54 protein-coding genes and 1 tRNA gene are annotated in these 50,591 nt (G+C 48.8%); 45 read left to right on the top strand and 10 right to left on the bottom strand.

The window, feature by feature from the left end; translation table 11 throughout:
• The 34 genes from H8792_RS08555 to H8792_RS08390 all read left to right on the top strand — a co-directional run.
• Positions 1 to 266 (top strand): flagellin (locus H8792_RS08555; protein ID WP_267463323.1); only part of this gene is annotated, 266 nt, incomplete at its 5' end.
• Between the two features lie 34 nt (positions 267 to 300).
• Positions 301 to 708, top strand: coding sequence for a flagellar protein FlaG (locus H8792_RS08550; protein WP_185978529.1), 408 nt, complete (start codon positions 301 to 303; stop codon positions 706 to 708).
• 251 nt (positions 709 to 959) lie between these two features.
• A complete protein-coding gene (gene fliD / locus H8792_RS08545) occupies positions 960 to 3,293 on the top strand; it encodes a flagellar filament capping protein FliD (protein WP_185978528.1) in 2,334 nt (777 codons plus the stop codon).
• Between the two features lie 37 nt (positions 3,294 to 3,330).
• The gene (gene fliS / locus H8792_RS08540; protein ID WP_185978527.1) at positions 3,331 to 3,777 is read left to right on the top strand and encodes a flagellar export chaperone FliS; all 447 of its coding nucleotides are present in this window, start codon (positions 3,331 to 3,333) and stop codon (positions 3,775 to 3,777) included.
• Positions 3,778 to 3,780: 3 nt separating this feature from the next.
• Positions 3,781 to 4,077, top strand: a complete 297-nt coding sequence (locus H8792_RS08535; protein ID WP_185978526.1) for a hypothetical protein — start codon at positions 3,781 to 3,783, stop codon at positions 4,075 to 4,077.
• Between the two features lie 155 nt (positions 4,078 to 4,232).
• Positions 4,233 to 5,315 carry a sigma-54 interaction domain-containing protein gene (locus H8792_RS12765; RefSeq protein WP_185978525.1) on the top strand — a complete coding sequence of 361 codons (1,083 nt, stop codon included), beginning with the start codon at positions 4,233 to 4,235 and terminating at the stop codon, positions 5,313 to 5,315.
• A 17-nt stretch (positions 5,316 to 5,332) separates the two neighbouring features.
• Complete coding sequence (locus H8792_RS08525; RefSeq protein ID WP_185978524.1) at positions 5,333 to 6,463, top strand: sensor histidine kinase; 1,131 nt, start codon at positions 5,333 to 5,335, stop codon at positions 6,461 to 6,463.
• A gap of 61 nt (positions 6,464 to 6,524) precedes the next feature.
• Positions 6,525 to 7,934, top strand: coding sequence for a sigma-54-dependent transcriptional regulator (locus tag H8792_RS08520; protein ID WP_185978523.1), 1,410 nt, complete (start codon positions 6,525 to 6,527; stop codon positions 7,932 to 7,934).
• Between the two features lie 105 nt (positions 7,935 to 8,039).
• The gene (fliE, locus tag H8792_RS08515) at positions 8,040 to 8,378 is read left to right on the top strand and encodes a flagellar hook-basal body complex protein FliE (RefSeq protein ID WP_185978522.1); all 339 of its coding nucleotides are present in this window, start codon (positions 8,040 to 8,042) and stop codon (positions 8,376 to 8,378) included.
• A gap of 66 nt (positions 8,379 to 8,444) precedes the next feature.
• On the top strand, positions 8,445 to 10,127 hold the full coding sequence (gene fliF, locus H8792_RS08510) for a flagellar basal-body MS-ring/collar protein FliF (protein WP_185978521.1): 1,683 nt from the start codon (positions 8,445 to 8,447) through the stop codon (positions 10,125 to 10,127).
• A gap of 3 nt (positions 10,128 to 10,130) precedes the next feature.
• Complete coding sequence (fliG, locus tag H8792_RS08505) at positions 10,131 to 11,126, top strand: flagellar motor switch protein FliG (protein ID WP_185978520.1); 996 nt, start codon at positions 10,131 to 10,133, stop codon at positions 11,124 to 11,126.
• A gap of 1 nt (position 11,127) precedes the next feature.
• Positions 11,128 to 11,985, top strand: a complete 858-nt coding sequence (locus H8792_RS08500; protein ID WP_185978519.1) for a FliH/SctL family protein — start codon at positions 11,128 to 11,130, stop codon at positions 11,983 to 11,985.
• A gap of 8 nt (positions 11,986 to 11,993) precedes the next feature.
• A complete protein-coding gene (gene fliI / locus H8792_RS08495) occupies positions 11,994 to 13,343 on the top strand; it encodes a flagellar protein export ATPase FliI (RefSeq protein WP_185978518.1) in 1,350 nt (449 codons plus the stop codon).
• Between the two features lie 54 nt (positions 13,344 to 13,397).
• Entirely contained in the window at positions 13,398 to 13,844 is a 447-nt protein-coding gene (gene fliJ, locus H8792_RS08490; RefSeq protein WP_185978517.1) for a flagellar export protein FliJ, read from the top strand.
• Between the two features lie 201 nt (positions 13,845 to 14,045).
• Entirely contained in the window at positions 14,046 to 15,812 is a 1,767-nt protein-coding gene (locus H8792_RS08485) for a flagellar hook-length control protein FliK (protein ID WP_185978516.1), read from the top strand.
• 11 nt (positions 15,813 to 15,823) lie between these two features.
• Positions 15,824 to 16,807 (top strand): methyl-accepting chemotaxis protein, encoded by a 984-nt coding sequence (locus H8792_RS12760; protein ID WP_324187607.1) that lies wholly within the window; start codon positions 15,824 to 15,826, stop codon positions 16,805 to 16,807.
• Between the two features lie 59 nt (positions 16,808 to 16,866).
• On the top strand, positions 16,867 to 17,718 hold the full coding sequence (gene motA / locus H8792_RS08475; RefSeq protein WP_185978515.1) for a flagellar motor stator protein MotA: 852 nt from the start codon (positions 16,867 to 16,869) through the stop codon (positions 17,716 to 17,718).
• A gap of 31 nt (positions 17,719 to 17,749) precedes the next feature.
• Positions 17,750 to 18,622, top strand: a complete 873-nt coding sequence (gene motB, locus H8792_RS08470) for a flagellar motor protein MotB (protein WP_185978514.1) — start codon at positions 17,750 to 17,752, stop codon at positions 18,620 to 18,622.
• A gap of 82 nt (positions 18,623 to 18,704) precedes the next feature.
• Positions 18,705 to 19,268: a flagellar basal body-associated FliL family protein gene (locus H8792_RS08465; RefSeq protein WP_185978513.1), complete on the top strand. Its 564-nt coding sequence runs from the start codon at positions 18,705 to 18,707 to the stop codon at positions 19,266 to 19,268.
• Between the two features lie 9 nt (positions 19,269 to 19,277).
• Positions 19,278 to 20,291: a flagellar motor switch protein FliM gene (fliM, locus tag H8792_RS08460; RefSeq protein WP_185978512.1), complete on the top strand. Its 1,014-nt coding sequence runs from the start codon at positions 19,278 to 19,280 to the stop codon at positions 20,289 to 20,291.
• Entirely contained in the window at positions 20,288 to 20,707 is a 420-nt protein-coding gene (gene fliN, locus H8792_RS08455) for a flagellar motor switch protein FliN (RefSeq protein WP_185978511.1), read from the top strand. The genes fliM and fliN overlap by 4 nt, the downstream gene beginning before the upstream one ends.
• A 1-nt stretch (position 20,708) precedes the next feature.
• A complete protein-coding gene (fliO, locus tag H8792_RS08450) occupies positions 20,709 to 21,161 on the top strand; it encodes a flagellar biosynthetic protein FliO (protein WP_185978510.1) in 453 nt (150 codons plus the stop codon).
• Positions 21,162 to 21,199: 38 nt separating this feature from the next.
• Positions 21,200 to 21,910, top strand: a complete 711-nt coding sequence (fliP, locus tag H8792_RS08445; RefSeq protein ID WP_185978534.1) for a flagellar type III secretion system pore protein FliP — start codon at positions 21,200 to 21,202, stop codon at positions 21,908 to 21,910.
• A 1-nt stretch (position 21,911) separates the two neighbouring features.
• Positions 21,912 to 22,181, top strand: a complete 270-nt coding sequence (gene fliQ / locus H8792_RS08440; RefSeq protein ID WP_185978509.1) for a flagellar biosynthesis protein FliQ — start codon at positions 21,912 to 21,914, stop codon at positions 22,179 to 22,181.
• A gap of 8 nt (positions 22,182 to 22,189) precedes the next feature.
• Positions 22,190 to 22,960 carry a flagellar biosynthetic protein FliR gene (fliR, locus tag H8792_RS08435; protein ID WP_324187606.1) on the top strand — a complete coding sequence of 257 codons (771 nt, stop codon included), beginning with the start codon at positions 22,190 to 22,192 and terminating at the stop codon, positions 22,958 to 22,960.
• A gap of 9 nt (positions 22,961 to 22,969) precedes the next feature.
• Entirely contained in the window at positions 22,970 to 24,094 is a 1,125-nt protein-coding gene (gene flhB, locus H8792_RS08430) for a flagellar biosynthesis protein FlhB (RefSeq protein ID WP_185978508.1), read from the top strand.
• Between the two features lie 88 nt (positions 24,095 to 24,182).
• Positions 24,183 to 26,282 carry a flagellar biosynthesis protein FlhA gene (gene flhA / locus H8792_RS08425; RefSeq protein WP_185978507.1) on the top strand — a complete coding sequence of 700 codons (2,100 nt, stop codon included), beginning with the start codon at positions 24,183 to 24,185 and terminating at the stop codon, positions 26,280 to 26,282.
• A 1-nt stretch (position 26,283) separates the two neighbouring features.
• Positions 26,284 to 27,447, top strand: coding sequence for a flagellar biosynthesis protein FlhF (gene flhF / locus H8792_RS08420; protein WP_185978506.1), 1,164 nt, complete (start codon positions 26,284 to 26,286; stop codon positions 27,445 to 27,447).
• Complete coding sequence (locus H8792_RS08415) at positions 27,437 to 28,318, top strand: MinD/ParA family protein (RefSeq protein ID WP_185978505.1); 882 nt, start codon at positions 27,437 to 27,439, stop codon at positions 28,316 to 28,318. Before flhF ends, H8792_RS08415 begins: the two co-directional genes overlap by 11 nt.
• 46 nt (positions 28,319 to 28,364) lie before the next feature.
• Positions 28,365 to 29,093, top strand: a complete 729-nt coding sequence (locus H8792_RS08410) for an RNA polymerase sigma factor FliA (RefSeq protein ID WP_185978504.1) — start codon at positions 28,365 to 28,367, stop codon at positions 29,091 to 29,093.
• Between the two features lie 46 nt (positions 29,094 to 29,139).
• Entirely contained in the window at positions 29,140 to 29,526 is a 387-nt protein-coding gene (locus H8792_RS08405) for a chemotaxis response regulator CheY (protein ID WP_456119855.1), read from the top strand.
• Positions 29,527 to 29,777: 251 nt separating this feature from the next.
• Positions 29,778 to 30,401 carry a protein phosphatase CheZ gene (locus tag H8792_RS08400; protein ID WP_185978503.1) on the top strand — a complete coding sequence of 208 codons (624 nt, stop codon included), beginning with the start codon at positions 29,778 to 29,780 and terminating at the stop codon, positions 30,399 to 30,401.
• A gap of 118 nt (positions 30,402 to 30,519) precedes the next feature.
• Positions 30,520 to 32,595 (top strand): chemotaxis protein CheA, encoded by a 2,076-nt coding sequence (locus H8792_RS08395; RefSeq protein ID WP_185978502.1) that lies wholly within the window; start codon positions 30,520 to 30,522, stop codon positions 32,593 to 32,595.
• A gap of 52 nt (positions 32,596 to 32,647) precedes the next feature.
• A complete protein-coding gene (locus H8792_RS08390) occupies positions 32,648 to 33,175 on the top strand; it encodes a chemotaxis protein CheW (protein ID WP_185978501.1) in 528 nt (175 codons plus the stop codon).
• 78 nt (positions 33,176 to 33,253) lie between these two features.
• On the opposite strand, the gene H8792_RS08385 is transcribed toward H8792_RS08390, so the two are convergent.
• The 5 genes from H8792_RS08385 to H8792_RS08365 form a co-directional block, all read right to left on the bottom strand.
• Positions 33,254 to 33,541 carry an EscU/YscU/HrcU family type III secretion system export apparatus switch protein gene (locus H8792_RS08385; protein WP_185978500.1) on the bottom strand — a complete coding sequence of 96 codons (288 nt, stop codon included), beginning with the start codon at positions 33,539 to 33,541 and terminating at the stop codon, positions 33,254 to 33,256.
• Positions 33,542 to 33,631: 90 nt separating this feature from the next.
• Positions 33,632 to 33,910 (bottom strand): STAS domain-containing protein, encoded by a 279-nt coding sequence (locus tag H8792_RS08380; RefSeq protein ID WP_185978499.1) that lies wholly within the window; start codon positions 33,908 to 33,910, stop codon positions 33,632 to 33,634.
• A 35-nt stretch (positions 33,911 to 33,945) separates the two neighbouring features.
• Positions 33,946 to 34,305 (bottom strand): response regulator, encoded by a 360-nt coding sequence (locus tag H8792_RS08375; protein WP_185978498.1) that lies wholly within the window; start codon positions 34,303 to 34,305, stop codon positions 33,946 to 33,948.
• Between the two features lie 44 nt (positions 34,306 to 34,349).
• The gene (locus tag H8792_RS08370) at positions 34,350 to 34,856 is read right to left on the bottom strand and encodes a chemotaxis protein CheW (protein ID WP_185978497.1); all 507 of its coding nucleotides are present in this window, start codon (positions 34,854 to 34,856) and stop codon (positions 34,350 to 34,352) included.
• 81 nt (positions 34,857 to 34,937) lie between these two features.
• Complete coding sequence (locus H8792_RS08365; RefSeq protein WP_185978496.1) at positions 34,938 to 35,969, bottom strand: bacteriocin immunity protein; 1,032 nt, start codon at positions 35,967 to 35,969, stop codon at positions 34,938 to 34,940.
• Between the two features lie 97 nt (positions 35,970 to 36,066).
• On the opposite strand from H8792_RS08365, the gene H8792_RS08360 reads away from it, so the two are divergent.
• The 3 genes from H8792_RS08360 to H8792_RS12755 all read left to right on the top strand — a co-directional run bounded on the left by H8792_RS08360 (position 36,067) and on the right by H8792_RS12755 (position 39,470).
• The gene (locus tag H8792_RS08360; RefSeq protein ID WP_185978495.1) at positions 36,067 to 36,897 is read left to right on the top strand and encodes a CheR family methyltransferase; all 831 of its coding nucleotides are present in this window, start codon (positions 36,067 to 36,069) and stop codon (positions 36,895 to 36,897) included.
• Positions 36,898 to 36,930: 33 nt separating this feature from the next.
• Positions 36,931 to 38,061 (top strand): protein-glutamate methylesterase/protein-glutamine glutaminase, encoded by a 1,131-nt coding sequence (locus tag H8792_RS08355; protein WP_185978494.1) that lies wholly within the window; start codon positions 36,931 to 36,933, stop codon positions 38,059 to 38,061.
• Between the two features lie 158 nt (positions 38,062 to 38,219).
• Complete coding sequence (locus H8792_RS12755) at positions 38,220 to 39,470, top strand: methyl-accepting chemotaxis protein (protein ID WP_324187605.1); 1,251 nt, start codon at positions 38,220 to 38,222, stop codon at positions 39,468 to 39,470.
• Positions 39,471 to 39,555: 85 nt separating this feature from the next.
• Here the strand turns inward: H8792_RS12755 and H8792_RS08345 are convergent, their stop codons facing one another.
• Entirely contained in the window at positions 39,556 to 39,822 is a 267-nt protein-coding gene (locus H8792_RS08345; RefSeq protein WP_185978493.1) for a hypothetical protein, read from the bottom strand.
• An 81-nt stretch (positions 39,823 to 39,903) separates the two neighbouring features.
• Here H8792_RS08345 and H8792_RS08340 point away from each other — a divergent pair, with 81 nt between their 5' ends.
• On the top strand, positions 39,904 to 40,245 hold the full coding sequence (locus H8792_RS08340) for a Nif3-like dinuclear metal center hexameric protein (RefSeq protein ID WP_185978492.1): 342 nt from the start codon (positions 39,904 to 39,906) through the stop codon (positions 40,243 to 40,245).
• Positions 40,246 to 40,411: 166 nt separating this feature from the next.
• Here the strand turns inward: H8792_RS08340 and H8792_RS08335 are convergent, their stop codons facing one another.
• Complete coding sequence (locus H8792_RS08335; protein ID WP_185978491.1) at positions 40,412 to 41,137, bottom strand: FKBP-type peptidyl-prolyl cis-trans isomerase; 726 nt, start codon at positions 41,135 to 41,137, stop codon at positions 40,412 to 40,414.
• Positions 41,138 to 41,212: 75 nt separating this feature from the next.
• The gene (gene trxB, locus H8792_RS08330; protein ID WP_185978490.1) at positions 41,213 to 42,160 is read right to left on the bottom strand and encodes a thioredoxin-disulfide reductase; all 948 of its coding nucleotides are present in this window, start codon (positions 42,158 to 42,160) and stop codon (positions 41,213 to 41,215) included.
• A 376-nt stretch (positions 42,161 to 42,536) separates the two neighbouring features.
• Between trxB and H8792_RS08325 the strand changes: the two genes are divergently transcribed.
• Genes H8792_RS08325 through serS form a run of 5 tightly spaced genes read left to right on the top strand, consistent with a single transcriptional unit; the run spans position 42,537 to position 48,867 of the window.
• The gene (locus H8792_RS08325) at positions 42,537 to 45,098 is read left to right on the top strand and encodes a DNA translocase FtsK (RefSeq protein WP_185978489.1); all 2,562 of its coding nucleotides are present in this window, start codon (positions 42,537 to 42,539) and stop codon (positions 45,096 to 45,098) included.
• A gap of 41 nt (positions 45,099 to 45,139) precedes the next feature.
• The gene (gene lolA / locus H8792_RS08320; protein WP_185978488.1) at positions 45,140 to 45,784 is read left to right on the top strand and encodes an outer membrane lipoprotein chaperone LolA; all 645 of its coding nucleotides are present in this window, start codon (positions 45,140 to 45,142) and stop codon (positions 45,782 to 45,784) included.
• Between the two features lie 3 nt (positions 45,785 to 45,787).
• On the top strand, positions 45,788 to 47,137 hold the full coding sequence (locus H8792_RS08315; protein ID WP_185978487.1) for a replication-associated recombination protein A: 1,350 nt from the start codon (positions 45,788 to 45,790) through the stop codon (positions 47,135 to 47,137).
• Entirely contained in the window at positions 47,137 to 47,526 is a 390-nt protein-coding gene (gene crcB / locus H8792_RS08310) for a fluoride efflux transporter CrcB (RefSeq protein WP_185978486.1), read from the top strand. Before H8792_RS08315 ends, crcB begins: the two co-directional genes overlap by 1 nt.
• A 54-nt stretch (positions 47,527 to 47,580) precedes the next feature.
• Positions 47,581 to 48,867, top strand: coding sequence for a serine--tRNA ligase (serS, locus tag H8792_RS08305; protein ID WP_185978485.1), 1,287 nt, complete (start codon positions 47,581 to 47,583; stop codon positions 48,865 to 48,867).
• Between the two features lie 50 nt (positions 48,868 to 48,917).
• On the opposite strand, the gene H8792_RS08300 is transcribed toward serS, so the two are convergent.
• Positions 48,918 to 49,229, bottom strand: a complete 312-nt coding sequence (locus H8792_RS08300; RefSeq protein WP_228767026.1) for an MGMT family protein — start codon at positions 49,227 to 49,229, stop codon at positions 48,918 to 48,920.
• A 117-nt stretch (positions 49,230 to 49,346) separates the two neighbouring features.
• On the opposite strand from H8792_RS08300, the gene H8792_RS08295 reads away from it, so the two are divergent.
• A tRNA-Ser gene (locus H8792_RS08295) sits at positions 49,347 to 49,437 on the top strand.
• Positions 49,438 to 49,912: 475 nt separating this feature from the next.
• Positions 49,913 to 50,107: a hypothetical protein gene (locus tag H8792_RS08290; RefSeq protein WP_194947656.1), complete on the top strand. Its 195-nt coding sequence runs from the start codon at positions 49,913 to 49,915 to the stop codon at positions 50,105 to 50,107.
• 65 nt (positions 50,108 to 50,172) lie between these two features.
• Here H8792_RS08290 and H8792_RS08285 read toward each other — a convergent pair whose 3' ends face one another.
• Positions 50,173 to 50,475: a cupin domain-containing protein gene (locus H8792_RS08285; RefSeq protein WP_185978483.1), complete on the bottom strand. Its 303-nt coding sequence runs from the start codon at positions 50,473 to 50,475 to the stop codon at positions 50,173 to 50,175.
• Between the last annotated feature and the right edge of the window lie 116 nt (positions 50,476 to 50,591).

Here is a 50,591-nt window from a genome sequence, read left to right as displayed (position 1 = left end):
CGATTGCCGCGATTGACCAGGATTTGTCGAACATCAACCTGCAACGTGCGAAATGGGGTGCTTTGCAAAACCGTCTGGAATCAACGGTATCGAACTTGAGCAATGTAAATGAAAACATCAGTGCTGCACGTTCACGTATCGAAGATGCGGACTTTGCGAAAGAAAGTGCCAACCTGGCGAGAACTCAAGTGTTGCAACAAGCCGGTATGAGCATGTTGAGCCAAGCGAACCAGCAGTCACAGAACGTACTTTCTCTGGTTCAGTAATTTGCAAGTTATTCAGCTTTAGGAGGAGAGGAGAATGGATATTAACGGTTTCCCTCCCATGACTAATTCGGCGATGTCTCAGGTTGGTAATGAGGTTAATAACCAAGTTGCCAAACCTTCGGTCCTCGCTGATAAGCCTGAGCCTGAAGTTTCCGAAATCAAAGAGCCGGTCACAATCGGCCGGCTCGGTAAGGAAGCGGAAAAGCTCAATGAGCTTTTAGGCAAAATGGGGCATTCTTTGAGCTTCAAAGTTGATGCAGATACTCAGTCTTCAGTTGTTGAAGTCATTGATAGCGGCACTCAAGAGGTAATTCGACAATTGCCTACCGAGGATTCGCTGAAAATTATGAAAAATATTCAAGATTATTTAAACGCCGTGCAGCAGCGTGGCGGGGATTCTAACGAATCCATAACCGGAGTCTTGCTCGACAAAATTGTGTAAGCTGCGGTTTTGCTTCCCGGTTGATCCAGAAGCATATTTAAACCTTTTTAAAACGGATTCTGTCTGATTTATTGTTTCCCTTGTGTGTTTAGCGGCCTTTATGGCCGCTTTTTTTATTTGCAATTTCCCCCTCCTTTCTATTAAATAAAATCAATATTTTGCCGATATAAAGGTTATCAAACGGAGCGAACGGCACTTTATGTGCTTGTAAAGCGACAGGAAAAGTATATATAGCGTCTCGGGAGAGAAAAATGGCAAACGAAATCGGTACCACACTCCTAAATTCATTAACCGGCAGCACTTTTGACATCGGCAATATGGCCAAGGTGTTGGCAGAGGCTGAGGTGGCCGGACCGAAAGCAATCCTTGAAAATAATCAGGAAAAGGTAACCACCGAATTAGATGCATTGAAATATCTGCAGTCGAACCTGAACGCTTTCAACACCTATGTAAATGCCTTATCATCCCCGGATCTGTTTAGTCAGAAAACCGCGAGTTCGTCAAACAGCGACATTGTTTCGGTAACTGCGAGCAGCAGTGCGAATCTGGCTTCTTTCCAAATCGAATCGAAGCAGTTGGCGCAGGCGCATACCCAAGTTGCGAATAAAGTTTACTCCTCCGCGTCGGATACCGTGTCCAGCGGAACCCTGCAGCTGTCCGTTGGTGGGCAAACCCACGATATTACCGTTGATAGTTCCAACAACACGCTGGAAGGTTTGCAGAAAGTTATCAATAATGGCGATTATGGTGTAACCGCATCGATTATCAACAACGGCAGCGGTTACCAGATGATGTTTACTTCCAAACAGACCGGTTTGGCGAGTGAAGTCAGTGTGTCCGGTTTGAGTGATTTCGATACCGATGGTTTAACAACCACTGCGAATGCACAGGATGCGGTGATGGTTTTGAACGGTTTGACCGTAACCAGCAGCACCAACCAATTCGACGAAGTAATTGAAGGGGTGAGTTTTCAGTTGAATTCCGCTTCTCCAGGCACGCCGCAAAGTATTTCTATCGGGCAGGATAGCGAAAATATCATGGACTCCGTTAAGAGTTTTGTCGATGTTTATAACCAATTGGATACCATTCTGGACGAATTGGGCAGTTATAACACGGACGACTTAACCCAGGCAGAACTGGATTCTGAGGAGTATCAATATTACGGAGATCTTGCCGGCAGCAGTTTGCTGCGTTCGGTGCGTTCGCAGATTTCTGAAGCAATGAGCGGGACTATCGGTGAATTGAGCGGTAACTATAACTCTCTGGCGACCATCGGTTTAAGCTTGAATCGTGACGGCAGCATGTCTTTGGATGAAGAAACTCTGAGTGCGGTGATGAACTCCAATATGAGCGCGGTTTCCAGTTTGTTCTCCAAAGGCGGTACCAGCGACGATCCATTAATTAATGTCTTGTCGGGCAACGAACGTACCGAAACCGGCAGTTATGATTTGGATATCACTCAATTGGCGGAAAGAGCGACCGTCAGCGGTGGCGCTGTAACAACCACTGGTGATCAGAAAGTTGCCGGCAGCGGTTTAACCGATGTTAATGCCGCTCTGGAAATTGCCGCCGGAGCCAGTTTTGATCTGACTTTAGGCGCTGGCCCGACAACGACAATCGATTTAAGTTCGATTGCCGGAACCTATTCGACTAAGGAAGATGTTGCGGCGGCTATTCAGGCCCAGATCGATGTCAACAGCATGAATGCCACTATCGCTTACGACACCGCTCAAGGGCGTTTTGAGATCAGCTCCAATACCGGAGAAGGCGCTTTAACTTTAAGTAATGTAAGCGGTCTGTCCAACCAAGGTTTTTCGACGACCGATTACGCTGGTGAAGACTTGATTGATCTAACTTCCGGTGCGAGCTTCGATGTCAGTATCGATGGTTCAACCTCCACCAGTTTGAGTCTGGCTGCCGGGCGTTATACTCTGAGCGAACTGGCCAGCGGTATGACAAACAGTATCAACAGTAGTACCGACGTGCAGGCCGCAGGTGGTTCTGTGAGCATCTCCACCGACGGCGGTATTTTGAGTATCAGTTCGAATCGTTACGGTTCTTCTTCGGATGTCACGCTGACCAATTTCTCCGGTTTGGCTAACGGCGGTTTAAGTGCCGACTTGACCGATGTCGGTCAGAATGTCGACGGAACCATTACCACCTCTAGCGGAACCCTGAATATCGGAGCCTATGCCGATGCAACTGACGGTCGTAAAGTCAAAATCAGCGACTTTGCGGTTATCAGCGGTAACGATGCGGAGGTTCGCGGTTTGGAATTTGAAGTGCTTGGCGGTGTAACCGGAGCGCGTGGAACCATTACCTATGCGCAGGGCTTTGCCAGTACGGTTGAAGAGACGATTAACAACCTGTTTGCCGACGATACCGGTTTGATCAGTCAGCGTATTTCTTCTCTGACCGACAAGAGCAGCGAATATGATGATCGCGCGACGGAGATCGATGCGAAATATGAGCAACTTTTATTGAAATATCAGCTTCAGTTTTCCGCCTTGCAGTCGATACTATCAAGTAGTGAGCAGACACGAGATTATTTGACGGCTACGTTTAGTAACAACAACAATAATTAATCGGGTCTATCCGCTTTAAGACACAAGGGAGAGAAAGATGAATGCTTATACTCGAAATCGATTTGCCACTCAGTATGCAAAGAATTTTGCAGAGACGTCGGTATCTGAAGCGACGCCGCATAAGTTAGTATCCATGTTGTATGCCGCTTTGGTGAAGAATTTGAACTTGACTAAAGCATTTATGGCTCAGAAAAAATTCGCCGATAAGGCAAAGGTTTCCAACAAAGCCTTGGCGATTCTGTTATCGTTAAAAACCGGGTTGGATATGGAAAAAGGCGAAGAGGTTGCCGACAACCTTTTCCAGCTTTATGATTATTGTTATCGCCGTCTGGTTGAAGCATCTGCCAAAAACGATCCTGCAATGATCGACGAACTTCTGTTGCATGTTAAAGGCCTGCAGGAAGCATGGGACGATATGCCTGATCAGATTAAATATGCCGAAAAGCATCAATTGGAGACTCACGTCTCGCGTAAAAGTGCCTAATCTATGAGTCAAGACGCCTTACAGAGAACGCGTTTAATTTTACTGTCGCATTCGAAGAATATGCTTAACGCCGCCCAGTCGCAAGATTGGGAGGCGTTTTTGCCGTTGGAGTCGGTGTGGCAGGAAAAACTAGAACAAGCGGTTGAACAGTGGGGCCAACAATTAAATGAAATTATTCCCAGCCTGCTGGAAGATAATCGCCAGATTCAACAGGCGATTAAAAGCTATCAGCAGGATTTAGCCGGCGATTTGAAACAGAGCCGTTACGTTCATAAAGCTCTCAAAGAGTATTTGGCGTAGAAGAGTGGCGAAGCAAGCAAATCAATTTCCCTGCCAAATTTTTGACATTCGGAAAAAAGCCCGCTATAAAAGTCGTGTAATCGATTAATAAGCGGTGAGACGAACCTGTGGATTCCGAAGCGATTTTCTCCTCCCTCATTGGGCATAGTCCCGCCATGCAAGAAGTGAAGCAGTTGATTCGTCAAGTTGCTTTGACCGATGCGACCGTATTAGTTCTCGGCGAATCCGGAACCGGTAAAGAAGTTGTCGCACAAACCCTCCATCAACTATCGCAACGCGGTGACTATTCCTTTGTACCGATCAATTGCGGAGCCATACCGGCGGAGCTGCTGGAAAGCGAACTGTTCGGGCACGAGAAAGGCGCTTTTACCGGCGCTATCAGCGCTCGTAAAGGACGTTTTGAACTGGCAGAAAAAGGCACTATTTTTCTTGATGAAATCGGCGATATGCCATTGGCAATGCAAGTCAAATTACTGCGCGTTCTGCAGGAGAGATGTTATGAACGTGTCGGCGGAAATAAGACCTTTGAATGCGATGTTCGCGTAATTGCCGCGACGCACCGCGATCTGGAACGCAGTATCGAAGACGGTAAGTTTCGCGAAGACTTATTCTACCGCTTAAATGTATTTCCGATTGAATTGCCGGCGTTGCGCGAGCGTCCGGAAGACATCGAACCACTTTTGAGCTTCCTGTTTGACCGACTGGCTGAATCCGGGAGAGCCGTCCCGAATCTGAAAGCCGATGCTCTGAAATCCTTGCAGGCTTACCACTGGCCGGGAAATGTTCGCGAATTGAGCAATCTGGCCGAACGTCTGTCGATTCTTTTTCAGGATCGGGAAATTGCGTTTGCCGATTTGCCGGAAAAATACCGTATACAAGCGGCGCTTGAAATCGCAGAGTCGCAAGCCGATTGCGCTGTTGATTCAAGCGAAAACACAAGCCAAGAGACTAGTGATAATAAGCCTGTTCAATCCGAGCAGCCGTTGAATACTGAACCTGAGCAGCAAAAAGCAAGTATTGTCGAAGAAGAGACTGAAGCACCTGGTTCAGCTCCTCAGAATGTTATTTCGGTGGATAACCTGGATACCGATTTGAAATCCTATTTGGTCAATATGGAAATGGCGCTGATTCGTCAGGCTTTGGATCAGACCGCGGGGAATGTGTCGCAGGCGGCAAAATTACTTCAGCTCAATCGTACGACTCTGGTTGAGAAAATTCGCAAGTACAACCTCAACTAGACGTGGACGGAGGCAGGGTGCTCAACTCGAAGGAACAGGCACGTTTACAGGAGTTGGAAGAGGCTTTTCAGCTTTTCAATCAGACTTCCGTACAGTTAAGCCATGCGTATGATGCTTTGCAGAAGCAGGTCGAGGCTCTGCAACTGCGTTTAGAAGCCAGTGACCGCGAAAAGCGTGAAGTAGCCGACCGTTTAGGCCGTCTGTTGAAACTGATGCCGGCGGGGGTCATCGTCTTGGACGAGGCCAATCGCATTATCGAAATGAATCCAAGTGCCGAACTGATTCTCGGTAGCGATGCCATTCACCGTGACTGGGATATAGTGGTGATGAACGCCTTCTTGAGTCGCAACGATGCAGGAGAGCTTTTGACGCATGATGAGAAAGTTTATCAGCTGGCGGATGCACATTTGGATCATGGTAACGGACGGATTCTGCTGATTCAGGATGTGACCGCGGCGCGTGACCTGCAATCACATGTCAGCCGCCATCAGCGTTTGGATTCAATGGGCGAAATGGCGGCTTCGCTGGCGCATCAGATTCGTACGCCTCTGGCATCGGCCCTGCTGTATGTTTCGCAGTTGAATGTGGTCCAGCTGGATGATGAGAGACGCGGCAAATTCGTCGGTAAGGCGTTGAACAGTCTAAATCACATCGAGAGCCTGATCAAGGATATGCTGCAGTACGCCAAAGGCGGCAAGGGCAGTAAAACGCCGCTTCAAGTCGACGAACTGCTACGACAGTTAAGCATCAATCTGGAAACACAAATCAAGCAGGCGGACGCCGAACTGATATTGAAATTACCGAAAGAACCGTTAAGCATCTGTGGTGATAAGGACGGGCTTTTGACCGCTTTGCAGAATCTGGTGGTAAACGCATTGGACGTCGTTGGCCAGGGTGCCAAAATCGAGGTTAGAGCGACGCAACTGGACGGGGCGCGGCTGGATTTGGTGGTGTCCGATAACGGTCCGGGCATTGAAGAAGACCGCCTACAGAAAATTTTCGAACCTTTTTACACCAGTCGAGCCAAAGGAACGGGTTTGGGTCTGGCGGTGGTGAGAGCGATTGCCGAAGCGCATGACGGACGCGCCTGGGTTAAATCGATTCCGGGCTACGGCTCTCAATTCGGGATTCGTCTGCCGATAAACTGATTGAATCATTTGTTAAACCGGTCTTGTTTGTTGTTTGAACACAGGCCCAGAGGGACCGCTTATGAGCATTGCTAAAATTTTGGTCGTAGAAGACGACGCCGAGCTGCAGGAAGCGTTGGTAGATACCCTGAGCCTGCATGAATTTGAAGTCATTGCGGTCAGCAGCGCCGAGCAGGCATTAAAGTCTCTGGATGACGAAATCGGCATGGTGTTTTCCGATATTCGCATGGACGGTATGGATGGCTATACTTTGATGACCAAAATCCGCGCCATGAAGCCGTATCTGCCGATTGTGCTGATGACTGCCTATGGCACCATCGAGCAGGCTGTAGATGCCATGAAAGCCGGAGCGGTTGATTATATTATCAAGCCTTTTCAGGCGAATCTGCTGGTGGAAAAAGCCCAGGCATATTTTAATCGCGATGCTTCCAGTGAAGACGATTTTATCGCTGCCGATCCGGCAACGATTCAGCTTAAGGCCATGGCGCAAAAGGTTGCGCAAAGCGATGCGAGCATCTTGATCAGTGGCCAGAGCGGAACCGGTAAAGAGGTTCTGGCACGCTATATTCATTCGCAATCTCCGCGCAATAAACAACCGTTTGTCGCCATCAACTGTGCGGCTATTCCAGAATCGATGCTTGAGGCCGTACTGTTCGGCTATGAAAAAGGCGCTTTTACCGGTGCAGCCAAGTCAATGCCCGGCAAATTCGAACAGGCGCAGGGCGGAACAATTTTTCTGGATGAAATCGGTGAGATGAAAGCCGACCTGCAGGCCAAACTGCTCCGCGTCCTGCAAGAGAAAGAGGTCGAGCGCATCGGCAGTACCAAGTTGATTCGGTTGGATGTTCGTGTGCTCAGCGCCACCAATATCGATATGAAAAAATCCATTGCCGACGGCGAGTTCAGGGAGGACCTGTTCTATCGTCTGAATGTTTTTCCGATGCGTCTGCCCGCTTTGCGGCAAAGAACCCGCGATATTGCCGCGATTGCCGAGCGGCTGATTCAACGGCATTGCGGACTCGGTCGGGTGATGCCGATGATAACCGCGCCGGCGATGAAGCGCTTGTTAAGTTATCAATGGCCGGGTAATATCCGCGAGCTGGATAATGTGATCCAGCGGGCTTTGCTGCTGATGTCCGGAGATAGTATCCAGGAACAGGATATACTATTGGACAGTGCGATCGAAACCGCTCTCGAGACGCAACCGGCATTGGTGGTTGCCGTTCCGTCATCCAGTGAATTTTCCGAACCTGCGGAAACAGTTCGTGAGTTCGACCAGCCGCTTGACGACGGAATCGATCATGCCGCTCTGCCGACGGATTTGAAAGCTCGCGAGAACGAGTTGATTTTGCAGACCTTGAAACGCTTTGACGGTCACCGTCAAAAAACCGCCGAAGCGTTGAATATCAGCCCGCGAACCTTGCGCTACAAGTTAGCGCGCTTGAAGGAGCAGGGGTTTGAAGTGGCTTGACGGCAATTGGTATAAGAATTGCTATTTGACAATGTAAAGAAGTCGATTAAAATTTTTGAGTTTATTTACGGGCGCTTTCAGCCCCCGAGAACTAAGGTGTAACACATGGATCCAGTTGATACACAAAGTTTATTGCTACAGATGCGTGCGCTGGCTGCTCAGGCGGAAGCCAAGCCGGTAGCGGACAATTCTGCAGAAGCGGTGGCGTCGGCGGATAAAACCGCTTCGTTTTCCGATCTGCTGACCCAATCCATCGATGCGGTGAATGCCGAACAGCAAAAATCGGCCGAGATGAAGAATGCCTTCGAAAGAGGGGATCCGGATGCCGATTTAACCGAAGTCATGGTTCAGGTTCAGAAGGCAAGCTTGTCGTTTCAGGCAATGACGCAGGTACGTAATAAGTTGGTTGAAGCTTATAAAGAAGTCATTCAGATGCCGATCTGATCACTTCAGGTCGGCGCGTAATATTGGTTTTGTATAAAAATAACACAGGGTTAAACAGAGGCGTATATGGCCGAACCTCAAGCAACAATCGGTAATGCTGCAAACCGTCCGTTTAGCGACGATGCCAGCTTTATCAATAATCTGACCTCACTTTCGGTGGCGAAGCAAGTCGGCCTGGTGGTCGCCTTGGCGGCATCGATTGCGCTGGTGGTCGGAATGGTGATCTGGTCGCAGAGTACGCCTTATACCCTGTTGTTCGGCAGTGTCGATCCGCAAGAGATGAATGAAATCGTTCAAACTCTGGATCAGGAGGCGGTGCCTTACGAAATCGACCGCACCAGTGGCGGTATTCTAGTTCCGTCGGATCAGGTTCATGCTCTTCGCTTGAAGCTGGCGGCAGCCGGTTATCCGAAACAGGCGCCTACCGGCTATCAGTTACTCGATATCGATCAGGGCTTCGGTATCTCACAATTTAAAGAAACCACTCAATATCACCGGGCGCTGGAAGGCGAGCTGGCAAAATCAGTTGCTTCAATTAATGCGGTCAAGTCAGCACGCGTTATGCTCGGTTTGCCGAAGCGTTCGGTCTTTGTCCGTAAGCAGCAGAAGCCTTCCGCTTCGGTTGTTGTACAGCTCTATCCCGGACGCAGTCTTGACGAACAACAGGTTAATGCGATTGCCTATCTGGTTGCTTCGAGCATTCCGAATATGGAAGCCAAGTCGGTCACGGTAGTCGATCAAAACGGCAATCTTTTGACAGCCGATACCGCCAGCAGTACCGGTGCTTTGCACATGAGCATGAAGCAGCTGGATTATACGCGTTCGGTTGAAGAGACCCTTTCCAGTCGCATCATTCGTCTTCTGGCGCCGGTAGTCGGTGGCGAGGGGAAAGTTCGCGCCCAGGTGACGGCCGAACTCGACTTCACCCAGCAGGAACAGACGCGCGAGAATTACGAACCGGACCCGGATGCCATTCGCTCGGAACAGGAAGTGCGTGAAATCAATCGCAACGAAGGGCCTGCCGGAATTCCCGGTGCTCTGACCAATCAACCGCCTCGTGCCGGTATTGCACCTGAGCAGGGTTATAACCCGCAGCAGGACCCGAATCTGAAAAGTTCCAGCGAAAAGAGCACTAAAAATTACGAGCTGGATCGCACTATCAGCCATATCAAGAATGCGGTCGGTAACGTCAGACGCCTGTCGGTTGCGGTGGTTCTGGACGATAAAATCAGCGTGAACGAGCAGGGTGAAACCGTTCGCGAATCGCTCAGCGACGAAGATTTACAGCGTTACCGTCAGCTGGTCAGCGACACCGTTGGCCTGGACGAAGCGCGTGGCGATACCCTGAGTGTAGTGAATGCTTCGTTTGTTGCCGCTCCGCAGGAAGAGATGCCCTCTCTGCCAATGTGGCAGGAACCGTGGTTCTGGAATCTGATCAAACAGGTTGTTGCCGGTATTGCCGTATTGATTATTATCTTCGGTGTCATTCGACCTCTATTGCGTGATCTGACCAAACGCGAGACTCTGGAACCTGAATATCCGCTGGACGAAAGCGAAGAGGGTATGCAATCGGTCGATGAAATCTCCAAAGCACTCGACCAGATGAGCACCGAAGTAGAAGATACTGCGGCTGAAGTGGAATCCGAATCTGCCGAAGAGCGTCAGCTGCTGGAAAAAGTTCGTGCCATCGTCGAGGCTGAACCTAAGTTGGCAGCACATGTAATTAAACAGTGGCTATCGGGAGCTTGATGTATGGCTGTAAAAGAGCGAAGCAACCTGGATAAAGCGGCGATTCTGCTGTTAGCCTTAGGCAAGGAAAATGCCGCGGAAGTGCTTAAATATCTGAATCCGCGCGAAGTGCAAAAAATCGGTTCGGCGATGACCGAAGTCGATAATGTCAGTCATGACGATATCCATATGGTGATGCAGTCCTTTATGGACGAACTTGGCGAAGATGCTTTGGGTATTGATCCGAGCGAATTTGCGCAGTCTTTGATGGCGGATGCGCTTGGCGATTCCGGAGGCCATTTGATGGATGCCGCCCTGCTCGGCGATCAAGTCAAAGGGCTGGAAGCACTCAAGTGGATGCATCCTTCGACGATTGCCAATATGCTGCGTAACGAACACCCTCAGGTCATCGCTATTATTCTTTCCTACTTTGATTCCGATCAGGCTGCAGAAGTTCTTAAAGGGATTCCGGAACGCTTTCAGGCAGACGTTATTTACCGGATTGCAACCCTGACAACCATCCAGCCGCGTGCGTTATTTGATTTGAACGACGTTCTTGAACGTGCTTCCAGTGACGGAGAGGGCGGTAAGCTGGCGACCATCGGTGGCGAAAAACGTGCTGCGGAAATTCTGAACTATGTCGGCGGCGGAGTCGACAGCCGAATTCTGGATTCGATTGCCGAAGAGCATGAAGATGTCAGTCGCGCTATTCAGGACAAAATGTTCGTCTTCGAAGATATTGCCGGTATTGACGATCGCGGAATTCAGACTCTGGTCAGTGAAGTGCCGAACGATGTACTGATTGTCGCCTTGAAAGGCGCCGATACCGATCTCAAGGAAAAATTCCTTTCAAACGTTTCCAAGCGTCAGGCGGATATTATGCGTGACGATCTGGAAACCGGCGGACCGGTCAAGTTAAGTGCGGTTGAAGAAGCGCAGCGCACGATTATTCAGATTGTGCGCCGTTTGGCGGATGAAGAGAAAATTATGATGCCTGGAGCGGGCGAGGAGTTTGTCTAAGATGAACGATTCCAGCTTTACCGCTTTCGATCTGCAACGCAAACAAGACGATAAGGTTGTACCCTTAAAAACACGATTATTGCGTCAGGAAGACCTTGAGCAGGATGTAGCAGCATGGCGTCCGAAAAATTTTGCTTCGAAACCCAAAGCTTCGGCGGTGGAAAAAGTTCCACCGTCTGCGATCGATCCGCAAGTGGAAGCGGAGTTGAGAGCCGAACTGGAAAAAGAGTATGCAGCCAGACAGGAAGCGTGGCAGAAGCAAGTGTACGAAGAAGCTTTCCAGCAGGGGTTTCAGCAAGGATTGCAAAAAGGCGAGGAGGAAGGCCGCCAGCAGGGTGAAGACCGTGCTATGCAGAGTGTTCGGCAAGCGGCAGAAGTAGACTTGCAGCGGTTGCAAAAACTGGTTGAATCCCTTCTGGCTCCGTACGAAGTGCTGAAAGAGGGGCTCCTCGGAGAATTAACCGAATTTTCATTTCACATTGCCGAAGCGGTCGTCAAACAGCAGATTGAACAACATCCGCAATGGATTGTGGATGCGATCGAAAAAGCGGTCGAAGCTTTGCCGGAAAATGAGGATGATTCCTTAAAAATTTTTCTTAATCCCGAAGATCTGGCCTTTTTGCAGAAAATGCAATATGAAGCCTTACAAAACTGGCAGCTGGAACAGAATGCCGAACTGAACCGCGGCGAATGTCTGGTTAAGCAGGTGCACTCGCAGGTGGCAAATTTGTGGAGCACGCGTCTGGACGAAATAATGCAAAATTATCGTCGTCCGGTAGCGGTTGAGGGTTTAGCCGAAAAGAATGCGGCGCTTAATGCCGGTGATTTGGCTGACAACTTAGCCGATGAGCCGTCTTAGGAGGTAATATGGCCTCGAATGAATCTTCTCTTTTAGGCGAGCAGCTTCGCCGACATTTCAATGATTTAAACAAAACCCCACTGCAAACCTCTTCCCTTAAAGCAAGCGGCCGTTTGGTGCGTATGATCGGCATGACCCTTGAAGCGATCGGTACCTATGCGCCCCTTGGATCAAGATGCCAGATAGTGCAACCCGATCAGGAACCGATTGAAGCCGAAGTGGTCGGATTTCACGATGATCGTCTGTATTTGATGCCGATCGGCGATACGCACGGATTATCGGCCAATGCGCGGGTTGTACCGATGGATGGGGGGATTAAGGTTGGTGTCGGCCCGAAAATGCTTGGTCGGGTCATCGACGGCAACGGCAAGCCGCTGGACGGCCTCGGTACGATTGAAGTCGAAGATTATGTCTCTCTGGCTGGAGAGCGAATCAATCCTCTGGGACGTCGGCCGATTACCGAACCTCTGGATGTCGGGATTAAGGCGATTAACGGGCTTTTAACGCTCGGTCAGGGACAGCGTGTCGGTTTAATGGCCGGAACCGGGGTCGGAAAAAGCGTCCTTCTGGGAATGATGACGCGCTTTACCGATGCCGATATCGTCGTGGTCGGTTTGATCGGCGAGCGTGGTCGTGAGGTAAATGATTTCGTGCATCATAACTTGGGGCCGGAAGGTTTGAAGCGTTCGGTTGTGGTTGCGACTCCGGCGGATGACCCGCCGCTGATGCGTTTGCATGGTGCCATGCTGGCAACCGCCATTGCCGAATACTTCCGCGACAAAGGCATGAAAGTCCTGCTGTTGATGGATTCTCTGACACGTTTTGCTCAGGCGCAACGCGAAATTGCGCTTTCCGTCGGCGAACCGCCGGCGAGTAAAGGCTATCCGCCTTCTGTGTTCTCTAAATTGCCGCAATTGGTCGAGCGCGCCGGAAACAGCGATTCTCCGACCGGTTCAATTACCGCCATCTATACGGTGCTGGCCGAGGGGGACGATCAGAGTGACCCGGTGGTCGATTCGGCGCGTGGTGTGTTGGACGGCCATATAGTGCTATCGCGGAGAATTGCCGACAGCGGGCGTTATCCGGCGATTGATATCGAGTCTTCGGTGAGTCGGGTGATGGTCGAAATAGTCCCGGACGAACAGCTGAAGACGGCGCGGCAATTTAAACAGCTGTATTCGCTTTATCAGCAGAATCAGGATTTGATTACTCTGGGAGCCTACAAAAAAGGCAGTGATCCGAATCTAGATCTTGCTATTCAAAAATATCCGCAGCTTAACGCCTTTCTGGCTCAGGAAATTCGCGAGCAGGCAGGTGTGGAAGCCAGTTTACAGGCACTGCAGTCGGCGATGAGCTAGGAAGCGGTTCTGTTGAATCGTCGGTATGTTTATTCCCAAGGCGGGAGTTGAAAGATGAAAGAAGAAATTCAGCGCTGGGAAAAAATCGTCGAATTAGCTCAACAAGAGGTCGACCGCGCCGCCCAGGTTTTTGCATCACTGCAAGCGCAGTGGCAAGAGGCACAAAACCAACTCTTGTCCTTACGCAATTATCAACAGGAATATCAGCAAGCCACGCCGCTTAATACCGCACTGCAGATTCAGCAATTGCAAAGCAAGGCACTGTTCATGCATAAAGTCAATCAAGCGGTACAGGCGCAAAGCCAGCAGGTAGACACTTTGAATGAAAGGGTGCAAAAGGGACGGGAGATATGGGTGGAGAAGCGCGCACGTTTAAAAGCCTTGCAGACCTTGCTGGATAATAAGCGCCGCTCATGGCAGGAAAAACTCGACAAGCGCGAGCAGAAAATGCTGGATGAGCTGGCGGCAAAAAATGCTCATAAGCGGCAAGGCTTTCCATAACATCTATAATCCATACGATTATCCTCCTGTTTCCGAGTGCAGACCGCTTTGATCGGCTCCGCCCGGGTGCAAAATCCAGTTGGTTTTTTGTTGTGAAGAGCCTTTAAACGGCATGGTGGTTGCTTAATTCTTGAATATATCCGTATAGGGCAGTTAAATTCTGCCGTTGCTGCGTTATCTGTTTTAAGGAGCTTGGATTTTATGTCCGAACAATCGATGGGTTCAATTCTTCCGGATTTCTCTACTAAATCAACAATTAAGAGTGCCTTGCCGGAAATGGATTTTGTTTCGGTTTCGAATCCGGAAGCAGCCGCATTGTCATTTTTTCAAGTATTGCAAAATCTGAATGCGGCAACTACTTCCTTATCACCGGCGGAAACTCCAAAAAACAGTGTATTTACAAGCAATCCATTAACAGGCAATTCATTGAGCAACGGCACTGAAGCGTCGATTTTGTCTCTTCCGATGGCGCCAAACCAAATTGCGGGTGAGTCGTTTCAGGAATCGGGAATCGATTTCAAGCTGGATAGGGCATTTTCGCAGAGTATGCCTGAGACTCCGGATCAGTTTTCAAGTGGCCGGGTTGAAACCCTGCGTTCAGAAGACTTGCCTGCCATATTAGGTTCTGAAACCCCGGTTACGATAGATGTTCGGAAAATGCCTGAGCTTGCCGTTCCGGGAATTAATCTGCCCATTTCAGGAAAATCCTTTGCGAATACTGTCGATGACAAAACGCTTGCAGAGCCCGACTCTACCACTATGGCATCGGCGGCGAACATCCTTGCCGAAGAGGCCGATAGAGGTTTGCCGCAGAATAAACAGTTCACTCCGCTTCTTGAACAAAATCTCGTCTCACTGGATGATCAATCCGGCCTTGCAAGTACGGTCAATTCTTTGCTGATAACAGATCCCGATTCGGAAATTGCCGGATACGACGAAGTGTTATTGGAGGATTCAGACGTATTGAACGGGGTGTTTCAGGCTGTAATCAGTCAATCAGCAGTCAATCCAGAAGGTGATCCGTCTGCCGAGAACTCCAAGCTTGCCAGCCAACCGCTCCAGAGGGATGTCGTACTACAAGACGTCGAGAATCCTGATGCAATTGATTCGATCATTAATCCTCAAGCTGCAGCCGCTGCCATGCAAACTTCTCGGGAGGTTTTGCCCGATAGCGAATTACAGAATCAGGTTGGGTTAGTTGGCGCTGCCGTGTCGAATACATTGACGACTGCGCTCGGAGAACATAGTAAAAAACCGGCAACGAGTTTGGGGTATACCGGTCTGGCGTTCGGCGATAAAACGACTCCATCGTGGAGTCATCATGTTTCCTCTTCGACTACTCCGGCGAACACTTCGGCATTTCCTTCTATGGCTCAGCAGGCCACGACACAGCAAAATATGCAGTTTGCGCAAATGATGCAGGAATCGCTGATACAAAATGATGCCGATTTGGCGGATGAAAAAAGCACCATGTTGAAAGAACTTGGATTGGCAGAAAGCTCTACTGATCGCCGTTTGACAACGCAAATGAATTTGCCGCAGATTACAGCCGGCGTCAAACATCCTCAGTGGGGACAACAATTCAGTCAAAGAGTGGTTGTCATGGTAAATCAACAGGTGCAACAGGCCCAGATCGCTTTAAATCCGGAACAGTTGGGGCCTATGAAAATCCGCCTGCAGTTCGATAAAGATCAGCAATTGCAGATCAGCGTTTCCGCCCAGCATGGAATGACGCGCGATGCGGTTGAAAATGCTCTGCCGCGTCTGCGCGAAGTGCTGGCTCAGTCAGGAATCGATCTGGGTTCGGTCGATATACGCGACGATTCTCCGTCGGAAAATAAAAATAATCAGGCACAGGACGCTTATACCGCTTTAGTTTCTGCCGATTCGGCCGAAGAGATGGTTAGTGGGCCGGTGAATCGTGTAACACTTAATTTGTCGAAGAATCTGGTCGACTATTACGCTTAGGGGAGTTTGGGGTGAAGCAGTTTTTTGCCAGTTTGCTGTTGATCGGTTTGAGTTTGCCGGCGTTAGCGGCGCAAGAGAGCAGCACCGCCTTGCCGATGGCGTTGATGATCGGATTAAGCGTACTGTTAACCGTTGTGGTGATGGGTTTGATCGCTTACTGGTTATGCTTGCAGCCGCAAAATGACACCGAAGAGCTCGAGGAGCTGGTTAAGTATATCGAAGACAGTCGAAAATTCGACCAGCGTTTACCTGAATTGGCCAATCGCCCTAAATGGTTTACCTCCTGCAATCGTTTACTGGATGTAACGGAAGATTATATTCAGGAGCAGAGATCGGCGAGCAAGCATTCGCAATTGGATTATCAGGCGCGTATTGAGACTTTGGAGAGTGAGCGACGTAATTTAAACGAGACTTTACAGACCTGCACCGAGCAGCTGGAAGTATTGAATCTGCAGCTGCAGAAACCGGTTGAACCTCCGCCTGTGCAGACTGATCCTCAAGCCGAGCGTCTGATCGAGATCTGGGCGGCTCTGAACGAAGATTCCAACGAAGGCGTCCGTTCCGCTCAAGAAGTCATCGGTCACGTTTCCGCTCTGATCGATGAGGTTCAGAAGGTCTCGCAAGTTGTGTCACAGCTGGAAGCCGACAGCAGCAATATCGGCAGTGTGTTGGTCTTGATCCGCGATATTGCCGAACAGACCAACCTTTTGGCGTTGAATGCCGCTATCGAAGCGGCCCGCGCCGGCGAGCACGGCAGAGGGTTTGCCGTTGTTGCCGATGAAGTCAGGCTGCTGGCCGGTAAAACACAGCAGGCGACTAAAAATATTCAGTCAATTATCGAAGGGTTGCAGCATGGCGCGCGTAATGCGGTTCAGGCGATGGAATTCGGCCGAGAGAAAGTAGGGGAAACTCAGATTCACGCCAGTCGTGTGAGTCAGGTTTTTGACGATATGAATTCAAAGTTAAGCGCAATCCGTACTGAGAATGAGCTATGATCGTTATTTAACGACATGCAAAACATAATAAGAGAATAAAAAGGGAATAGGACTGGAGCATGAAGGCGATTGTCGGGACATTAGTGGTTATAGGAACGCTATTGGCGGGGTATTTGCCGCATGGTAGTCTTGGCGTTCTGATTCAGCCGCTGGAAGTGGTCATTATCTGCGGTGGTGCTCTCGGAGCTTACATCATCGCCAACCCGGGTTGGGTGGTAAAAGCAGGATTTTCAGGCGGTTTGGGTCTTCTGAAACCGTCGCCGTTCAACAAAGAACTTCATACCGAACTTCTCGGTTTAATGTTTAAACTCTTCAATAAGGCGCGTCGCGAAGGTCTGATGTCGATCGAAGCCGATGTCGAAGATCCGCACAGCAGCGAACTTTTCAACAGCGCTCCGAAAGTGGCGGCCGATCACCATGCCGTGGACTTTATCTGCGACTACCTTCGATTAATGATCAGCGGTGCCAGCAACCCCTATCAGCTGGAAGATTTGATGATCGTCGAAATCGATTCCCACCATCATGAATCCTTAATGCCGAGTGCCGCGATTGGTAAAGTGGCGGAATCTTTACCGGCTTTCGGTATCGTAGCGGCCGTTCTGGGGATCGTTATTACCATGAGTTATCTGGATGCGGGTCCTTTGGAAATTGCCCATCACATGTCGGTCGCTCTGGTCGGTACCTTTTTAGGGATTCTGGTCGCTTACGGTTTCGTAGCGCCGATCTCTTCCGAACTGGCAAATCGTGCCGAGTCGGAATCGGCTTTTTACAATGTTATCAAAACCTGTCTGATGGCAAATTTGAACGGTTACGCACCGCAGGTAGCGGTTGAATTCGGCCGAAAAGCCATCCCGAGTAAAGCGCGTCCAAGCTTCCAGGAATTGGATGAATTCATTCAGAGCATCAAATAACAAGGTGCCTGAAGCCATAAGGTAATATGCCATGAGCGATGAAGAATCCATAATCATAAAACGTCTTAAAAAGTGCCCGCACGAGGCGCACGGCGGAGCTTGGAAGATCGCTTTTGCCGATTTCATGACCGCGACTATGGCCTTCTTTCTGTTGCTATGGGTTTTGGGCGGAACCAATGACGAAGAGATGAAGATGATTGCCGAATATTTTCGTGATCCGACGGTAATTGAGGCAGCGCCGAGTACGCTGGTTGAATCCAGTGAAGCGGGACAGACTTCGGATGCAATGATCGATATGGGCGGTTTTCAGGATGCTCCGAAAGGTAAGGAGGGGCATGACGATGGTTCAGGTCAGGCCGATCAGGAGCAGATGGAGTTGCTGAAGTCTCAACTGGAAAAGAAAATCGAAGAGAGCCAGGTACTTAATCAGCTGAAAGACCAGTTGAAAATCGAAATTACTCCAAACGGTCTCCAGGTGCAGATTCTCGACGACCGCAAACGTCCGATGTTCAGTCCAGGGGTCGACCTGCCGAAAGATTATGCGGCTACCTTACTGAAAGCGGTCGGTTCCGTTTTGGCGGAGACACCGCGAAAAATCAGCATTGCCGGCCATACGGATGCTTCGGGTTATCACGCCAGTTCCGATTACACCAACTGGGAACTATCGGCGGACCGTGCCAATGCAGCACGACGTTTAATGATCGATGGCGGCGTAAAAGGCACGCAAATTGCTCAGGTAGTTGGTATGGCGGATACGGTGCCTTTTGATAAGGAAAACCCTTATAATCCGCGTAACCGTCGCATCAGTATTATCGTATTGAATAAAAAAGCCGAAGAAGCGCTGCGTAATATCAGTGACGCTCCGCAGGTTGAGGCGTTGCAGACGATCCGCAGCCAGCAGTAAATGGCGATTTTCAGGCTAGCTCGACAGTGGTTGTATCGCGACTGTCGATTTTTCGACAACTAAAGTTAAAAGGGAATCCACTATGGCTGAAGAGGTTCAAGAACCTAAAAAAAGCGGAAAAGGTTTGATGATCGTTTTGATCGTCATCGTGTTTCTTTTGCTGGTCGGTATCGGTGTACTGGTTTATCTGTTGATGGGCCCTAAAGACGATGGTGGTCATCAAGAAGATCAAGCCGTAGCGGAGCAGCATGTCGAAGAGGGACATGCTCTGTCTTACTCCCCGAAATACAAGCAGTTCGACCCGCCGGAAGCCGGTGCTCCGCCGCAGTATTTCACCATGGATAAGTTTGTCGTGAATTTTAACGGTGACGGTCAAGCCAAATATTTGGCGGTGGATTTGAAGTTTTTGTCTTATTATCCGCAGCTGGTCGGTCCGGAAGGCGACATGGAGCATTTAAGACCGATTTTGAAAAACGACATTCAGCGTCTGTTACGTAACCAGCACTATAATCAATTGAGCACTCCGGACGGCCCGGATAAGCTGCGTGAAGAAATTTTACAAGTGACGCGTCAGGTTTTGGAAAAGCACAATATCTATCCGGATCTGGTGGAAGATGTGTATATGACCCGCTTTGTGATGCAGTAGGATCAATGAATGGATGATATTTTAAGTCAAGATGAGGTAGACGCCCTTTTAAAAGGGGTCGGCGGTGGTGAAGTTGAAACCGAAAACGACTTCACCGGCATGCAGAATGCCAAAGTCTACGATTTCACTAATCAGGAACGCATCGTTCGCGGGCGTCTGCCTGCGCTGGATATTATCAATGAACGTTTCGCCCGGGGTTTTCAGCGTTATTTTAACGAGATGATTATGTCCAGCGTTGAAGTCACCGCCGGTGAAGTCAAAATCATTAAGATGATCGATTATCAGCGCAACTTGTTTGTGCCGACCAGTTTGAATATCTACCGTATCAATCCGTTAAATGGTGTTTCCTTGTTCACGTTGGATTCGAAACTGATTTTTACCGCTGTCGATATTTATTTCGGCGGTACAGGACTTCTGCCTTTCAAGATCGAAGGGCGCGAATATACGCCAGTCGAGATGAGTATGGTGCGCAGTATTTTGGATATGAGTTCGGAAAATTTGCGCAGTGCCTGGGCCCCGGTAATGGATATCGATATTGAGTATATGCACTCGGAAATGAATCCTAAATTTGCCGCGATTGTCGATCCGACCGACATGATTGTCGTTAGCCCGATCAATGTGCGTTTCGAAGGTGTCGAGGGACGTGTTGATATTGTGATGCCTTATGCCATGCTGGAACCGATTCGCGATAAGCTGGAAGAAGGATTGCAAAATCTGCAGGGCGAGAGCGATAACCGCTGGTCGAGAACGCTCAAAGAAGAAGCGAAAAACATCGAAATCAACTTGAGTGTCAATCTGCTAGAAATCGAAATGAGCATGGAAGATTTAATGGAGATGAAAACCGGCGATATTATTCCGATTGAAATGCCGGAAAAAGTCACGGTAAAAGCCGAAGATATTGCGTTTGTGCGTGGTAAGTTGGGTGAAAGTCACAATAAGAAAGCGGTCAAAATCGAAGAAATTTTGCACCATCCGGCCTATGCCGAACGCGCCAATGAATCAGTGAAGGAGTGGTATAAATGAGCGGACAGGACGATTTAAGCGCATGGGGCGATGCCATGGCTGAACAAGCCGCAGCGAGCGAAACCGGCGGTGTTGACGATTGGGCTCAAGCACTGAGCGAACAGGAAGCAGCGGCACTGGATTCACTGGAAGCCGATAAAGAGCCTTCAAAAAACAAAGTCGATCTGGATGTCCTTCTCGATATTCCGGTGACCTTGCAGCTGGAAATCGGGCGAGCCAAGGTGTCGATCCGTAATCTGCTGTCCTATACTCAGGGATCGGTGATTGAGATGGATCGTTTGGCGGGGGAGCCGTTGGATCTGTTGGCTAACGGCACTTTGATCGCCCACGGAGAAGTCGTGGTGATTAACGATAAATTCGGTGTGCGCCTGACCGATGTCGTCAGCCCTCAAGAACGGATTAAAAAGCTGAAATAACATGAACGGGCTAAAAACGAATTCGGCTCTAAAGAGACTGTTTGGTGGCCTGCTAATGCTGCTGGCTCTTCCCGTTTGGTCTGCGACCGGTGAGGGGGTGATGCAGCCGAGCGATTATTTCTTGCAGATTCTATTATCCCTGGTGTTGGTCATCGGGATTATTTTTGTTTCGGCGTGGCTTTTGCGCCGTTATGGACGTTTTCCCGGCGTCGCCAACGGTAAACTGAAGGTAGTCGGAGCCTTGTCGGTCGGGCAGAGAGAGCGTATCCTGTTGTTGCAAGTGGGTGAAGAGCAATTGCTGGTGGGTGTGACTTCAAGTCGAATCAGTACTTTACACCGTTTAGAACAGCCAATCGAGGTGGAGACTCCCGGAGAAAACTCCGAGGCTTTTGCACAGAACCTGCAAGGTTTTCTGCAGAAGTATAAACCCTCGCAAAAGGATCAGACCAAGTGAGTTTTTGGCTCAAATTATTGCCTTTGGGTGCAGTTTTAATGCCGAGTCTGGTGTGGGCGATGCCGGGTATTCCGGCTTTCACCGTTGAAACTGATGCCGCCGGTAATCAGGATTACACCCTGACTCTGCAAATCCTGCTGTTGATGACAGGATTGACGCTGCTTCCGGCCGCTTTAATTGCCACCACCTCTTTCTTGCGTTTGATCATTGTTTTTGCCCTGTTGAGACAGGCACTTGGGACGACTTCGACGCCGTCTAACCAGGTTTTGATCGGTTTGTCGCTTTTTTTGACGCTGTTTATCATGTCGCCGGTTCTGGATCAGATATACGACAAAGCGGTTGCTCCCTATCTCGAAGAGCAGATTCAGTTTAAAGAAGCCTTGGAAATCGGTGCCAAGCCGATGCATAAATTTATGCTTGAGCAGACGCGTGAAGACGATCTGGCGATGTTTGCCGAGATGGGCGATGTAACTTTGAACGATCCGGAGACGGTACCATTCAAAATACTGATTCCGGCGTTTATGACCAGTGAATTGAAAACCGCTTTTCAGATCGGTTTTATGCTGTTTATACCTTTCCTGATTATCGATCTGGTCGTGGCGAGTCTATTGATGTCGATGGGGATGATGATGCTGTCGCCGATGATTATTTCCATGCCGTTCAAGTTAATGTTATTTGTGCTGATTGACGGCTGGGCGCTGGTAGTCGGAACGATGGCGAACAGTTTTGTAGTGGCGGGGGCAACCTAGTATGGAACAGGAATTCGTGTTGACTCTTGGGCAGAGAATGCTTGAAGTGACCACTATGCTGACGGCGCCTTTGTTGATTCCGGCACTGTTAATCGGTCTTCTGGTCGGGATGTTTCAGGCTGCGACGCAGATCAACGAAATGACTTTGAGCTTTATCCCTAAACTGGCGATTGTTGGTATCGCTTTAGTCGTTGCCGGTCCGTGGATGTTGACGACTCTGATCTCCTTTACCAAAGAGCTTTATCAAAATATTCCCGCCTTAATCGGTTAGGGGGCGAAGTGAGTTATTCGGAGCTGTTGCAGTACCTGGGACTCTACTTTTACCCGTTCGTGCGCATCGGAGCCATGCTCTCGATTATTCCTCTCTACAGTCTCAGCTCGGTGCCTATCCGCGCCCGAGTCATCGTAACCGCTCTGATTACCCTGGCCGTCGCGCCTTCTCTGGCTTTGCCGCCGCCGGTTGACCCTTTTACCTGGCAAGGTGTGCTGTTTATTATCCAGCAGATGGTGATCGGTCTGGCGATGGGTTTGGTTTTTTTAATCGTTTTTCAGGCTTTTGTAGTAGCTGGCCAGATGATTGCTATGGGAATGGGACTGGCGTTTGCGATTATGGTCGATCCGGCCAGCGGGTCGCAATCGCCGATTATTTCGCGCTATTTCACGATCATCGTGACGCTGTTGTTTTTGGCGATGAACGGTCATGTTCTCGTGATTCAGTTGGTTGTGGACAGTTTTGAATATATGCCGGTCGGGGTGCATATTCTTGATCGCGAAAGCCTGCTGCGTCTGGTTGAATTCGGCAGCTATATGTTTTCTGCCGGGGTTCTGGTGGCTTTGCCGGCGATTACCGCTTTGTTGCTGATTAATGTGGCATTCGGTGTGGTAACGCGAGCGGCGCCGGCCTTGAATATTTTTGCAGTCGGTTTTCCGGTCACCTTGTTGACCGGTCTGGTGATGCTATCTTTGACAACCCCGCTGATCCTGCCGCATTTGCAGGAAATGATCCACCGCTCGATCGAGCTGATTAGTCAGTTCACCTTGAGTAAGTAGGGAGTTTATATGGCTGAAAACGAAGACGGAGCGGAAAAGACCGAAGAGCCCTCGCAGAAGAAACTGCAGGAAGCGAGGGATAAAGGGCAGATTCCGCGCTCGAGGGAATTGACGACGGTTTTAATGACCTTGTCGGCAGCGTTGTTTCTGTATGTTTTCGGTGGCACACTGCTAAGCAACTTTTCCGAACTGGTGACACAAGGGTTAAGTTTTGACCGGAATGTCGCCTTCGATACCCAAAAGCTGTTTGATCAGATTTTGTCAATCGTTATCGGTGCGATCTGGTTGGCTTTGCCCTTTATGCTTCTGATGGCTTTCATTGCCATTGTTTCGCCAATGTTATTGGGCGGCTGGGCCTTCAGTGCTCAGGCGATGGCGCCTTCTTTCTCCAAATTGAACCCGATATCCGGTTTGAAACGCATGTTTTCCGCCAAGGCGTTACTGGAACTGTTTAAGGCGCTGGCGAAATTTTCATTGGTTATCGCTATGGCGACCTTCTTTTTGTATGTCGTGTTTGCCGAGTTGCTGAATCTCGGGATTGAACCGCTGCATTACGCCCTCGGACATTCCGGTGAGCTGATTATCGAGGCGTTTATTTTCGTTAGTTTGTCGCTGTTGATCGTGGCGGCGATTGATGTGCCTTTCCAACTTTGGGATCACAACCGCCAGTTGAAAATGACCAAACAGGAAGTGAAAGAAGAGTTTAAACAGCAAGAAGGTAGCCCGGAAGTAAAAGGACGAATTCGCCAAGTGCAACGTGAAATGGCCCAGCGGCGCATGATGCAAAAGGTGCCTGAAGCAGATGTGGTCATCACTAACCCGACCCATTTTGCCGTCGCTTTGAAATACGATCCTGAGACAATGGGAGAACCGTTGGTGTTGGCGATGGGAGTCGACTTTATGGCGGCGCAGATCCGTACCATTGCCAGCGAGCACCAAATTCAGATTGTTGAAGCGCCGCCTTTGGCGCGCGCCTTATACTATAATGCCGAGTTGGATCGACCGATTCCGTACGACTTGTTTAAAGCGGTGGCGGCGATTTTGGCGTATGTGTTCCAGCTGGAAGAGGGCGGACGCGCCCGGGCGATGGATTTTTCCGATTTGCCGATTCCCGAAAACATGAAAACAGAGTAAAAACTCAAGTTAAAATGGCGATATATAGCAAGGGTCTGGCTGCAATGTTCATGTGCTGTACAGACCCAGAAATTTTAAAGCGAAGTGAATGAATTTTTCCGAATTGGTCAGCTTGATAAGGCAAAAGCTTAAAAGCGGTTTAGCGGTTCCGATTGCCGTCTTGGCGCTGTTGGGTATGGTGACCATTCCTATGCCGCCGTTCTTGCTGGATGTCTTTTTTACCTTCAACATCGTTTTATCGATGGTGGTGTTGATGGTCACGATCTATGCAAAACGTCCTCTCGACTTTGCTATTTTTCCAACGGTTATCCTGCTGGCGACGCTATTCCGGCTGTCGCTCAATATCGCTTCAACCCGAGTTATCTTGCTCGAAGGCCACGAAGGTGGCGCTGCGGCCGGTAAGGTCATCGAGGCTTTCGGTGAGTTCGTTATCGGCGGCAACTATGCGGTTGGTCTGGTGGTTTTCGCGATTCTGGTGGTCATTAACTTCGTGGTCATTACCAAAGGGGCCGGAAGGGTCGCAGAGGTCAGTGCGCGTTTCACTCTGGATTCGATGCCGGGGAAACAGATGGCGATCGATGCCGACTTGAATGCCGGATTGATTACTCAGCAGGAAGCGCAGCAACGTCGTTCCGAAATAGCGACAGAAGCGGAATTTTATGGTTCCATGGACGGTGCCAGTAAATTCGTACGTGGTGACGCCGTTGCCGGGATTCTTATTCTGTTTATCAACCTGATCGGCGGTTTTGCAATCGGTGTCGGGCAGCATGGAATGCCGTTTGGCGATGCCGCTCAGGTTTATACGATTTTGACATTGGGCGATGGGCTGGTAGCACAGATTCCTGCTCTGTTACTGTCGACGGCGACAGCGATTATTGTCACCAGGGTAACAGGCGCCGAAAGGAAAGATATGGGCGAACAGTTGCAGATGCAGATGTTCTCCAATCCGAAAGCCTTGGGAACAACCGCAGCAATTGTCGGTATCATGGGATTGATTCCGGGAATGCCGAATCTGGCATTTTTGAGCTTTGCGGCGATTGCCGGTACCGGAGCTTATTTGATTCATAGACAACAGCGTCTGCAGCCGCAACAGGCAGAAGTTGCCGCCGCACAGGAAATGGAAGAAGAGGTGCCGACTTCTTCTGAACTGAGTTGGGAGGATGTTCAGTCGGTGGATATTCTCGGCCTGGAAGTCGGCTATCGCTTGATTTCGATGGTGGATCAGTCGCAGAACGGCCAGTTGCTAAACCGTATTAAAGGGGTCAGGCGTAAAGTTTCTCAAGAGCTCGGCTTTCTGGTTCCGGCAGTACACATTCGCGATAACCTTGATCTTAAGCCGAATCAATATCGAATTTTATTGATGGGAGTCTCTTCCGGAGAAGGCGAGGTTTTTCCTGATCGCGAGTTGGCGATTAATCCGGGACAGGTGTTCGGCGAAGTTTCCGGTATGGCGACTAAGGATCCTACCTTCGGTCTGGATGCAGTCTGGATTGCGCCGAGTGACCAAGATCAGGCGCAAGCGCTTGGCTATACGGTGGTGGATGCCAGTACGGTGGTGGCAACCCATGTCAGTCAATTGATCCAGGATTACGCCTACGAACTGCTCGGACATGACGAAACCCAGCAGCTGCTTGATAAGCTGAAGCAGACTTCGCCTAAGCTGGTCGATGAACTGGTTCCGGATAAATTGTCTTTGGCGACACTGGTTAAAGTTCTGCAGAATCTTCTACGTGAAAAAGTCTCGATTCGTGATATGCGAACCATTATGGAGACCTTGACCGAACACGCATCCCGTACTCAACAGCCGGGCGAATTGACGATTGCGGTTCGTGCCGCGCTCGGGCGCTCGATTGTTCAGGAAATCGTCGGCGGAGATGGCGAACTGAAAGTTATCACCTTAGACCCTTCTTTGGAACAGATATTGCTCCAAGCTACTCAAGGAGCGCCGGAAGGCCAGTTGGCGGTTGAACCGAGCTTGGCCGAGCGGCTGCATAAGGCATTGAAGGAACAAGCCGAACAGGTGGAAATTAGCGGACAGCAGGCAGTTTTGCTGGTTGCGCCGCAGATTCGTGCTCAATTAGCGCGTCTGTTCCGTTTCAGTTTGCCGAATTTATGGGTTCTGGCTTATTCGGAAGTGCCGGAAAACCGTCAGATAAGTGTCGTGGCGAATATCGGTCAGGGAGGTTAAGGTGAAAATTAAGCGCTATGTCGCGCCGACCATGCGCCAGGCAATGAATCTGGTTCGTCAGGAATACGGCGATGATGCCGTCATTTTGTCGACGAAAGATATTGACGGTGGTGTCGAGATTGTTACCGCGCTTGACCCTGAAGCGGTGGAATACAAGAAAAATCATTCCGAAGTCGATTCTCTGTCCCCGGAACCGGAGAAAACTTCCGAGATAAAGGGAGCTCGACAAGTGGAGCAGCAGCCTGATTTGGCGGCAATGGCGTCGGAATTGCAGGCGATGCGTTCCATGCTGGAAAATCAGCTGTCCGGATTGGCTTGGAATCAGAATGAACAGCAGAATCCCCATCAGGTTGCACTGCTAAAGCGTTTGTTGCAATTAGGCATCGGTTGGGATTTGAGCCAGAAACTGTTGCAGGCAATCGATGCCGACAGTTCGAAGGCGTGGACGCTTCTGTTGCAGGCATTGGAAGAGCGAATTAGTGTTGCCGATCAAGATTTGATTGAGCGCGGTGGTATTTTTGCTCTGGTCGGTCCGACCGGTGTAGGTAAGACCACAACCATCGCCAAGCTGGCAAGCCGTTTTGTCATGCGCCACAGCACTAATGACATCGCGTTGATTACCACCGATTGCTACAAAATCGGTGCTCAGGCGCAGTTAAAGACCTTTGCCGATTTGATTCGCGTTCCGGTGCATGTGGCATCGACTCACGGCGAGCTGGTTGCTTTATTGAGTTCGTTACAGCATAAGAAAATGATCCTGATCGATACTGCCGGGATGAGCCAGCGAGATTTGCAATTAACGCAACAATTAACCTCAGGCCATGACGGTTTGAATTATGTGCGTAACTATCTGGTCATCTCCGCGGCGACTCAGTTATCGGCACTGGAAGACATAGTGCGCTCTTTCGGGCGTATGGTGTTAAAAGGCTGTATTTTGACCAAAATGGATGAGGCTTTGCAGTTAGGAAATGTGTTAACGGTCCTTGCCGAAGAGAATTTGCCGCTGGCGTATGTCTCGACCGGTCAGAGGGTGCCGGAAGATTTGGAGTCTTTAAAAGTGAGAGAGTTGATCGATCGCGCAATTCTATTGGGTCAACAGCGCCGTCAGACCGAAGATGCGGCCTTGCGTTTAGGCGTGGGCAGGGAGGTTAGTCATGCACAATGATCAAGCGGCAGGCTTGCGGGCAATGCACGGCTCCTCTTCTTCTCGCAGCACTGGCGGCGGCTCTAAACCTATCCGCGTAATCGCGGTTGCCAGCGGAAAAGGTGGTGTCGGCAAGACCAACGTATCGGTCAATCTGGGTGTTGCTTTAAGTAAGCTAGGCAACCGGGTGCTACTGATGGATGCCGATATGGGATTGGCGAACGTCGATATTATGCTCGGATTGCAAACCAGTTATAACCTGTCGCATGTGTTGAGCGGGGAAAAGACCTTAAAAGAAGTTATTGTCGAAGGCCCGGCAGGCTTGAAAGTGATTCCGGCCGCTTCGGGTATCAGAAGAATGGCGCAGCTGAGTCTGATGGAAAATGCCGGAATCGTCCACGCCTTTTCCGAGTTGGCGGACGAGTTGGATGTGTTGCTGGTCGATACTGCGGCGGGGATTGCCGAAAGTGTGGTCAACTTCTGCCGCGCCGCACAGGAAGTTATTGTCGTTGTTACTGATGAACCGGCTTCAATTACGGACGCGTACGCCTTAATTAAAGTATTGAGCAGGGATTATCAAGTGACGCGTTTTAGAATCCTTGCTAATATGAGTATATCCGCTCTGCAAGGGAAACAGCTGTATGATAAGCTTGCTAGAGTGGCGGAGCAATTTTTGGATATTCAGGTCGATTTCCTGGGCTCGGTTCCGCAGGACAATGCTTTGCGCGAAGCAGTGCAAAGACAGATTCCGGTAACGATCCATCGTCCGCAGAGTGCGGCGGCATCGGCTTTTTTCGATATCGCCGATAAAATCAATGCTTGGCCGATACCTCGGAACGTAACCGGACACTTACAGTTTTTTGTTGAGAATTTATTTCAAAAAGAGGCTTAAAGCCGGCTTCTAGCCTCTTTTTTAAAGGATGATTGTGGCAAATTTTATGAGCAGGACTAATCTTTATCAGCAGGTTCAGAAGCAGACCTCTCCACAGCAGACAATGGACGTCGAAGCCTATTTGCCGCTGGTGAAACGTATCGCCTACCACCTGAAGGGCCGCCTGCCGGATAGCGTGTTTGTCGAAGATTTGATTCAATCGGGAATTATCGGTCTGATTGAAGCGATGCAGAAATACAATGCCAATCAGGGTGCCAGTTTCGAAACCTATGCCGGAATCCGTATTCGTGGGGCGATGCTGGATGAAATCCGCAAAGGTGACTGGACCCCGAGATCGGTATATCGCAAGTCCCGTGAAGTCAGTGATGCCATCAATCAGGTTGAAGGAAAACTCGGCCGTGAAGCAAAAGATGAAGAAATTGCTAAGGAAATGGGCATTTCGATCGATGAATATCATAAGATCTTACAAGATACCAATTCGGTTCAGCTATTGTCGATCGATCAGCCGGATCACGACGAACTGGCTGAAGGTCGAATGGTCAGTAAGGGAGCAACCCCTTTAGCCGAATTAACGGAAAACGGGTTTCAAGGGGCCTTGGCGAAAGAGATTGATCGCCTGCCAGAAAAAGAAAAACTGGTGATGTCACTGTATTACGACGAAGAATTGAATTTGAAAGAGATCGGTCAGGTCCTTGACGTGAGCGAATCACGCGTCAGTCAGATTCACAGTCAGGCAATTAAGCGAATTCGTTCGCGCATGGCTGACTGGTTGTAACAGGGCATCGTCTAAAAAGGGATAATGCATGCAAATCAATAGAGATATGAACATTTTGGTGGTGGATGATTTTTCCACCATGCGTCGAATTGTTAAAAACCTGCTGAAAGAGCTCGGGTTTAATAATTTGGACGAAGCGGATGACGGAGATACCGCCTGGCCGATGATCCAGACCGGTAAATACGATTTTATCGTCAGCGACTGGAATATGCCTAAAATGACCGGCATTGAACTCCTGAAGCATGTACGCGCCGATCAGAACCTGAAAGATCTGCCGTTCCTGCTGATTACTGCCGAAGCGAAGCGTTCGCAGATCCTCGAAGCGGCCCAGGCCGGTGTGGACGGTTATATTGTCAAACCGTTTACCGCCGCGACGCTGAACGAGAAGATTCAAAAAATCTTCGAGCGCATGGCGCAGAAGCAAGTTGGTTAAACGGGGTTCTGTCGACAAACGATCACTTAATACAAAAAGCGCCTTTTCAGGCGCTTTTTTGTGAAGAAATAAAAAATATGGCCGATAGTTTTAAATAGCTTGGTAAAGAAGGTCGCATGACTGACCGCTTTTAAACTGTGTAATCGCGATCCGAAACGCCTTATACCGGCCAAGCCGCTATAGGGCGTTTTTGTTTACGCCTTCGCTGGGATTGGTCCGGGATCAGATTCTGGACGCTAAATGGGGTATCTATGAAGCAATTACAAGAGACGGTTTCCCAACTGCTGGAAGCTTTGCAGCAGCAAGACGAAATTCGCAGTACGACCTTGTTAAATGAACTGACCGGCCTGCAGGAGCATCGGTTATATCAGGAAATATCGGGTCTGGGGAATCGCCTTCATCAGGCGTTGAATGAATTGGGCAACGACGACCTTCTGATGCAGACCAAGCACGATATTCCGGATGTTACCGAGCGCTTGCACTATGTTTTGAACAGTATCGAAGAGGCCAGTCAGTTGACTTTGGATCAAGCCGAACAGGGGCTGGAAGTTATCACCAGAGTTTCCCAGGAACTGCCGGAAGGGAATGATTTAAATCAGTTACGTAGTATATTCAATCAGATTATTTTAGCGCAATCCTATCAGGATTTGACCGGTCAGGTTGTACATAAGGTTATTCATATTATCGGTGAGTTGGAAGGCAGTTTGCATCAGTTGATCGAAAAAGCGGGTCATGACCTGCAGGATTTGCCGGAGCGCTTAGACAATCGTGAGAATCTGTTAGCTGGAGTTGGTCCGCAGATCAAGGCGGATAAATCGGAGAGCGTGCGCCACCAGGATGATGTCGATGATCTGTTAAAAGATCTTGGGCTGTAAAAAGGTATTGGCGCCATTTTGTATGGCATAGCGGTTGCTTTAATCGCTAAGTAGACAACAACAAAATAATTTAGGTTCAAGCGATGCTTAAAAGCCGGGCACCGATGGGGAACGAGACGTGGATGAAGAGATTTTACAGGACTTTTTGATCGAAGCGACCGAATTGGTTGATCAGCTCAATGAGCAGCTGCTTGACCTGGAACAATCGCCGAAAGATCAGGAAATATTGAATGCGGTTTTCCGCGGGTTCCACACCCTTAAGGGTGGTGCCGGTTTCCTTGGTGTTACGCCTTTGGTGGAGCTGTGTCACAGAGCCGAAAATGTTTTCGATAAGATCCGTAACAACGTGATTGATTATGATTCGGTGGTTGCCGACGTTATTTTGCAGGCCTACGATGCCGTCCAAGAAGCCGTATCACGTTTGAACGACGGAGAGCGCGTATTACCAGAAAATGACTCTCAGCTGTTAAGCCGTTTGGATGCTTTGACCAAGCCCGATCATGTTGAACCTGTAATTATTCAAGCTGAAACGCCGGTATTGAGTCTGGCAGAAGGGGTTGATCCTGACGGTGATATCTCCGATGACGAGTTTGAAGCGCTTTTGAATCAACGCGACGCCTTGATGGGGCAGACCGAACCTCATACGGCAGTGACGAATGAGGTTAAGAATGTCGTCCTGTCGCTGGATGACGGTGCCGACCCTGACGGAGATATCTCCGACGAAGAATTTGAAGCTCTGTTGAATCAGCGTGACGCCTTGTCAGGCGATCTTCCACGGAAAGAATCTCCTGTGGAATTGAGCCTGGCGGAAGGGGTTGATCCGGACGGAGATATCACCGATGAAGAGTTTGAAGCCTTGCTGAATCAGCGTGATAACTTAATCGTACCGCAAACAGTGGAAGCTCCGTCCGTGGCAACGCCTTCGACCCAATCACAAGCGGCAGTCATAGAAAGTGGTCAGCCTTCTAAAGCCGCAGTGAAAAGTTCTGAAGACAGCACAGCGCCCGCCAAAAATAAAGCTCAACAGGAAACTTCGGTTCGTGTCGATACCAAGCGCCTTGACGAAATTATGAATTTGGTCGGTGAACTGGTATTGGTTCGCAACCGCTTGCTGACCCTGCGCAATTCGGAAGTCAATAAGGAGAGTCTGTCGAATACCATCGGCAACCTGGATCATGTGACAACTGATCTGCAGGCGGCGGTAATGAAAACTCGAATGCAGCCGGTTAAGAAAGTATTTGGGCGCTTTCCGCGAGTTGTGCGCGACCTTTCTCGCAAGCTTGGCAAGGAAATTACCCTTGAATTGCGTGGCGAAGAGACTGATCTGGATAAAAATCTGGTGGAAGCTTTGGCCGATCCATTGGTGCATTTGGTACGTAACTCGGTCGACCATGGCATCGAGATGCCGGCGGATCGTCTGGCAGCCGGTAAAGAGAAACGCGGCACCGTTATTTTGGCAGCCGAGCAGGAGGGCGATCATATCCTCCTGTCGATTACCGACGACGGCAAAGGAATGGATGCCGATGTGCTGCGTCGCAAAGCGGTTGAAAAAGGCTTGATGGACGAAGTGACTGCCAACCAGTTGACCGATAAAGCGGCGTTTGAGTTGATTCTGTCGGCTGGCTTCTCGACGGCGGAAACCATCAGCGATATTTCCGGACGCGGTGTCGGTATGGACGTGGTCAAAAACATGATTACCCGTCTTAACGGCAGTATCGATATTCATTCGGAAACCGGCAGAGGGACGCAGATTCAGATTCGTGTGCCTTTGACATTGGCGATCCTGCCGACTTTGATGGTGTCGTTCGAAGAGGACAGCTATGCCATTCCGTTGACCAGCGTACAGGAAATTTTTGACTACGACGAATCGCAGACGAACGTGATTGACGGAGAACGTATGGTTCGCCTGCGTTCGAAAAGCATTCCGCTGTTTTTCCTCGATCACTGGCTGTTGCCGCAGGGACGTGAGCAGGCTGCGGCCAGTCCGAAAGTTGTGATTGTCTGTATCGGCAATCAGCGCGTCGGTCTGGTTGTCGACCAGGTCAACGGCCAGGAAGAAGTGGTGATCAAGCCTTTAGGCGCCACTTTACGTAGCGTGAAAGGCTATGCAGGCGCGACCATTACCGGCAATGGCAATATTGCCTTGATTCTGGATTTGCCGGGTGTGGTACAACGCTTTCAATATGCGTTTTAATGAATTTACGGCCAAGAGCCGAAAAGAATAACAGTGGGAGCGGGAAACGCTTATGAATATGATGTCGGATCAATCTGTTGTAGTCGGAAGTTCTTCTGAATTGATGAATGACGACGGCGCTTATTTAGGACCGAGTGTACGTTGCGTATTGTTTCGCCTGCAAAAAGAAGTCTACGGTATTCAGGTCAAAAAAATCCGCGAGGTTTTGAAGGTTGGAACCATTCGTCAGGTTCCCGGCTCCGATGCGCAAGTGCTGGGAGTAATCAACGTTCGCGGTGTGATTGTGACTGTCATCGATGCGCGACGCACTCTAGGGTTGGCACCGAAACCGATCGATCAGCACAGCCGGATTATTATTGTTGAGATTGACGCCGAGCATACACTGGGCTTTCTGGTGGATTTTGTGATGGAAGTCAAAGATATTCCGGAACAGAAGTTCGAACCTATGGTATCGGTCAAGGATACCGCATCCCGCTATATTCAAGGCATAGCGCATTTTCAGGATCAGGTGATTATTTTGATCGATGTGGAAAGTCTGTTTGCCGCATCCGATATTGAATTTTCCGACGAATTGCTCTGAGACGTTTTCCCAGCAGTAGCGGAATGGGAATTTCCTGATCCGGGATTCTATTTGTCACTCACGATAATGAGACTTTCTTCAGGGTCTTGGAATGGTTTTACCGCTTAATTGATAGACAAAGATCAGCAGCTGGGCGATCGCCTCATACAGTTCCGTCGGGATTTCCTGATCCAGTTCCACCTGACTCAGCAGGGAAACCAGTCCTTCGTCTTCCTGAATCGGGATATTGTGTTCCCGGGCGGTTTTTAAAATTTCTTCGGCAAGGTGACCACGGCCTTTCGCCGTCACTTTAGGAGCGCCTGTTCCTTCGTAGGCGAGGGAAACAGCGACTTTATCGGCAAGATTGTGCTTCGAGGGTGGTTTCATTTAAGGCTTTCCAACACGACTTCAGCCCCGTAAATTCGGGGCTGATAGGGCATTTCACAGAAATATCGATCTGCCTCTGATCTGCGTTTCTTAAACAGAGAGATTCAAAGGCTTTTGCAAATTCAGCTTCTCGCTCAGTTGCAGGAAGTTTTCTCCTACTCCCTGCCATTGTACCTGTTTACCGCTGTTTTCTGCATGTCGCTTCAAAGCCAGTAACATTTGAAAGCCGGATGTATCGATATTTTCGACTGCCGAGGCGTCCAGAAGGAGATTACTGTCCGCTTCGGCAAATTGCTGCTTAAGTTCGTCGAATTGCGCTTGGATATTATGTATTGTCAAACTGTCGTTTAACACGATCGGGTTGGCCATGGTTATACTCCTCGCGGGGTTATTGCACGGACGTCTTACAGTACACGGTTAATAACCGACAACAATTTTTCCGGGCTGAAAGGTTTGACGATCCAGCCGGTTGCGCCGGCTTCTTTACCTTTGGTTTTCATATCGCCGGAAGATTCGGTTGTCAGACATAGAATCGGTGTGAACTTGTAGTTCGGCATTGATCTCAGCGCACTGATCAACTCGATACCGTTCATGTTCGGCATATTGATGTCGGTGACAATGACATCGAATTGCTCTCTTTTAGCGATATCCAATGCAAGTCTGCCGTCTTCGGCCTCGGAAACATCGTGTCCGGCAGACTTTAAAGACATGGCGACCATTTGCCGCATGGATTTTGAATCATCAACTGCTAAAATTTTAGACATGGTTCTTCTCTCTTTGTGTGTGGCTAAAATAAGCCGATTCGATATTAATTCAAGGCGCTAATATCGCCTAAAATCCCTTCATTAATTAATTGATCGATATTCAGAACGATAACCATTTTATCGTCCAGCGTGGCCAGTCCTTTAAGATAAGAACTGTGTATTACGCCACTCATCTCCGGAGCGTTCTGCAAGTGATCGGTATGAATGGAATGCACGTCGGAAACACCGTCGACCACCAGTCCGATAATCTTTTGTGTTCCCAGACTGTCGAAGGCACGCACGATAATCACGACGGTCGATTCGTTATAGGTGATGTCATCGAGTTTAAAGCGCACGCGCAAATCGATAATCGGCACCACAGCGCCACGTAGATTGATTACCCCCATGACGTAGTCAGGAGTATTGGGAATCGGCGTGGTCTTCTCCCAGCCTTTGATCTCTTGAACGCGAAGAATGTCAACCGCGTACTCTTCACCTCCAAGACGGAAACTCAAGACTTGTTCGTCTTCATTGCCTTGTGCGCTACCGATGGTGTTTTCTAATTCTTGCATCGTTTCTCCGTTTGTCGTCAAAACTGTTTCAGCGATTATTTCATCTCTCTATGGTTAGGTATCGGCGCCTCGGCATATTCTTTACACCTGTAAATCAATTAATGTCATTTTTGTGGCGATATTTTCCTCGATCGGTTCCTGGGGAATCAGACGGATCGATTGCAATTTCAAAGCGTTGTCGAGAAATTGTGTTTCCAGTTCAGGCAGAGCGTTTTCGATCTTTTCTCTCAATTCACTGTCGTCGCTCCATAAACCGATCTGGAAAGAGTGATCTTTCTGCATGCGGATTTTGGCGTTTAATTCGGCTTCATCAAGATTTAATTGCAGCTGAACTTCCCATTGGTAAACAGGGTGTTGCGGCGTTTTTTTAAACGCCATGCGCTGTTTGACCGCTTGTCTGTCGGCCAGATAGGGCAGTTCAAAAGGGGTGATGTGCGGTTGTTCGTAAAGTTGCAATTGTTGCAGTGTAATCCGCGCGACTGCCTGATTAAGTGCCTGACTTAGCTGGCTGGTGATGCGCTCGCCGCCGGACTGACTTTCGAGAGTCTGTTTAGCCTGCAGTAATTGGGCTTTAAGATCCTGTTGAAGGTTCGCTTGGTCTTTATTGGCTAGTTTGCTTTCCAAAAATAGCCCGCTGTTCTGCAAGTGCTGCTTGAGTGCTTCGCCGCTCAAGCGTTCCTGTGGTTTGAGGAGCTGGTCGAGAATCGGCTGTAGTGCACTTTGCAAAGTAGCCGGTAACTGAGGTTGCATCAGATTCAGTTGTTGAAAGCTGTTAATCAGAGGCATTTGTTGCGGCAAAAATTGCCGATAGGCGGTTTGTAAATTGGCGGTGAGGTTTTGCGTGTTAGGAGCTTTATCCGTATTAGCCGTCGTCAGACGAAGTTCGATCTGTGGTTGAAGGCTTTGTACGGTTAAATTGACTTTGCTGCCGACATTCAATGTTTGAGAACTTTGCGCCCAAAGAGTCTGGTTGCCGATTGACAGTTGAACCTGATTTCCCTGAGTTTGCAGGACTTCCGCTTTCAATGTCTGGCCGATTTGCAACAGATTGGCCAAGCCGTCGCGCCCGGTAAGGCGTAACAGCGTATTTGAATTCAGAGCGGAAATATCCATATACCCTCCATTTTTTATCGTAAATAAAGCTTCAACTTTTATCCTGATGGTCGATAAATCTAACTGATTGAAGCTTAGAGGATGGGTTAATCATACTATGAACGATAAAGAATTCGCCTTTACCGATCGGGATTTTAGTCGGGTGCGTAAAATGGTTTACGACTTCGCGGGAATAAACTTAAATGAGTCGAAGCGGAATTTGGTGTATAACCGCCTGGTCAAGCGCATTCGTTTTTTGAACTTGCCTTCGTTTAATGATTATCTGGGTTACGTCGAACGAAACCCCGACGAGGAGTTCGTTCATCTGATTAATGCCATCACCACCAATTTGACCTTTTTTTTCCGCGAGAACCACCATTTCGAATATTTGGCGAACACGGTTATTCCACAGCTGTTGATCGATAAGGCGCAAACGCGCAAGATCCGCATCTGGTCGGCCGGCTGTTCAACCGGCGAAGAACCCTATTCTCTGGCAATGGTGTTAAAAGAAAATGTACCTGCCGACTGGGATGCCAAGGTGATCGCCACCGATCTGGATACCAATGTAATCGAAACCGGCAGAAAAGGGGTTTATCCGCTTGACCGTCTCAAGGGTGTCGAGCTGGCCCGAAAACGCCGCTGGTTTTTAAAGGGAAAGGGGGCTCAGGCCGGTATGGTCAAGGCTCGTTCCGAACTGCAAAGTATCATCGAATTTTCTCAGCTGAATCTGATGGATTCGAGCTGGGCAATCGAATCTCAAGTTGATGTGATTTTCTGTCGAAATGTTGTGATCTATTTCGATGCGCCGACTCAGAAACGATTATTCGATCGCTTTGCAGATCGTCTGCCGATGAATGGAAAACTGTTTGTCGGCCATTCCGAATCCCTGCACGGTATCAGCGACCGGTTTAGTCTTCTGGGAAAAACGGTTTATCAAAAGAGTTATTAAGCGCTTAAAAAAGCTTTGAAGAGGAAGAACATAGTGGCCACAGCGATTAAGGTATTGATAGTTGACGATTCGGCTCTGGTGAGAACCATGCTAAGCGAAATGCTGTCGTCCGACCCGCAGATCGAAGTGATCGGTACGGCAACCGACCCTTATGATGCGCGCGAGAAAATCAAGCGTCTGCATCCAGACGTCGTGACTTTGGATGTCGAAATGCCGAAGATGGATGGCGTGACCTTTCTGAAGAATCTCATGCGGTTGCATCCACTGCCGGTGGTGATGGTCTCCACGCTGACGGAAAAAGGCGCGGACGTCACTTTCGATGCTTTGGACGTCGGGGCGATTGATTTCGTTACCAAACCGAAGATCGATTTCAAGCACACTTTCGAAGACTATACTCTGGAAATCTGCAGCAAGATCAAAATGGCATCCAAAGTAAGCCGAACGCGTTTGGAATTGCAGTATCAGCGTTTTTTGAATCAGCAAAGCAGACAAACCTCGGCCGAGAAGAAGAAGGCGACCGGTGAAGTGCCGGTGAAATTGAGCACCGACTCGGTTTTGCCGAAAAAAGCGTTTAATCCCAAAATGCAGCGCGGTCAGCAAAAGATTATTGCCATAGGCGCTTCGACCGGTGGAACCGAAGCGATTAAAGAAATCTTGATGCAGCTGCCGGCTGAAACACCTCCGGTTGTGATTACTCAACATATTCCGGCCTCTTTCAGTAAACCGTTTGCGCAGAGAATGAACGGAATTTGCGACATGCAGGTCTGGGAGGCGAGTGACGGACAATTGATCGAGGCCGGTAATGTATATATTGCGCCGGGTGATCGCCATCTGATTCTAGAACGTGTCGGCATGAACTGGGTTTGTCGACTAAACGACGGCCCTGCTGTGAATCGCCATAAACCTTCGGTGGACGTGATGTTTCGTTCGGTGGTGCAGTCGTTCGGTCCGAAAGCGGTTGGTGTATTGCTGACAGGAATGGGGGCGGACGGCGCCCAGGGATTGAAAGAGTTGCAGGATGTCGGTGCCCCAACCATCGCTCAGGACGAAAAATCCAGTGTTGTTTGGGGGATGCCGGGAGAGGCGGTCAAGCTGGGCGCGGCAGATTCGGTTTTACCTTTGGAGAAAATTGCCGATAAGGTATTAAGAGAACTGCAGAAATAGTCGAGTTCATTAGTGATGGCCGGCGGATTTCTGAATAAGAATGGTATGTATCCTGCTTTAAATCAGGAAGAATAAGCTCTATCCGAAGATAGATTCAAAGATAGAAAAGAGTGTCTGCAACCTTTGGCAGCATAGGGCACTTAGATAAGGTAAATTTTATGCACACACAGTCGTATCCATCTGTTTTTATGCTTTTTTTGCAGCGATTCTGGCCGCTGTGGATTCTTTCACTGGCCGCGGTTGCGGCAAGTATTGCATTCGCCCATTATTGGGAGGCGGCGTTTATTGTCATACTTTCATTGCTGTGGAGCTTGGCGACAACCAGAGTATTGCAGGGTCAAGGCGCCATTGCTCAGCAGAGCGTTAGTACCAGTGTACAAGCTGCACCGGCTATGCGTGCTTCCGATGAAGCCTTGTCATTGGCGCTGAATGACATCGATACGGTTATCGAGCAGGAAGTCTCGATTGTGCATGAAGAATTGTCACAGGTTAAATCTCTGGTTGCAGAGGCGATTGAAACACTGAATCAGAGTTTTTCCGGTCTGCATATGCAGACTCAAGCAGAATATCAGCTGGTTAGCGGTCTGATCGATAACCTTGGAAGTGAAGGTCAGAACGACGAAGGCATGAGCATTCAGAAGTTCTCTACCGAGATTAAGGTGGTATTGCAGTATTTGATCGATCTGTTGACGAATGCCAGCCAGCGAAGTAACGAGACGGTTGCCAAAATCGACGATATGGTCGGACAGATCGAAGCGATTTTTAACCTGTTGGAAGACGTTAAAGGTATTGCCGATCAGACAAACTTATTAGCCTTGAATGCTGCGATCGAGGCGGCGCGTGCCGGAGAAGCCGGACGAGGTTTCGCCGTGGTAGCCGATGAAGTCCGCAAACTTTCGTTGAATTCGAACATGTTGAATGAACAGATTCGCAGTCAGGCCGAAAAAGCCCGTCTTACGGTAGATCAGGTGCGCAGCATCGTAAGCGAAACCGCAAGCAAAGATATGGAACATGCCGTTTCTTCGCAACAGAAAGTTGGAGTGATGCTGACCGATCTGGAATCGATGAACAGCGGTATTTCTGATAAATTGGGTGATGTTTCCGGCATGATTTCCGAAATTGAGAGCAGTGTTTCCAATGCCGTACGCTCATTGCAGTTTGAAGATATCGTCCGCCAGCTGGTCGACCAGATTATGAATCACTTGCTGAACCTGAACCAGTTTTCGAACGAGATTCGCCAGTTCGTCGATGCAAATCATAATGAACCGGCAGAATCGGAAGAAGCGTATCGTCAGAAAATGGAATATTTCCGTCGGATGTTACATAGTAAACGTCAGGATATTGAAGCTTCACGTATGAAGAGAGTCAGTATGGAAACGATGGACGAAGGGGACATTGAGCTTTTTTAGCGAACTCTTATAATTTCTTGAAGGTTCATACATGATAAAAAGGCCGGTTTAAACCGGCCTTTTTCGTTTGGATACTGGTCATCGGTTACGGCGCCATATTGCCCATTTGATCGTTCCAGAAACTGCCGAAAAGCATGCTGAAGAAAATGCCGATGGCAAAGACGATATACCAGTTGCGGCGCTTGCGTTTGTCCGCTTCGCTCTCGTTTTCTGGACGGTCTTTGAAAAAGACCAGCATGAAACCGATGGCGGAAATAAAGCCGCCGATATTGGCGAAATAGTGAATGCCGGTTGCCAGAGAGAGGACAGCCAGTGTCAAAATCGCCGCAAAGGTTATTAAAAGATTTCTCATCGGTTTTGTACCCTTTGTTTGAATTATTCGCTATTGTAGTGAATTTGGGTTTAAAACGGTCAATAAAATTCGGAATCGGTTATGTTGAAGCTTTGTGTATATATTCCAGAAACACATCTTGAAAGCGTTAAACAAGCACTATTTTCCGCCGGGGCAGGGAAGATCGGTGATTATGACAGCTGTGCCTGGCAGGTATTGGGGCAGGGGCAGTTCCGTCCTCTGGTCGGTAGTCAACCTTACATCGGTCAGAAAGGTCAGATCGAGATGGTAGATGAATATCGGGTTGAGATGGTTTTACAAGAGAATTGTTTGCTCGATGTCATCGATGCTTTGATCGATTCGCATCCGTATGAGACGCCGGCATACGATGTTGTGCAAGTTTTGGATGTGCACGCCTATTTAGATTCAAAGCCAAAGCGCTGATCCCATCAGAAAAAAAATATATTAGAAGTTATTGATATGGGAGCGGCTATGAATTAATATGAGTGTCAGTTGTATTATTACGACACTCCTCTAAAGAGCTAAGATTGTTTCCGATTTATGGATCACCCCGCACAGATTATGTCTCTGCGGGGTTTTTTATTTCTGCTCAAGACTCGTCTTTATTAAAAGAGACCAGCTCGATAGTGAAGATTAAGGTTTTATCCGGTCCGATTACATCCCCTGCGCCTCTGGCACCGTAAGCCATTTCAGGTGGAATAACCACTTCCCATTTATCGCCCGGCTTCATCATTTTAAGTACTTCGCCCCAGCCTTTGATCACGTTGGCTGTTTTCAACTTTAAAGCCGTACCGCGCTGGTAAGAACTGTCAAAGACCTTGCCGTCGATGAATCGTCCTTCATAGTGAGCAAAGATCGTATCGCTGTCGCTTGGTGAACTGCCTTTGGCATCGCCAGACTGCAAAATTTTGTAGAGTAAGCCGTTGTCGGTTTTCTTCACGCCGTCTTCTTTAGCGTATTTTTCGATAAATGCCTTACTTTCCGCCTGATTGTTTTTGATCTGAGCTTCTTTCTCGGCAGCCTGCTTTTCCAGCATCATTTTTTTGGTTTCGGTAACCGCCTGCATCATTTCCTGCTCGCTAAGAGACAGAGGGCGATCGTTTAAAGCGTCGTCAAGCCCCATGGAAAAAGCTTTAACATCGATATTCAAACCTTGTTTTTTCAGGTTTTGCGCCAGATTAGTCCCGAGAGTGTAGCTGGCTTTTTGTTCCAAAGTCGTTAACTCGGCTTTGCCGGCCGGTTTTTCACTTGCTACGCTTAAGGTGCTGGAGGTGGCAAGTGCAATCGCCAGAAGCGATGTTGAAGCTAAACGCATATAGATTCCTTATTTGATTTTAGGTTCCCGGTATTAAAAAACCACCTCACGGTGGCTTTTTAACAGATTGGAGTGTTATAGGTTATCCAAGAATTTCTCGGCATCCAGAGCGGCCATACAGCCAGCTCCGGCAGACGTGATCGCTTGTTTGTAGTGCTGATCCATGACATCACCGGCGGCGAAAATGCCAGGGATTGAGGTTTGCGTTGCATTCCCCTGCAAACCACTTTGAACTTTCAAATAGCCGTTTGCCATTTCCAGCTGGCCGTCGAAAATGCCGGTATTCGGCGTGTGTCCGATGGCGATAAACACACCGGCTACATCAATGTCTTTGCTTTCACCGGTCTGGTTGTTTTTCAATCGCAGGCCGGTAACCCCCATATTATCGCCAAGAACTTCTTCCAGCTCGCTATGGAATTCGATTTTAATATTGCCGTTTTCGGCTTTTTCCATCAGGTGGTCGGCAAGGATTTTTTCCGAAGAGAAGTGGTCGCGACGGTGGACAATGGTGACTTCGGCAGCGATATTTGACAGGTAAAGCGCTTCTTCAACCGCAGTGTTACCACCACCGATTACCGCTACTTTCTGGTTACGGTAGAAGAAACCGTCACAGGTCGCACAGGCGGAAACCCCTTTACCTTTGAAAGCCTCTTCCGATTCCAACCCTAAATATTTAGCGGAAGCGCCGGTAGCGATAATCAGGGCGTCGCAGGTGTATTCACCTGAATCGCCGATCAGTTTGAAAGGCTTAGAGGTTAATTCGGCGGTGTGAATATGGTCAAACAGAATTTCGGTTCCGAAACGTTCCGCGTGCTGTTGCATACGTTGCATCAGATCCGGGCCGGTCAAACCTTCCGGATCGCCGGGCCAGTTATCGACTTCGGTTGTGGTGGTTAATTGACCGCCTTGTTGCATACCGGTGATGATGACTGGATTTAAGTTGGCACGTGCTGCATACACAGCGGCGGTGTAACCGGCAGGGCCGGAACCTAGAATCAATAATTTGCAATGTTTTGCGGCCATATAACTTCCTTTGATCTTATCGTTTTCTTGCAAGGAGTCTCTGTAACTGGAATTCGTCGATTCAAGTCGGCTTGTAACTCGAGTGTCGGTTGTAGGCTCACTAATCTGGCGACCGGAGCTTCCCTGCTTGTCTATTTCGAATTCTTTGTCAGAACTGTGCTAAAATTTTAGCAGTTTTTTTTAGGCGAACGGGACTAATATAGCAAATGAGTCTCTGACTACCGCGCCTTTACCTTGTCTGAGTTTCGTAAAGATTTCGACATAGGAAAGTCTAAAAAATCCGCTTGTGATTTTCACCTGAATTATCGATATTGTAAGCTTTGATTCACGATTCCCGATTTTCAGTATTAACGATATTCTGTTATTTTTCTGGGCTATGGATACAGTAAAACAACCTCAGACAGCTTCTTCATTGCATCGCTTCGCGTGGATTCTTAAGGACGGCGTCGTTCTTAGCTGCATCGGCTTGGCGTTTTTCCTCTTTATCGTTCTGTTCAGTTACCATCCTCAGGACCCGGGGTTTGATACTGCCGGTTCGGTGCATTCGGTCGCCAATTACGGTGGCAAGACCGGCGCGTGGATCGCTTCGATGATTTTATATATCTTCGGGGTTTTCGGCTTTTTGATTCCGTTTGGAATTCTGCTCGCCGGCTGGGTGACTCTGAAAATCCGCAACGGTAACGAGCTTGATTACATCCGTTTCGTCATGAGTTTGTTCGGTCTGTTGGTTCTACTGAGTGCCGGTGCCGGTCTGGCAAACTTATATATGAATCCGGATACGTTGCTCGGCAACCTGCCTTATTCGGCCGGCGGGGTTTGGGGGTATGAATTAAGTCGCTGGCTGGTTTCTTCGGTCGATCTGCTCGGCACGACTCTGATTTTATTGGTTTTGTTCGCTCTGGCGGTCAGTATGCTCAGCAGTTGTTCCTGGTTGACGATCGTCGAATCCACCGGACGTATCACATGGCAGGTAATCGATTGGGGACAAGCGCGTTATCAATCGTTCTTGAACGGCGCTCCGGAATTAAATAATAAAGTGAATAACTTAAAGGCCCGAGTGCAGGTAATTTCTGCAAAGCTGAAATTCTCCAGAAAGCGTGTAAAAGAAGAGAGCAGTCAGGAAGAAAACCTCAGGGTAAATAAAGACAAAGGTTTTGCTCTGGATGATGATCTTTCGCAATCGCTGCAGGTGGCTGATAAACATTTTGATTTCAGCGATCAGCAGCTGAACGACTTGGGTCAGGAAAAAGCGCCAAAAATCGTCTCCGATGAAAAAGTGGAAATCGCCGCTTCGCCGAGTCTGAGTGATGATGTCGAGCAGATTGAAATCGCACCGGTTACGCAGAGTCTGAAGTTTGACGAAGAGGAAGAAGCCAAGCCGCATGCGAGTGAAGTGAAAGTCGGTAAGAAAAGCGTGCCGCAAACCGCGAACGTCAAACCGAGAATTCCGCAGTTGCCGTCGATTGAGCTTCTCGACCCGCCTCCGTCCCAAGCCGAAGGTTTTTCCGAGGAGCAGCTAAAAGGATTGTCGGCTTTGCTGGAACAGAGTCTGAAGGAGTTCGGTGTGACGGTCACTGTCGAATCGGTTCAGCCGGGACCGGTGGTTACGCGTTTCGAAGTCTTGCCGGCGCCTGGCGTCAAGGTCAGTCAGATCAATAACCTTGCCAAGGATTTGGCACGTGTTCTGTCGGTTAAATCGGTACGGGTCGTAGATATTATTCCGGGCAAGGCGGTAGTCGGTATTGAGATACCTAACGAGACTCGCGAGATTGTCAGTTTCCGCGAAGTCTTGTCGTCGCATGAATTCCAGGCGGCGAAATCGCCTCTGAGTATCGCGCTTGGTAAAGATATTTCCGGCAAGCCGGTGGTGGCGGATATCGCTAAAATGCCGCATTTGCTGGTCGCCGGGACGACCGGGGCCGGTAAATCGGTCGGAGTCAACAGCATGATTCTGAGCCTGTTGTATAAAAGTACACCGGACGAAGTGCGTTTGATCATGGTCGATCCGAAAATGCTCGAGTTGTCGATCTACGAAGATATTCCGCATCTGCTTACTCCGGTGGTCACCGATATGAGCGATGCCGCCAATGCCTTGCGCTGGTGTGTATTCGAGATGGATCGCCGTTACCAGTTGATGGCGAAAATGGGTGTGCGTAATATCGCCGGTTTCAATATGAAGGTACAGGCGGCGATCGACAAAGGCGAGCCGATCATCGATCCGTTATATCAGCAAGCTGCCAGTTACGGACATGAGTTTGCCGAAGCACCGCCGACTCTGACAACTCTGCCTTATATCGTGGTGGTGGTCGACGAATTTGCCGACATGATTATGGTGGTCGGTAAAGAAGTGGAACAGTTGATCGCACGAATCGCACAGAAAGCACGTGCCGCCGGTATTCATTTGATTCTGGCGACTCAGCGTCCGTCGGTTAACGTTATTACCGGTTTGATCAAAGCCAATATTCCGACGCGAATTTCATTCATGGTCAATACCAAAATCGATTCGCGTACCATTCTTGATCAGGGCGGTGCCGAGCAGCTGTTGGGGATGGGGGATATGCTGTTTCTGCCGCCTGGTTCCGGTTCTCCGCGCCGTGTGCACGGTGCTTTTATGACCGATGACGAGGTGCACCGCGTGGCGGAATTCGTTAAGAGTCAGGGCGAGCCGCAATATCTGCAATCCATTACCCAGAGCGTTTCCGAACAGAGTGGTGAAGGTGCCGGTGGAAGCAACGATGCGGAACAAGATCCGTTGTATGATGAGATCGTGCAGTTTGTAATTGAAGGTCGTCGGGTATCGACATCCTTTATTCAGCGTAATTTCAGTATTGGCTACAACCGTGCGGCTAGAATTGTCGAAGCGATGGAAGCCGCAGGAGTGGTTTCTACCGCCGGGGCTAACGGTAACCGCGAAGTTTTGGCGCCAAAGCCGGAATAAGGCAAGTTCGCCACAGATCCAAAGTAGAGTATTAATTGATTATGTCATTTTTAATTCGAAAAAAAGCCTGCACAAAATGGGCAATCGCTTCGCTGTTCAGTCTGGCATTTTTTAGTCAGTCCGCTTGGGCGAATGCACAGGTATTGCAGGATTATGTGAATCAACTGAAAACGTTCAGCGCGGACTTCGAGCAGATTCAGCCGAATGAAGAGCTGTTTCAATTGAATCAGTCTTTCGGACATTTTAAATTACAGCGTCCGGGTAAATTGATGTGGGAATACAAGCGTCCTCAAGAACAGCGCATCGTCGTCGACGGTAAAAACTTGTGGGTGTTTGATAAAGACTTGGAACAGGTAACAGTGCGTCCGATTGAGGACGTAAAATCGGAAATCCCTCTGAGCTGGTTGTTGTATAGCGAACGCATCGAAGACAAATTTACCATTGTCGATGCAGGACAGCGCAAAGGCATGCAGTGGTATAACCTGGCACCGAAGGAAGCGACCTATTTTCAGAGTATCGAAGTCGGTTTGAAAGACGGCCATATGCAGGAAGTCTGGCTCTATCAGGGACCGGATAATATTACCAAGGTGCGTTTTAAAAATATTGAAGAAAATACGCCGTTGTCACCGGAGCAATTCCGCTTCAAGGTGCCTTACGGCGTTGATGTGATCGGGCAGCCAAGTTAATTTATGAGTGTCTATCAGCCGCTTTCCGACCGACTCAGACCGCAGACTCTCGAAGAGTTTGTCGGTCAGACGCATCTGTTGGGTCCGAAACGCGCTCTGACGCGAATGCTGGAAGCGGGTAATCTGTACTCGATGATTTTCTGGGGGCCGCCGGGGGTAGGTAAAACCACTCTGGCAAGGCTGTTGGCAAAGCGTTCCGACCTGTTGTTTATCAGTCTGTCGGCGGTGTTGGACGGTGTGAAGGAAGTACGGGCGGCGGTCGAAAGTGCCAAGCGTCATCGAGAACTCTTCGGCCAGGGAACCTTGCTGTTTGTCGATGAAGTGCACCGTTTTAACAAAGCTCAGCAGGACGCTTTCCTGCCGTATGTAGAGGACGGCACTTTTATTTTCATCGGTGCCACAACCGAAAACCCGTCTTTTGAATTGAACAACGCTCTGCTGTCGCGTGCCAAAGTTTTTGTGCTGCGCAGCCTGGATGAAGAGGAATTGCAGGATGTGTTGGAACGCGGTTTGGCGTTGCTTGCACAAGAGCTGAACAATCACGGCGATGAAGAAGGCGATCTGCAGCTGGAGGAGGGGGCGAATGGCTTACTGATTGCCCACGCCGACGGCGATGCGCGTCGTCTCCTTAATAGTCTGGAACAGGTAATTGATTTCGTTGAATATGACGAAATGCAGAAAAAATGGATATTAAGCGTCCAAGCTTGTCAGGAAGTGGTGCAAGGCGGCCTGAGACGTTTTGATAAGGGTGGAGAGGCCTTTTACGATCAGATATCCGCTTTGCATAAATCGGTACGCGGTTCGGATGCCAATGCGGCTTTGTACTGGTTGGTACGTATGCTGGATGGCGGTGTCGATCCGCGTTATCTGGCTAGGCGCTTGATTCGCATGGCCAGTGAAGAGATTGGCAATGCTGATCCGAAAGCCTTGCAGCTGGCAATGAATGCCGCGCAAGCCTATGAACGTCTCGGATCTCCGGAAGGGGATCTTGCTCTGGCACATGCTACCAGCTATTTGGCGGTTGCACCGAAATCGAATGCCGTCTATATGGCATACAAAGCGGTGCTGGCAGATATTCGCGAGCATGGTTCTTATGAAGTGCCTTTGCATCTTCGCAATGCGCCGACCAAATTGATGAGTGAACTGGATTACGGTAAAGGCTACCGTTATGCGCACGACGAACCGGACGCCTTTGCTGCCGGTGAGTGCTATTTCCCTGAAGAGATGGCCGAGCGCGATTACTATCAACCGGTGGAGCGCGGTTTGGAAATTAAAATCGCCGCGAAAATGCGTCATTTACAGCAGCAGAATGAGCAGGCGATTTTTAAACGAAGACCCGAGGAGGGGGGGTGATGACAGCTTGGGGTTGGTTTGCGGTAGCGTCCGGCGGTGCTTTAGGCGCGATGGCAAGGTTTTTTGTATCTCACCATACTTATGAATGGTTAGGCCGGGATTTTGCTTGGGGAACCTTGGCCGTAAATGTCGTCGGTTCCTTTATTATGGGATTTATGGCAATCCTGCTAGTAGATAAGCTGGAAGCTTCGCCGGAAATCCGCTCCTTTATTATGGTCGGATTTTTAGGTGCCTTCACAACCTTCTCGACCTTTTCGTTTGAAACCGTACAATATCTCCAGCTTGGAGAATTTATCAAAGCGGCGGCGAATATCGTCGTCAGCGTACTGACCTGTCTGCTTGCCGTTTGGGCAGGTCTGGCACTAGGGCGTCAACTGCTGACGCCTTGAATGTTGCATATAAGAATTTCTAATTATTTTTAAAATTAATAGGTTAATGACTCAATGTTAGACCCAAAGTTGCTGAGATCGGAGTTGGCCGAAGTGGCCGCAAAACTGAAACACCGCGGATTTGAATTGGATGTCGAGAAAATCGAATCCCTTGAAGCGCAACGTAAAGAGCTGCAAACACGTGCACAAGATTTGCAGGCTGAGCGTAACAGCCGCTCTAAAGGGATCGGTAAAGCGAAAGCGCAAGGTGAAGATATCGCTCCGCTACTGGCTGAAGTGGAATCGCTTAAGTCTCAGTTGGAAGAAGCCGAAGCGGCATCTACAGCCGTTCAGGCGGAAATTGAAGAGATTTATGCCGGTATTCCGAATCTTCCGCATGAATCGGTTCCGGTTGGAAGCTCGGAAGATGACAATATCGAAATTCGTAAGTGGGGCGAACCGGCTCAATTGGATTTTGAAGCCAAAGATCATGTCGATCTGGCGGAACAGAATGGCTGGTATGATAATGATGCGGCAGTAAAAATTACTTCAGCGCGTTTCTCGGTATTGAAAGGGCCTTTGGCTCGAATGCAGCGTGCTTTGACGCAGTTTATGCTGGACACACATGCCGAGCACGGCTACTCGGAAGTTTATGTACCTTATATCGTCAATCAGGACAGTTTGCGCGGAACCGGTCAATTACCTAAGTTCGAAGCCGATCTGTACAAGTTGGGCAAAAACGACGAGCACGATACAAATGATCGTGATCTGTATCTGATTCCGACAGCCGAAGTACCGATTACCAACCTGGTTCGCGACGAGATTATCGACGAAGCGGATCTGCCGTTGATGATGGTTGGGCATACCCCGTGTTTCCGTTCCGAAGCCGGCTCTTATGGTAAAGATACCCGCGGTCTGATCCGCCAGCATCAGTTTGAAAAAGTCGAAATGGTTCAGGTTGTACATCCCGAGAAGTCTTACGAGGCCTTAGAAGCTTTGACTGGTCATGCCGAAGCGATTTTGCAAAAGTTGGAATTGCCGTATCGTGTCGTTACTTTGTGTACAGGCGATATCGGTTTCTCGTCGGCGAAAACTTACGACTTGGAAGTCTGGTTGCCGGGCCAAGCGGCGTATCGGGAAATTTCTTCCTGTTCCAACTTCGAGGATTTTCAGGCTCGCCGTTTGAAAGCGCGTTTCCGTTCGGGACAGGATAAGCCGCAGTTAGTACATACTTTGAACGGCTCCGGTCTGGCGGTAGGCCGAACACTGGTCGCGGTACTGGAAAACTACCAAAATGCCGACGGCACGATTCGTGTACCGAAAGCTTTGCAACCGTATTTAGGCGGGATTGAAACCTTGTAAGAAAATCTGTTCGATTTTCCTATCGGTGATCTCTTGATGAGCGCTGCTGTTCAAAAGCGGTAGCGCACTTCCTCGAAATGCTCAATCTTATTGTCATGTATGACAATGCCTTCTTTCTCCAATAGCGTTTTTTTCGCTTCAATGCCAAAAGCATAGTTTCCGATTTCACCATTTGATTTGACGACTCTGTGACACGGCGTTGTAATCGGGTGAGGGTTATTGGCCATCGCATTGCCGACAGCCTGATAAGCCTTACCACCGAGGGCGTGAGCAACATCGGAATAGGTGCAAATTTTGCCGGGAGGGACCCGTTCAATTAAGCGGTAACAACGTTGGTTAAAGCTTTCGATATCAGTCTTCATGGCGTTTTCCAAGGGTAAAAATTTAGCTTACTAAAAATTGACAGAAAAATTACAAAAAAGCGATAAAACGTCTTGCAAAAATCCGCAAGCCCTCTATAATACGCCCCATCAAACAAAGGTGGACTGGCTGAGTGGTTGAAGGCGGCGGTCTTGAAAACCGTTGTAGGTTTGTAGCCTACCTGGGGTTCGAATCCCTAGTCCACCGCCATATTCTAAAAACACCCGCTATCATGGCGGGTTTTTTTATGCCTGACAGAAACTTCTACGTTTTCCTTCCTTCGTGAATTCCCTTACTTATTTTTACTTAATTCGTTTTAATGTCATTTATATTAAATAAGTTGGTTTACGAAGATTCTTATTTATCAGAGGCAAGTAAAAAGCGCCAAAGATACGATGCTCCAAGTTTATAAGAAGAAGGAGGGTATCGAATATTCATGGATCTATTCATTCTAAAGATCTGCATCTGGATTAAAGCGGACAATTTAATGTTTCGATTGAGAAAAAGGCTTTCGCACCTGCGATGCTGAAAATGCTTTTAACTTCTTGAAAAGAATCTGTTCGGAGCTTTGTCTTTTATTTAATACTTCCGCTGGAAAAGTTTATAGGATTGATTTAATCTTAGATAACCTTTTTACGATCATGGAAATGGTTGAATAAAACTAAGTTCATAGAGGAACGGAACCATGAAACAAATGAATTTTTTAATTGGATTACTGATGTTGAGTGCCGTGTCACTATCATCAGGTTGCAGTCATTTCATCGACGAAGAGCCTCCTAAGGACTGCCATTTGCAATCCAGCCAAGCCGATAAAAATGCCAAACTGTATGACTGTAAGACTGGGCCGGGTGTGATTCGTTACGAAGGCTATTACGAGTAGATTTCTTTCAGCCTAGCCTCTGAAGGCTAGGTAACGCTTTCTCGAATGATGCACTTGTGATCGTTTTACTTTAGGTGAACGATCCAAGTGGTGAAGTCCAACGAGAAGTTAAAAAACTTGTGGTCTTTCCCCGCTTTTACGAAGACGACTTCTCCTTTTTCAACGGGATGTTGTTTGCCGTTGTTGAAAACATATCCATCTCCTGATGTAACGAAAAACAAAGTATCGTGTTTGTTCTTCTTCATTTCATCTACCTCTCCGGGTTTGTAGAAATCAACGCTGACTCGGCCTTTCTCAAAAAAGTTTTCCGTATGTGGTCCGAATTCCGGAGCATTGCCTAAGGCTTTAAATAGATTGTTTCTCGACATAATCCTCTCTCCCCTAAGATTATTTTTAAATTGTTTGATTTTGTTTAAATCTTAAGAGTTAAATTTTGCTGGGTAAAGAAAAATAGACTTTACACTGTGTTGCAACTGTCTCTTAT

The sequence above is a fragment of the Thiomicrorhabdus heinhorstiae genome, assembly GCF_013391765.2.
Taxonomy (GTDB): domain Bacteria; phylum Pseudomonadota; class Gammaproteobacteria; order Thiomicrospirales; family Thiomicrospiraceae; genus Thiomicrorhabdus; species Thiomicrorhabdus heinhorstiae.
The sequence above is the reverse complement of the archived record's forward strand: the minus strand, read 5'-3'. Positions and strand labels throughout refer to the sequence as shown.

Coding starts and splice junctions, on each gene's coding strand:
- H8792_RS08550 (WP_185978529.1), top strand. CDS start 301: ATGGATATTAACGGTTTCCCTCCCATGACTAATTCGGCGATGTCTCAG.
- fliD (WP_185978528.1), top strand. CDS start 960: ATGGCAAACGAAATCGGTACCACACTCCTAAATTCATTAACCGGCAGC.
- fliS (WP_185978527.1), top strand. CDS start 3,331: ATGAATGCTTATACTCGAAATCGATTTGCCACTCAGTATGCAAAGAAT.
- H8792_RS08535 (WP_185978526.1), top strand. CDS start 3,781: ATGAGTCAAGACGCCTTACAGAGAACGCGTTTAATTTTACTGTCGCAT.
- H8792_RS12765 (WP_185978525.1), top strand. CDS start 4,233: ATGCAAGAAGTGAAGCAGTTGATTCGTCAAGTTGCTTTGACCGATGCG.
- H8792_RS08520 (WP_185978523.1), top strand. CDS start 6,525: ATGAGCATTGCTAAAATTTTGGTCGTAGAAGACGACGCCGAGCTGCAG.
- fliE (WP_185978522.1), top strand. CDS start 8,040: ATGGATCCAGTTGATACACAAAGTTTATTGCTACAGATGCGTGCGCTG.
- fliF (WP_185978521.1), top strand. CDS start 8,445: ATGGCCGAACCTCAAGCAACAATCGGTAATGCTGCAAACCGTCCGTTT.
- fliG (WP_185978520.1), top strand. CDS start 10,131: ATGGCTGTAAAAGAGCGAAGCAACCTGGATAAAGCGGCGATTCTGCTG.
- H8792_RS08500 (WP_185978519.1), top strand. CDS start 11,128: ATGAACGATTCCAGCTTTACCGCTTTCGATCTGCAACGCAAACAAGAC.
- fliI (WP_185978518.1), top strand. CDS start 11,994: ATGGCCTCGAATGAATCTTCTCTTTTAGGCGAGCAGCTTCGCCGACAT.
- fliJ (WP_185978517.1), top strand. CDS start 13,398: ATGAAAGAAGAAATTCAGCGCTGGGAAAAAATCGTCGAATTAGCTCAA.
- H8792_RS08485 (WP_185978516.1), top strand. CDS start 14,046: ATGTCCGAACAATCGATGGGTTCAATTCTTCCGGATTTCTCTACTAAA.
- motA (WP_185978515.1), top strand. CDS start 16,867: ATGAAGGCGATTGTCGGGACATTAGTGGTTATAGGAACGCTATTGGCG.
- motB (WP_185978514.1), top strand. CDS start 17,750: ATGAGCGATGAAGAATCCATAATCATAAAACGTCTTAAAAAGTGCCCG.
- H8792_RS08465 (WP_185978513.1), top strand. CDS start 18,705: ATGGCTGAAGAGGTTCAAGAACCTAAAAAAAGCGGAAAAGGTTTGATG.
- fliM (WP_185978512.1), top strand. CDS start 19,278: ATGGATGATATTTTAAGTCAAGATGAGGTAGACGCCCTTTTAAAAGGG.
- fliN (WP_185978511.1), top strand. CDS start 20,288: ATGAGCGGACAGGACGATTTAAGCGCATGGGGCGATGCCATGGCTGAA.
- fliO (WP_185978510.1), top strand. CDS start 20,709: ATGAACGGGCTAAAAACGAATTCGGCTCTAAAGAGACTGTTTGGTGGC.
- fliP (WP_185978534.1), top strand. CDS start 21,200: ATGCCGAGTCTGGTGTGGGCGATGCCGGGTATTCCGGCTTTCACCGTT.
- fliQ (WP_185978509.1), top strand. CDS start 21,912: ATGGAACAGGAATTCGTGTTGACTCTTGGGCAGAGAATGCTTGAAGTG.
- flhB (WP_185978508.1), top strand. CDS start 22,970: ATGGCTGAAAACGAAGACGGAGCGGAAAAGACCGAAGAGCCCTCGCAG.
- flhA (WP_185978507.1), top strand. CDS start 24,183: ATGAATTTTTCCGAATTGGTCAGCTTGATAAGGCAAAAGCTTAAAAGC.
- H8792_RS08415 (WP_185978505.1), top strand. CDS start 27,437: ATGCACAATGATCAAGCGGCAGGCTTGCGGGCAATGCACGGCTCCTCT.
- H8792_RS08410 (WP_185978504.1), top strand. CDS start 28,365: ATGAGCAGGACTAATCTTTATCAGCAGGTTCAGAAGCAGACCTCTCCA.
- H8792_RS08405 (WP_456119855.1), top strand. CDS start 29,140: ATGAACATTTTGGTGGTGGATGATTTTTCCACCATGCGTCGAATTGTT.
- H8792_RS08400 (WP_185978503.1), top strand. CDS start 29,778: ATGAAGCAATTACAAGAGACGGTTTCCCAACTGCTGGAAGCTTTGCAG.
- H8792_RS08390 (WP_185978501.1), top strand. CDS start 32,648: ATGAATATGATGTCGGATCAATCTGTTGTAGTCGGAAGTTCTTCTGAA.
- H8792_RS08385 (WP_185978500.1), bottom strand. CDS start 33,541: ATGAAACCACCCTCGAAGCACAATCTTGCCGATAAAGTCGCTGTTTCC.
- H8792_RS08380 (WP_185978499.1), bottom strand. CDS start 33,910: ATGGCCAACCCGATCGTGTTAAACGACAGTTTGACAATACATAATATC.
- H8792_RS08375 (WP_185978498.1), bottom strand. CDS start 34,305: ATGTCTAAAATTTTAGCAGTTGATGATTCAAAATCCATGCGGCAAATG.
- H8792_RS08370 (WP_185978497.1), bottom strand. CDS start 34,856: ATGCAAGAATTAGAAAACACCATCGGTAGCGCACAAGGCAATGAAGAC.
- H8792_RS08365 (WP_185978496.1), bottom strand. CDS start 35,969: ATGGATATTTCCGCTCTGAATTCAAATACGCTGTTACGCCTTACCGGG.
- H8792_RS08360 (WP_185978495.1), top strand. CDS start 36,067: ATGAACGATAAAGAATTCGCCTTTACCGATCGGGATTTTAGTCGGGTG.
- H8792_RS12755 (WP_324187605.1), top strand. CDS start 38,220: ATGCACACACAGTCGTATCCATCTGTTTTTATGCTTTTTTTGCAGCGA.
- H8792_RS08345 (WP_185978493.1), bottom strand. CDS start 39,822: ATGAGAAATCTTTTAATAACCTTTGCGGCGATTTTGACACTGGCTGTC.
- H8792_RS08340 (WP_185978492.1), top strand. CDS start 39,904: ATGTTGAAGCTTTGTGTATATATTCCAGAAACACATCTTGAAAGCGTT.
- H8792_RS08335 (WP_185978491.1), bottom strand. CDS start 41,137: ATGCGTTTAGCTTCAACATCGCTTCTGGCGATTGCACTTGCCACCTCC.
- trxB (WP_185978490.1), bottom strand. CDS start 42,160: ATGGCCGCAAAACATTGCAAATTATTGATTCTAGGTTCCGGCCCTGCC.
- H8792_RS08325 (WP_185978489.1), top strand. CDS start 42,537: ATGGATACAGTAAAACAACCTCAGACAGCTTCTTCATTGCATCGCTTC.
- lolA (WP_185978488.1), top strand. CDS start 45,140: ATGTCATTTTTAATTCGAAAAAAAGCCTGCACAAAATGGGCAATCGCT.
- H8792_RS08315 (WP_185978487.1), top strand. CDS start 45,788: ATGAGTGTCTATCAGCCGCTTTCCGACCGACTCAGACCGCAGACTCTC.
- crcB (WP_185978486.1), top strand. CDS start 47,137: ATGACAGCTTGGGGTTGGTTTGCGGTAGCGTCCGGCGGTGCTTTAGGC.
- serS (WP_185978485.1), top strand. CDS start 47,581: ATGTTAGACCCAAAGTTGCTGAGATCGGAGTTGGCCGAAGTGGCCGCA.
- H8792_RS08300 (WP_228767026.1), bottom strand. CDS start 49,229: ATGAAGACTGATATCGAAAGCTTTAACCAACGTTGTTACCGCTTAATT.
- H8792_RS08290 (WP_194947656.1), top strand. CDS start 49,913: ATGAAACAAATGAATTTTTTAATTGGATTACTGATGTTGAGTGCCGTG.
- H8792_RS08285 (WP_185978483.1), bottom strand. CDS start 50,475: ATGTCGAGAAACAATCTATTTAAAGCCTTAGGCAATGCTCCGGAATTC.